This is a genomic window from Rhodococcus sp. 14-2470-1b (assembly GCF_002259415.1).
Lineage (GTDB): Bacteria > Actinomycetota > Actinomycetes > Mycobacteriales > Mycobacteriaceae > Rhodococcoides.
This window is the reverse complement of the sequence record NZ_NPFY01000009.1, coordinates 1-57,671: the sequence shown is the minus strand read 5'-3', so window position 1 is coordinate 57,671 and position 57,671 is coordinate 1. Positions and strand designations below refer to the sequence as shown.

Annotated in this window: 48 protein-coding genes and 2 pseudogenes (1 of these 50 running past the window's edge); 35 read left to right on the top strand and 15 right to left on the bottom strand. The window is 61.8% G+C overall.

Going from position 1 to position 57,671, the window contains the following annotated elements; translation table 11 throughout:
- Nucleotides 1-257, bottom strand: the start of a protein-coding gene (locus tag CH293_RS06140) for a GntR family transcriptional regulator (RefSeq protein WP_217900745.1). Its footprint begins 433 nt before the window's first position; 257 of the gene's 690 nt are visible here — the first part of the coding sequence; its start codon is at nucleotides 255-257; its stop codon lies beyond the left edge, outside the window.
- Between the two features lie 122 nt (nucleotides 258-379).
- On the opposite strand from CH293_RS06140, the gene CH293_RS06135 reads away from it, so the two are divergent.
- The 7 genes from CH293_RS06135 to CH293_RS06105 all read left to right on the top strand — a co-directional run bounded on the left by CH293_RS06135 (nucleotide 380) and on the right by CH293_RS06105 (nucleotide 9,630).
- Nucleotides 380-1,153, top strand: a complete 774-nt coding sequence (locus CH293_RS06135; protein ID WP_217900744.1) for a hydroxypyruvate isomerase family protein — start codon at nucleotides 380-382, stop codon at nucleotides 1,151-1,153.
- A gap of 250 nt (nucleotides 1,154-1,403) precedes the next feature.
- Nucleotides 1,404-2,915, top strand: coding sequence for an ABC transporter substrate-binding protein (locus tag CH293_RS06130; RefSeq protein ID WP_037112961.1), 1,512 nt, complete (start codon nucleotides 1,404-1,406; stop codon nucleotides 2,913-2,915).
- A gap of 28 nt (nucleotides 2,916-2,943) precedes the next feature.
- A complete protein-coding gene (locus CH293_RS06125; RefSeq protein ID WP_037112963.1) occupies nucleotides 2,944-3,891 on the top strand; it encodes an ABC transporter permease in 948 nt (315 codons plus the stop codon).
- The gene (locus CH293_RS06120) at nucleotides 3,884-5,641 is read left to right on the top strand and encodes a dipeptide/oligopeptide/nickel ABC transporter permease/ATP-binding protein (RefSeq protein WP_094719663.1); all 1,758 of its coding nucleotides are present in this window, start codon (nucleotides 3,884-3,886) and stop codon (nucleotides 5,639-5,641) included. The genes CH293_RS06125 and CH293_RS06120 overlap by 8 nt, the downstream gene beginning before the upstream one ends.
- Entirely contained in the window at nucleotides 5,638-6,489 is an 852-nt protein-coding gene (locus CH293_RS06115; protein ID WP_094719662.1) for an ATP-binding cassette domain-containing protein, read from the top strand. The genes CH293_RS06120 and CH293_RS06115 overlap by 4 nt, the downstream gene beginning before the upstream one ends.
- Nucleotides 6,490-6,547: 58 nt before the next feature.
- Nucleotides 6,548-8,698, top strand: coding sequence for a family 10 glycosylhydrolase (locus tag CH293_RS06110; protein WP_176459926.1), 2,151 nt, complete (start codon nucleotides 6,548-6,550; stop codon nucleotides 8,696-8,698).
- Nucleotides 8,695-9,630: a D-2-hydroxyacid dehydrogenase gene (locus CH293_RS06105; protein WP_094719660.1), complete on the top strand. Its 936-nt coding sequence runs from the start codon at nucleotides 8,695-8,697 to the stop codon at nucleotides 9,628-9,630. Before CH293_RS06110 ends, CH293_RS06105 begins: the two co-directional genes overlap by 4 nt.
- A gap of 122 nt (nucleotides 9,631-9,752) precedes the next feature.
- Here the strand turns inward: CH293_RS06105 and CH293_RS06100 are convergent, their stop codons facing one another.
- The 5 genes from CH293_RS06100 to CH293_RS06080 form a co-directional block, all read right to left on the bottom strand.
- Nucleotides 9,753-10,820 carry an LLM class flavin-dependent oxidoreductase gene (locus CH293_RS06100; RefSeq protein WP_094719677.1) on the bottom strand — a complete coding sequence of 356 codons (1,068 nt, stop codon included), beginning with the start codon at nucleotides 10,818-10,820 and terminating at the stop codon, nucleotides 9,753-9,755.
- A 28-nt stretch (nucleotides 10,821-10,848) separates the two neighbouring features.
- Complete coding sequence (locus CH293_RS06095; RefSeq protein WP_037112967.1) at nucleotides 10,849-11,622, bottom strand: SDR family oxidoreductase; 774 nt, start codon at nucleotides 11,620-11,622, stop codon at nucleotides 10,849-10,851.
- 44 nt (nucleotides 11,623-11,666) lie between these two features.
- Nucleotides 11,667-12,716, bottom strand: a complete 1,050-nt coding sequence (locus CH293_RS06090) for a 2,3-butanediol dehydrogenase (protein WP_037112969.1) — start codon at nucleotides 12,714-12,716, stop codon at nucleotides 11,667-11,669.
- Between the two features lie 38 nt (nucleotides 12,717-12,754).
- Nucleotides 12,755-14,125: an NAD-dependent succinate-semialdehyde dehydrogenase gene (locus tag CH293_RS06085; RefSeq protein ID WP_094719676.1), complete on the bottom strand. Its 1,371-nt coding sequence runs from the start codon at nucleotides 14,123-14,125 to the stop codon at nucleotides 12,755-12,757.
- A 93-nt stretch (nucleotides 14,126-14,218) separates the two neighbouring features.
- A complete protein-coding gene (locus CH293_RS06080; protein ID WP_094719659.1) occupies nucleotides 14,219-15,850 on the bottom strand; it encodes an NAD(P)/FAD-dependent oxidoreductase in 1,632 nt (543 codons plus the stop codon).
- Nucleotides 15,851-16,073: 223 nt separating this feature from the next.
- Here CH293_RS06080 and CH293_RS06075 point away from each other — a divergent pair, with 223 nt between their 5' ends.
- Nucleotides 16,074-17,804, top strand: coding sequence for a helix-turn-helix domain-containing protein (locus tag CH293_RS06075; RefSeq protein WP_176459925.1), 1,731 nt, complete (start codon nucleotides 16,074-16,076; stop codon nucleotides 17,802-17,804).
- An 11-nt stretch (nucleotides 17,805-17,815) separates the two neighbouring features.
- On the opposite strand, the gene CH293_RS06070 is transcribed toward CH293_RS06075, so the two are convergent.
- Nucleotides 17,816-18,709, bottom strand: coding sequence for a LysR family transcriptional regulator (locus CH293_RS06070; protein WP_094719657.1), 894 nt, complete (start codon nucleotides 18,707-18,709; stop codon nucleotides 17,816-17,818).
- 86 nt (nucleotides 18,710-18,795) lie between these two features.
- On the opposite strand from CH293_RS06070, the gene CH293_RS06065 reads away from it, so the two are divergent.
- The 7 genes and pseudogenes from CH293_RS06065 to CH293_RS28125 all read left to right on the top strand — a co-directional run.
- Entirely contained in the window at nucleotides 18,796-19,974 is a 1,179-nt protein-coding gene (locus CH293_RS06065; RefSeq protein WP_037112975.1) for an acyl-CoA dehydrogenase family protein, read from the top strand.
- The gene (locus tag CH293_RS06060) at nucleotides 19,971-21,191 is read left to right on the top strand and encodes a CaiB/BaiF CoA-transferase family protein (protein WP_094719656.1); all 1,221 of its coding nucleotides are present in this window, start codon (nucleotides 19,971-19,973) and stop codon (nucleotides 21,189-21,191) included. The genes CH293_RS06065 and CH293_RS06060 overlap by 4 nt, the downstream gene beginning before the upstream one ends.
- Before the next feature lie 35 nt (nucleotides 21,192-21,226).
- The gene (gene fabG / locus CH293_RS06055) at nucleotides 21,227-21,955 is read left to right on the top strand and encodes a 3-oxoacyl-ACP reductase FabG (RefSeq protein ID WP_037112976.1); all 729 of its coding nucleotides are present in this window, start codon (nucleotides 21,227-21,229) and stop codon (nucleotides 21,953-21,955) included.
- A 63-nt stretch (nucleotides 21,956-22,018) separates the two neighbouring features.
- Entirely contained in the window at nucleotides 22,019-23,233 is a 1,215-nt protein-coding gene (locus CH293_RS06050; protein WP_094719655.1) for an acetyl-CoA C-acetyltransferase, read from the top strand.
- Between the two features lie 19 nt (nucleotides 23,234-23,252).
- Nucleotides 23,253-23,711 (top strand): MaoC family dehydratase, encoded by a 459-nt coding sequence (locus CH293_RS06045; RefSeq protein WP_037112980.1) that lies wholly within the window; start codon nucleotides 23,253-23,255, stop codon nucleotides 23,709-23,711.
- Between the two features lie 103 nt (nucleotides 23,712-23,814).
- A complete protein-coding gene (locus CH293_RS06040) occupies nucleotides 23,815-24,279 on the top strand; it encodes a MarR family winged helix-turn-helix transcriptional regulator (RefSeq protein WP_094719654.1) in 465 nt (154 codons plus the stop codon).
- 47 nt (nucleotides 24,280-24,326) lie between these two features.
- Nucleotides 24,327-24,692: pseudogene (locus CH293_RS28125) on the top strand (DUF5313 family protein); the annotation flags it as partial.
- Between the two features lie 190 nt (nucleotides 24,693-24,882).
- Here the strand turns inward: CH293_RS28125 and CH293_RS06030 are convergent.
- From CH293_RS06030 to CH293_RS06015, 4 genes are all read right to left on the bottom strand, one after another.
- A complete protein-coding gene (locus tag CH293_RS06030) occupies nucleotides 24,883-25,992 on the bottom strand; it encodes an NDMA-dependent alcohol dehydrogenase (protein ID WP_037112983.1) in 1,110 nt (369 codons plus the stop codon).
- Between the two features lie 291 nt (nucleotides 25,993-26,283).
- Nucleotides 26,284-27,747, bottom strand: coding sequence for a benzaldehyde dehydrogenase (locus CH293_RS06025; protein ID WP_094719653.1), 1,464 nt, complete (start codon nucleotides 27,745-27,747; stop codon nucleotides 26,284-26,286).
- Nucleotides 27,748-27,877: 130 nt separating this feature from the next.
- Complete coding sequence (locus CH293_RS06020; RefSeq protein ID WP_094719652.1) at nucleotides 27,878-28,813, bottom strand: helix-turn-helix domain-containing protein; 936 nt, start codon at nucleotides 28,811-28,813, stop codon at nucleotides 27,878-27,880.
- Entirely contained in the window at nucleotides 28,810-29,748 is a 939-nt protein-coding gene (locus CH293_RS06015) for a LysR family transcriptional regulator (protein WP_094719651.1), read from the bottom strand. The genes CH293_RS06020 and CH293_RS06015 overlap by 4 nt, the downstream gene beginning before the upstream one ends.
- A 216-nt stretch (nucleotides 29,749-29,964) precedes the next feature.
- On the opposite strand from CH293_RS06015, the gene benA reads away from it, so the two are divergent.
- The 7 genes from benA (at nucleotide 29,965) to CH293_RS05985 (ending at nucleotide 40,342) form a co-directional block, all read left to right on the top strand.
- Entirely contained in the window at nucleotides 29,965-31,359 is a 1,395-nt protein-coding gene (gene benA, locus CH293_RS06010) for a benzoate 1,2-dioxygenase large subunit (protein ID WP_037112988.1), read from the top strand.
- Nucleotides 31,356-31,895, top strand: coding sequence for a benzoate 1,2-dioxygenase small subunit (gene benB / locus CH293_RS06005; RefSeq protein WP_037112990.1), 540 nt, complete (start codon nucleotides 31,356-31,358; stop codon nucleotides 31,893-31,895). Before benA ends, benB begins: the two co-directional genes overlap by 4 nt.
- 58 nt (nucleotides 31,896-31,953) lie before the next feature.
- Nucleotides 31,954-34,722, top strand: a complete 2,769-nt coding sequence (benC, locus tag CH293_RS06000; RefSeq protein ID WP_094719650.1) for a benzoate 1,2-dioxygenase electron transfer component BenC — start codon at nucleotides 31,954-31,956, stop codon at nucleotides 34,720-34,722.
- Nucleotides 34,723-34,793: 71 nt separating this feature from the next.
- Nucleotides 34,794-36,578, top strand: coding sequence for an ATP-binding protein (locus CH293_RS28490; RefSeq protein ID WP_255122712.1), 1,785 nt, complete (start codon nucleotides 34,794-34,796; stop codon nucleotides 36,576-36,578).
- Nucleotides 36,579-36,581: 3 nt separating this feature from the next.
- Nucleotides 36,582-37,532 carry a LuxR family transcriptional regulator gene (locus CH293_RS28485; RefSeq protein WP_255122711.1) on the top strand — a complete coding sequence of 317 codons (951 nt, stop codon included), beginning with the start codon at nucleotides 36,582-36,584 and terminating at the stop codon, nucleotides 37,530-37,532.
- 163 nt (nucleotides 37,533-37,695) lie between these two features.
- The gene (locus CH293_RS05990; protein ID WP_094719649.1) at nucleotides 37,696-39,042 is read left to right on the top strand and encodes an aromatic acid/H+ symport family MFS transporter; all 1,347 of its coding nucleotides are present in this window, start codon (nucleotides 37,696-37,698) and stop codon (nucleotides 39,040-39,042) included.
- 10 nt (nucleotides 39,043-39,052) lie between these two features.
- Nucleotides 39,053-40,342, top strand: a complete 1,290-nt coding sequence (locus CH293_RS05985) for a benzoate/H(+) symporter BenE family transporter (protein ID WP_052059532.1) — start codon at nucleotides 39,053-39,055, stop codon at nucleotides 40,340-40,342.
- Between the two features lie 2 nt (nucleotides 40,343-40,344).
- Here CH293_RS05985 and CH293_RS05980 read toward each other — a convergent pair whose 3' ends face one another.
- Complete coding sequence (locus CH293_RS05980) at nucleotides 40,345-41,115, bottom strand: IclR family transcriptional regulator C-terminal domain-containing protein (protein WP_094719648.1); 771 nt, start codon at nucleotides 41,113-41,115, stop codon at nucleotides 40,345-40,347.
- A 183-nt stretch (nucleotides 41,116-41,298) separates the two neighbouring features.
- Between CH293_RS05980 and catA the strand changes: the two genes are divergently transcribed.
- From catA to catC, 3 genes are read left to right on the top strand one after another with little or no spacing between them, the layout of a single operon-like run.
- Nucleotides 41,299-42,162 carry a catechol 1,2-dioxygenase gene (gene catA / locus CH293_RS05975; RefSeq protein ID WP_037112996.1) on the top strand — a complete coding sequence of 288 codons (864 nt, stop codon included), beginning with the start codon at nucleotides 41,299-41,301 and terminating at the stop codon, nucleotides 42,160-42,162.
- A 50-nt stretch (nucleotides 42,163-42,212) separates the two neighbouring features.
- Nucleotides 42,213-43,334, top strand: a complete 1,122-nt coding sequence (locus CH293_RS05970; protein WP_094719647.1) for a muconate/chloromuconate family cycloisomerase — start codon at nucleotides 42,213-42,215, stop codon at nucleotides 43,332-43,334.
- A gap of 18 nt (nucleotides 43,335-43,352) precedes the next feature.
- Nucleotides 43,353-43,634, top strand: coding sequence for a muconolactone Delta-isomerase (gene catC, locus CH293_RS05965; RefSeq protein WP_037112999.1), 282 nt, complete (start codon nucleotides 43,353-43,355; stop codon nucleotides 43,632-43,634).
- A gap of 79 nt (nucleotides 43,635-43,713) precedes the next feature.
- Here the strand turns inward: catC and CH293_RS05960 are convergent, their stop codons facing one another.
- Nucleotides 43,714-44,976 carry an ROK family transcriptional regulator gene (locus CH293_RS05960; protein ID WP_052059533.1) on the bottom strand — a complete coding sequence of 421 codons (1,263 nt, stop codon included), beginning with the start codon at nucleotides 44,974-44,976 and terminating at the stop codon, nucleotides 43,714-43,716.
- Between the two features lie 150 nt (nucleotides 44,977-45,126).
- On the opposite strand from CH293_RS05960, the gene CH293_RS05955 reads away from it, so the two are divergent.
- The 6 genes from CH293_RS05955 to CH293_RS05930 all read left to right on the top strand — a co-directional run bounded on the left by CH293_RS05955 (nucleotide 45,127) and on the right by CH293_RS05930 (nucleotide 51,173).
- Entirely contained in the window at nucleotides 45,127-46,215 is a 1,089-nt protein-coding gene (locus CH293_RS05955) for a Gfo/Idh/MocA family protein (RefSeq protein WP_094719646.1), read from the top strand.
- A 52-nt stretch (nucleotides 46,216-46,267) separates the two neighbouring features.
- Nucleotides 46,268-47,548: an MFS transporter gene (locus CH293_RS05950; protein WP_037113002.1), complete on the top strand. Its 1,281-nt coding sequence runs from the start codon at nucleotides 46,268-46,270 to the stop codon at nucleotides 47,546-47,548.
- A 114-nt stretch (nucleotides 47,549-47,662) separates the two neighbouring features.
- Entirely contained in the window at nucleotides 47,663-48,526 is an 864-nt protein-coding gene (locus tag CH293_RS05945; RefSeq protein ID WP_217900743.1) for a hypothetical protein, read from the top strand.
- Nucleotides 48,527-48,580: 54 nt separating this feature from the next.
- Entirely contained in the window at nucleotides 48,581-49,606 is a 1,026-nt protein-coding gene (locus tag CH293_RS05940) for a sugar phosphate isomerase/epimerase (protein WP_094719645.1), read from the top strand.
- Nucleotides 49,607-49,698: 92 nt separating this feature from the next.
- Entirely contained in the window at nucleotides 49,699-50,142 is a 444-nt protein-coding gene (locus CH293_RS05935) for a heme-binding protein (protein ID WP_141217143.1), read from the top strand.
- A gap of 8 nt (nucleotides 50,143-50,150) precedes the next feature.
- On the top strand, nucleotides 50,151-51,173 hold the full coding sequence (locus CH293_RS05930; RefSeq protein WP_094719643.1) for a Gfo/Idh/MocA family protein: 1,023 nt from the start codon (nucleotides 50,151-50,153) through the stop codon (nucleotides 51,171-51,173).
- Between the two features lie 156 nt (nucleotides 51,174-51,329).
- On the opposite strand, the gene CH293_RS05925 is transcribed toward CH293_RS05930, so the two are convergent.
- Both CH293_RS05925 and CH293_RS05920 read right to left on the bottom strand, forming a co-directional pair.
- A complete protein-coding gene (locus CH293_RS05925; RefSeq protein ID WP_094719642.1) occupies nucleotides 51,330-52,721 on the bottom strand; it encodes an MFS transporter in 1,392 nt (463 codons plus the stop codon).
- Between the two features lie 121 nt (nucleotides 52,722-52,842).
- Complete coding sequence (locus tag CH293_RS05920) at nucleotides 52,843-53,631, bottom strand: IclR family transcriptional regulator (RefSeq protein WP_052059536.1); 789 nt, start codon at nucleotides 53,629-53,631, stop codon at nucleotides 52,843-52,845.
- A 125-nt stretch (nucleotides 53,632-53,756) separates the two neighbouring features.
- Here CH293_RS05920 and CH293_RS05915 point away from each other — a divergent pair, with 125 nt between their 5' ends.
- The 4 genes and pseudogenes from CH293_RS05915 to CH293_RS05900 all read left to right on the top strand — a co-directional run.
- Nucleotides 53,757-54,770, top strand: a complete 1,014-nt coding sequence (locus CH293_RS05915; RefSeq protein ID WP_217900742.1) for an Ldh family oxidoreductase — start codon at nucleotides 53,757-53,759, stop codon at nucleotides 54,768-54,770.
- Nucleotides 54,767-56,038, top strand: a complete 1,272-nt coding sequence (locus CH293_RS05910; protein ID WP_094719640.1) for an iron-containing alcohol dehydrogenase — start codon at nucleotides 54,767-54,769, stop codon at nucleotides 56,036-56,038. The genes CH293_RS05915 and CH293_RS05910 overlap by 4 nt, the downstream gene beginning before the upstream one ends.
- Nucleotides 56,035-57,462, top strand: coding sequence for an NAD-dependent succinate-semialdehyde dehydrogenase (locus CH293_RS05905; RefSeq protein ID WP_037113007.1), 1,428 nt, complete (start codon nucleotides 56,035-56,037; stop codon nucleotides 57,460-57,462). Before CH293_RS05910 ends, CH293_RS05905 begins: the two co-directional genes overlap by 4 nt.
- Before the next feature lie 5 nt (nucleotides 57,463-57,467).
- Nucleotides 57,468-57,671, top strand: a pseudogene (locus tag CH293_RS05900) (hydroxypyruvate isomerase); the annotation flags it as partial.

The following is a 57,671-nucleotide window of genomic DNA, read 5'->3' as shown; positions in this document are numbered from 1 at the left end:
AGATCTTCGATGTCCTCGCTGTCGAGGATGGGTACGACCGCGGTCTTGTGGGCCGAACGCTTCAGTAGGCCGACGACTATGAGCCTCTCGAGGCAAGCCTTGGCGGTGGGACGCGCGACGTCGTACTCGGTTGCGATGCGATTTTCGGTGACTTTCTCACCTTGCGCGATGTCGCCGTTGACGATCCGAGTGCGCATGGAGGAGTACAAGGCGTCGACCAGCGACGCGGTAGCTAGGGGGATGGCAGTCGGACTCACGGCTCCATGTTGACACAACATGTCAAGGACGAACATATGTATGGTGAGTAACCCTGTCTTACAATCCGAAGTGAGGGCAAATGGAGTATCGCGGACATCCTCTGAGTGCGAACATCTCGATCATGTTCACCGAACACGCCTATCTCGAGCGTTTCGCTGCTGCGCGGGATGCGGGTTTCGACGCGGTGGAGAGTTGGTGGCCCTTCGTCGACGCGGTGCCCGATCGGGGGGAAGTCGACAAGGTGCTGTCTGCGGTCGACTCGGCGGGCGTCCGCTTGGCAGCTCTCAATTTCTGGGCCGGCGACATGGCGGCGGGGGAGCGCGGAATGGCCGTTCATCGGGATCGGCACGAGGAGCTTCGAGCCAACATCGAACTCGTTGCAGAGATCGGCGAGGCGACCGGGTGTCGATCTTTCAACCTGCTGTACGGGCAACCGGTCGAAGGATCGAACGAGTCCGAGAGTCGAAAGGGTGCGGCCGAGTTGTACCGCGACGCGGCGGGTGTTCTCGAATCGATCGACGGAACGGTTCTGCTCGAGGCATTGGCACACGATCTCAACGGCAGTTACCCGATTCGTTCGCTCAGCGATGCCATCGACTTTGCGGATTTGGTCGGCGATCCGCGGGTTCTGCTGCTGTTCGACACGTTTCACCTAGGCCACAACGGCGAGGATATCGTCGAGGCAGCTGCAGGCGCGGCGTCGCGGATCGGACACGTCCAGGTCGCTGACGACCCGGGGAGGGGCGAGCCGGGCAGTGGAAACCTGCCTATTGCGGCATGTCTGGACGCGCTCGCCGAGCGTGGGTACACCGGGCGGGTGGGTGCCGAGTACAAACCGTCAACCTCGCGCACGATCGACTCGTTCGGTTGGATCGGCGATTCCGGGCGTCGATAACGTCGACTGCGCCATGGTCAGGGCCCCGATCGCACTGCGGTCGGGGCCCTGATCATGTGTGCGTCCACTCACTCGCGCCGAATTCCGTTGCGCTGTGGTTCCTCTCGCTGACGACGCTGCGTGGATCATCCTCGGACTGCCCGCTCATTCAGATGCATTACTTGTTGACTTGTCTGACAAAAAACCTCTATGGTGTGAATCACAGACTGATCAGTGAGTGGATCAAGTCACACTCCCATAGAGGTGCTCAATGTCAATACGGAAAATCGCACTCGCCGTCGCCTGTGCCGTGGCCTTGGCGGCGTGCGGCGCACCGGACCGAACCGGCGGGGATTCCGACGACTCGCGTCTGACTGTCGGGGTTACCGCCGAGTCCGGCTCGTTCGATCCGACAGGTCTGAAAAGTAGTCCTGGCACAGCGGTGCAGTTCTGGGCGCCTGTATACGACACGCTCTTGCTGAGAGCTCCCGACGGCGAGATCGTTCCGAACATGGCGGACTTCTCCTACGACGACACGTCGACGATTCTGACTCTCACTCTACGAGAGGGACTCTTGTTTGCCGACGGCACGCCGATCACCGGCGCGAGCGTCGTCCAGAGCATGGACAGATTTCGCAACGGTGGTGGCCCCGACGCGGTCTACCTCGCGGACGTCGACTCCATCGAGGCTCCGACCGATCTCGAGGTCGTGTTGACGATGACAGAGCCGGATCCCGGCCTCGTGTACGCGTTGTCGTCTGCAGCGGGCGCGGTCGCCAATCCGGCGGAGTTCGGAAACCCCAATCTGGCTCTGGAACCTGCAGAATCGGGTGCATACACCCTGGATGCAGCGCGGACCGTTGTCGGAGTCGAATACACCTACGTGAGAAACCCGTCGTACTGGAACCCCGAAGCGTGGCCCTACGACGAAATCGTGCTCAAGATCTTGCTCGACCCGACGGCGAGGATCAACGCACTGCGATCAGGGCAGGTCGATGCCACTGTCATCGACGCCCAGTCCACCGCTGAAATGGAGACGCTCGGCTTCGACGTCACCCTCCAGTCCTCCTCGTGGGAGGGGCTTTTGTTGCTCGACAGAGGAGGAGACGTGTCTCCTGCGCTGGCCGATCCGCGGGTGCGACAAGCGATCAACATGTCGTTCAATCGAAGCGAGATCGCGCAATACCTGATGCTCGATACGGTCGAACCGAACAGCCAGGTGTTTCAAGAGACTGCGTCTGCCTACGTCGACGGTTCTGAGTACACGTATGACCCCGACCGGGCCCGTGCACTGATGGCCGAGGCCGGGTATGCAGACGGATTCAGGCTCACGATGCCGTCGGTGGGTGTCATTTCGTACCTCGAGCCGGTGATCAGAGATTCGTTGTCCCAGATAGGTATCTCCGCTCGATTCGATGCTGTCCCGGCCGATCAGGTGAACAGCCTTCTCTACGAGCGCAGCTATGCGGCGTCCCCGTATCGGTTCACCCAGGACGCACCTTGGATGGATTTCACCCGTCATGTCTTCCCGGATGCACCGATGAATCCATTCGGCACCGAGACTCCTGAGCTCGATGCACTTCTGGACGCAGTACGTTTCGCAAAACCGGACGAGCGCGAGACTGCTGAAGAGGAAGTCGGCCGTTACCTGTTCGACAACGCCTGGTACGCGCCGCTGTACAACTCATCGATGCTCATCGGGCATATCGGCTCTGTCGACGTCGTGCCTCAGACGGGGCTCAATATTCTGCCGATTCAAAACTACGGGCGCTCCGCCCGATGACGACCATCACTCAGTCAGGGGTTTGCACATGCTCTCCTTCGTAGCGCGACGAATTGCGACGGGAGTAGCTCTCGTCCTCATCGTCACCGCAATTACCTTCGCGATGGTGTTCGCAAGTGGCTCGAACATCGCAGCGAACATCCTCGGCGAGAATGCGACCGCCGACCAGATTGCCGCCAAACAATCAGAACTCGGGCTCGACCGGGCCCTCCCGATTCAGTATTTCGACTGGCTCACCTCGGCACTTGGGGGTGACCTCGGAAGCAGCTACTTCACGGGGGAACAGGTGTGGGGAGCGCTCGCTACCCGCGTCCCCGTGACCGTGTCCCTCGTGGTGTTCGCGATGTTGCTCATTGTCATCGTCAGCGTGGCTGCCGGAGTGTTGGCGGCGCGCCGTGGTGGGAAGGTCGACAGCGCAGTACAAATGGTGTCGGTAGTCGGCTTTGCGTTGCCCAGCTATTGGATTGCGCTCGTGTTGGTACTTCTTATCGCCATCCCGATGCCGAAGGTTTTTCCTCCCACCGGTTATGTCCCGCTGAGTGAGTCGGTGTGGGGATGGTTGGGTACAGCCACGCTGCCGGCGCTTGCGCTCGCAATCGGCGGAATCGGTGCCGTTTCTCAGCAGATCCGCGGATCCATGCTCGACGTGCTGCGTCTGGATTACATTCGCACACTTCGCAGCCGAGGTATTTCGCCGCGCTCGATCTTCTATCGGCATGCTCTGCGCAATGCTGCGGGCCCGGCCCTGACTGTTCTGTCTCTGCAGCTGATCGGAATGCTCGGTGGCGTCATCATCATCGAAAGAGTCTTCGCACTACCCGGTATCGGAGTTCTGGCCAGTAGCGCCGCCCTCCGAGGTGACATTCCGGTAGTCATGGGCACCGTTGCTTTCACGGTTCTCGTAGTGGTGTTCGTCAATCTGTTGGTCGACATCCTGCAGGGTGTCCTGAATCCGAAGGTTCGCATCGATGTCTGACAACCCGGCAGTCTTGCCTCCGACAAGCGCGGAGCCCAGCGCGCCGAAGCCCGGGGTCATGCGTGACCTTGCACGACGGCCGGTCGCCGTTGGATCGGCAGTCGTTCTTCTCGTAGTTGTTCTCGTCGCGATTTTCGCGCCACTGATGGCGCCCTTCGATCCGGACGGAACGCAGCTACGACTCACCAACTCGCTTCCGAGTGCCGAATATCTGCTCGGCGGTGATCGCAGTGGGCGGGACATTCTGAGTCGGTTGTTGTACTCGGCTCGAGCGACTGTGATGGCCGCTGTGATTGCGACGACCGTTGCCGTAGTCCTCGGTGTGGTCACAGGTCTACTGGCCGGATACTACGGACGCGCAGCTGACTGGATCGGATCCTGGATCGCGAACGTACTCATCGCGGTCCCTGGAATCATCGTCCTCATCACGCTGTACGCGACGGTCGGATCCAATCAGCGTGTTGCCATGGTCGCACTCGGGATCTTGTTGGCTCCCAACTTCTTCAGGCTGGTACGCGCACTGACGATGTCGGTGCGTAAGGAGTACTACGTCGATGCTGCACGCGTATCAGGCCTCAGTGACCTGCGAATTGTCTCCAGGCACGTTCTGTACTCGGTGCGGGGCCCGATCGTGGTGCAGGCAGCGTTCGCGGCAGGAGTGGCGATTTCTCTTCAGGCCGGCCTCGAGTTTCTGGGCTTGGGTGATGCGGGTGCACCGAGCTGGGGTGGGATGCTCCTCGAAGCATTCACGAACATCTATCGCGCACCACTTCAACTTGTATGGCCGGGAATTGCACTTGCCGTCGTGGTGTCGGCCTTGGTCATGTTGGGCAACAGCATTCGAGACACACTCGAAGGCAGCAAGACGCGAGTCCCGTCAGCCGAGGGACATTCCAAGCTGTCGGTGAACATCTCGAAGTCGACCGGAGACGAGCCGGTCATGACCCTCGAGGGTCTCGTGGTCGAGTACCGCACTGTCACTGGATGGAAGCGGGTTGTGCACGACGCCTCGTTGAGCGTCTCCAAGGGAGAAGTGCTCGGCTTGATCGGCGAGTCGGGATCCGGGAAGTCTCAGACGGCGTTCGCGATTCTGGACCTGCTGCCGGCAGGAGCCCGGATTGCCGGCGGAACCCTTGATCTGCGACTGCGCTCGGAGCCCCGGTCGCAGGATCGCGCGTCGGTCCTGGGGCGGTCGGTGGCGTATATCGCCCAGGAGCCGCGTAGTAACCTCGACCCCTCCTTCACCGTCGGTCAGCAATTGGTCGAAGGCATCAGGGCGAGTTCGGATCGCTCACGAGCGGATGCGAAAACGTATGCGCTCGAATTACTCGATCGTGTCGGAATAGTCGATCCTCGAAAAACATTCGATGCGTATCCCCATGAGATATCGGGTGGCATGGCGCAACGAGTCCTGATCGCGGGAGCGATCGCTCCGGAGCCGGAACTACTGATCGCCGACGAGCCGACTACAGCTCTGGACGTCACGGTTCAGGCAGAGATCCTCGAGCTCTTGCGACAGCTGCAGGAGGAGCGGGGCATGGCGATCGTGTTGGTGACTCACAATTTCGGCGTGGTGGCCGATCTGTGCGACCGGGTTGCGGTCATGGACGCGGGAGTGATCGTCGAGGAGGGCGTGACGCAGACCGTGTTCGACGCGCCGCAACACCCCAAGACGCGTGCGCTGCTGGACGCAATTCTCGACGCCGACGTAGTACGTCAGATGGACAATCAGACAGGAGCCACGCTGTGAGTTTGCTGGAAATCGATGGGCTCCAGATCAGCTACGGGCGTGGCCGTAGAGCCACGGAGATCGTGCACGGCGTCGACCTGTCGGTTCGTGCAGGTGAGACGCTGGGGTTGGTGGGCGAGTCGGGTTCGGGGAAGACGACCATCGGTCGGGCGGTACTGGGCCTTGTTCCATCTTCGGGTGGAACTGTCTCGGTGGAAGGCAAACTGGTTCGAGCCTCGATGAACGCGCGTGCACGTCGAGAGCACGCCAAGTCGGTGCAGGTGATCTTTCAAGACCCCTACACTTCGCTCAGTCCGTCTCTGACGATCGCGGACACGTTGGCTGAACCGTTGATTGCCCAGGGTCTTCAACGCCGCGAAGCGGCGACCCGCGTGAGCGACCTGCTCGACAGCGTCTGCCTGCCGAAGGACTCGGGGGGCAGGTTGCCGCGTGAGTTCAGCGGCGGGCAACGTCAACGAGTCGCAATTGCGCGTGCGCTGGCGCTGAGACCGAAGCTCATCGTCTGCGACGAACCGGTGTCGGCGCTCGATCTCACGACGCAGGCCGTGATTCTCGAGTTGCTGATCGACATTCAACGACGAACCGGCGTCGGTTATCTGTTCATCTCGCACGATCTTGCAGTCGTCCGCCACATCAGCCACCGCGTCGCGGTGATGTATCGGGGAAACATCGTCGAGCAGGGCGACACGCGGGCGGTTACCGAACGGCCCCAACATGACTACACGTCCCGACTGCTCCTTGCTTCGCCTGTTGCCGACCCTCAGACTCAGCGCCGTCGGCGGACGGCGTGGCTCGACCGAGGACGCCAGTCGAAAGCACAGTCGACAGCTGTCGGTTCCGCGACGTGAGAGTCTCGCCGGCTCGGAATCCGGCCATCAGGCTTCAGAAATACAACCAGGAGGAATCTTGAGCATCACTGCTGCGGGTCGTGAGACAACGAGCGAGGAAGCCCGGATGTGGTACCGCCGTGCTCGTCGGTGGACCCAACTTACTTTCGTCGAAGACGATCCTCTGCACTTCGATCGGGAATTCTGGGTGGACGTCATGACTCGGACGCGATCGACCGGCGCGTGCATAAGTGCAGGCGGTTACGTTGCGTACTACCCGTCGAAGATTCCGTTTCATTACACGAGCAAGTTTCTCGGCGACATGGACCTGTTCGGCATGGTGAACGAGGATGCACGACGTCTGGACATGAATGTCATGGCCCGTATAGACCCGCACGCTGTGCATGCGGACGCGGCCGAAGCGCATCCTGAATGGATCGCCCGGGACGAAGAGGGAAATGCCATGGAGCACTGGGCATACCCTGACATCTGGCTGACGTGTCCTTTCAGCACCTACTACAGCGAATTCATTGTCGATATCACCCGCGAGATCGTGCGGGAGTACGACGTCGATGCAGTCTTTGCAAACCGGTGGGAGGGAAGTTCGTCGATCTCGTACAGTGAGGGGGCTCGCAAGCTCTACTTCGACGCGACGGGAAATCAGCTGCCCGTCGGCGCGGATCGAAGTACACGGGCATGGGCAGAATACTTCGCGTGGCGCTCGGACCAACTCAGTCGGCAAATCGTCGCGTGGGACGAGGCGACCCGAAGCGTGAATCCTCGTAGTAGTTTCATTCCTAACCGTGGTGCTCGGATGGTTCGGGATCTGAACTCGGAGTTGGTGAAAGGAATGTACCCGGCATTCTTCATCGACAAGCAGGGTAGGTCTCCGAGAGAGGCAATCTGGGCCGCCGGCCGAGTGGGTAAGCGCGCTCGCGGAGTCTTTCCGGATCGACCCGTGAGCCTGATCAGCTCTGTGGGACCGGAGAATCATCAACACCGTTGGAAGGACTCGGTCGCCTCCGGTGCGGAATTGCAGGCTTGGATCGTCGACGGATTCGTTCACGGGGCGACCCCGTGGTTCACGAAGTTCAACGCACGAGTGCCGGACGCACGGTGGGTCGAACCCATTGCCCATGCGTTCGGACTACACGAGAAGGCCGAGGCGTTGTACGGCACGAAGACGCCGACCGCGCGGGTCGCGATCTTCGACGCGATCACGCCTGCCGGTGCCGACTCACCCACCGGTGGCTACATGAGCGAGGATTCGTCCGAAGACGGCCTGTGCCAGGCATTGTTGGAGGCCCGCATCCCGTTCGAATACATCGACGGAGATGCGCTGACGGACCGTCGCATTCACCAGTTCACGGTAGTCGTGGTGCCCGGCAGCGTTGACCTGTCGGTGGATCACATAGCGGTACTAGGCGACTTCCTGGACGCCGGCGGGCGCCTGCTGGCGGACTCCGAAGCAGTACTCGACAGTGATGGAACCGCGAACGGTCTCGCTGGATTGCTCGGTGTGCGAGTCACCGGTGACATTCGACTTGGGGTGCAGAACAATTACGCCGCCATCGTCGATCCGACTCACCCTTCGGCGACGGCATTCGCAGGGACGGAAAGGATTCTGGGCGGGACATCGATCGTTCCGGTGGAGGCAGAGTCGTGGACGTCGGTGCCGTTCCGCTTCATTCCCGATTTTCCAGATCTCCCGATGGAGGAGGTGTATCCGCGAGAAGCGCCACGAGATCCAGCAGTAGTGCTCGGTGAGCACGACAACGGCGGCCGGACTGCGTTCGTGGCGTTCGACCTTCCTGCTCTGTTCTGGGAGGCACTGCAAGTGGACCACGGGGAACTCATCGGTGGTCTGGTTCGATGGCTGCTCGACGGTGACGAACCGGTGACTGTGGTCGGACAGGGTTTGGTGGACATTGCTGTTCGATCGTCCGACGAAGGCGTTGCGGTGTCCATCGTGAACCTGGACAACCCGAAAGCCATGCGAGGACAGTTGCGTTCTTCGACACCGATCGGAACTCAGACAATCTCGATTGCGCTTCCTGCCGATACTTCAACCGCGTCGGTCAGAACATTGACAGAGCCCGGGTTCACGTCTGTCGACGCAGTTGACGGCCGGGTCACCTTCGACGTGCCCGGAGTCGATCTGCTGGAGGTCGTCGAAGTCGCGTGGACGAGTCCGCTCGTGCGAGGAGCCTTGGCGGGTGTCGAGTCATGACTGCGGTGTTCGTCTCGTGCACCGGCGAGGTGGAGGCGAGAGTTCGTGCCGTCGCAGGTGACGCGCCGGTGGAGTTCGTCGACGTGGCGGCAGATATCAGCTCGCCGCCCGATCAGGTCGAAGCGATCGTGAACGTGGTCGAACCGTTGGAATTTCATCTGTTTCCTCGACTCGACTGGGTGCACACCGCTACCGCGGGTGTCGACGGATTCGACATCGGATCGCTGAACTCGCGCGGTGTCACCGTGACGTCGGCTGCGGGAAACGGTGGTGTCGCGCTCGCCGAGCATTCGATGATGCTCATGATGATGTTGAACCGAGATTGCACGAGATGGATTCGAGCACAACAAGAGCGAAGCTGGGACCGTTTCCTGCACGGAGAACTGGCCGGTCGAACTGTCGTGGTGATCGGAATGGGCGCAGCAGGTAAGGAACTCGCGCGGCGAGCGGCTGCATTCGACATGACGGTCGTAGGAGTGACACGGAGTCCGCACGATTCGATTCCGTACGTGACGCGCCTCGAAACGTCGGATCGTCTCGCTTCTGTGGTCGCCGATGCGGACTTCCTCGTGGTCGCAGCGCCGGCTACTCCGGCGACAGCGGGATTGGTCGACGCTACTGTTCTGGATTCGTTACCGGCACACGCGTTCGTCATCTGTGTCTCCAGAGGTGGAATCATCGATGAAGACGCCCTCGTCAGCAGGTTGTCGGACGGCCGGCTCGCTGGGGCGGGTCTGGATGCGCACCGCGTGGAACCTCTGCCGGTCGACTCTCCGCTGTGGCTCATGCCGAATGTAATCGTCACTCCACACAACGGAGCTACCTCGGACGGGACAGTGCGGCGAGGTATCGAGATCTTGGTCGACAACGCCACGCGCTATTTCTCCGGAGAGAAGCTTCGCAACATCGTGGATGCAGGCAAGGGGTACTGACTCACGCTTGCGGTAGGGCTGTGACGGCTGGACGAGAATAGCGGGCCAGTGCGATTGTATTCGCACTGGCCCGCGATCTATTCAGAATCCAATTCCCGCTGGTGTCGAGGTCTGGATCCGGGTCAACTCGACACTGACTCCGCCGGAGCGCGGGTCAGTTTGCGAGTGACGTCCGGTATGACCTTGTCGGCGATGTATTGAATGCGCGCTGAACCCGATTCGACCGACTCGCCGGGAAGCTGAGCCCAGTAGTGGAAGTCGCGGATTTGGGGGAATTCCGTTGCCATACCGACCAATTCATCGACAGCCATGGATGCATCCATGAGTTTGTATGCGCCGGCGTCCAACAGGTGCTGCGGATTGTCGAACGATGAGGGCTGATCGGGTCCTTCGAACGAACCCCATTCGATGTACTTGTTCATCTGATAGAGCGCGTGCTCCCCGATTCTTGCCCACTCGCGCTCGGGATCCTCGGCCACGACGGCCCATTGACTGGCGTAGATACGCGCGTCGTCCAGGTTCTTGCCGTGCTTGGTGATCGATTCTTGGTAGTTCGTGAAATGCGCATTCTGCAGGGTGATCACGCCATCGGCGAGGCGCGCAGCCCGGTCGATGCCAATGGGCGATTGGGCGCCGATCAGGAGGCGCGGGGCCACTTCGGGCAAAGGGGTTATCGGAAGCGCAGGGACCGAGAACCGCTTTCCCTCGTACGCTTCACCGGATCCAGACCACGCGTGTCGAATGACTGCGATGGCGTCTTCGAGCAGACTGGGACGCTGCTTGACCTTCCGACCGAACGCCGCGAACTCTTTCTCGTGGTAGCCGAGTCCGAGACCCAGTTCGAAGCGATTGTCGGTGAGGAAAGACAGTGCGGCGGCATCCTCGGCGAGGCGAATGGGTTCATGCAGTCCGGCAACGATGATGTTGGTGCCGATACGCATGGTTGTCGTGCGGGCACCGATGGCGGCAGCAACGACCAGGGGAGACGCTGCGTAGTCGTCCTCGGCGAAATGATGCTCGCTCAACCACGCAGATCCGAAACCGAGCGATTCGGCCCAGACGACCTGATCCACCGATTCTCGATAGAGAGAGCCGAGGGGGCGACGCCACCGCTGTGGGTTGCGGAAGTCGTACCACAAACCGAACGTCGGAACTTGGTACTTCGATGCAGACGGGTCGAGCGAGTTCATCATTCCTCCACGTTGAGTAAAGCGAACATCAAACGAAAAGCATGCCGCCGTCGATCAGGGCGGCCTGGCCGGTCATGTAGTTCGAGTCGGGTCCGGCCAAGTAGGACACGTATGCTGCGACATCCTCGCCGGTGGATACGCGACCGAGGGTGATTCCTGCGGCCATCGCCTTCATCGATTCGCCCTTGCCGACGCCGTTGATCGCGCCGAGATCGCGGTCGACCTCGACCCACATGTTGGTGTCGACGATGCCGGGGCAGTACGCATTGACGGTGATACCGTGCTCAGCCCATTCCTGCGCTGCTGCTTGAGTCAGTGCTCGTACTCCGAATTTGGACGAGCTGTACACACCGAGGAGCGGGAATCCCTTGTGTCCTGCAATCGACGATGCGCCGATGATCTTCCCGCCGGTGCCCTGCGCGATCATCACGCGGGCAGCTTCGGTGTAGCAGAGGAACATTCCACGGCCGTTGACTGCGTGGACCTTGTCGTACTCCTCGGGTGTGACGTCGAGCAGTGCCTTGGTCTGTGCGATTCCGGCGTTGGCGACGATCACGTCGAGCGAGCCGAGTTGCTCGGCGGTGTCGGTCATGAGCGCGCGAACCGATGCATGATCACTGACGTCGCCGGTGAGAGCAATGGTCCGAACGCCGTGGGAAGCAACCTCGCCACGTGTTTTTTCCAGTTCCTCGGACATCGACGGTAGGTCGGACAAGGCGATGTCGTGGCCGTCCTGTGCGAGGCGTAGGGCGATCGATCGGCCGATTCCGCGTGCCGATCCGGTGATGTGTGCGACTGTCATAGTCGTCTCCTGAATTTGGTTGGGGAGTAGTGCAGAAGTGCAGGTCAGGCCGTCGGATCGACCAGCAACTTCATCTTGCGCCCGGCTCGAAGTTCTTCGAACCCACCGTTGACCACGTCACCGAGGGCGATGGTGTCGACCCATCCGGTGGTGTCGTAGTGGCCCTTGGCCATCAGATCGATGACTGCGCGGTAGTCGTCGCTGGTGTAGCAGATGGTTCCCTGGATGCGTCGCTCCTGCAGAACGAGGTTGATCAGGGGTGTCGAGAGCGGCTTGTCGTAGATGGCAACACTGATCAGCGGGCGACGCTCACCGACGCAGTTCAACGCGGAATCGATTGCAGGCGCGACGCCTGCGGCATCGAATGCAGCGTCGACGCCGTCACCGTTCGTTCGGTCGGCGATCAGGGCCGGAACGTCGACCGACATCGGGTCGAGGGTGCGTGCACCGAGCGCCTCGATGGACTTGCGCCTCGTCTCGGATGGCTCGACCACGTCGATCTCGGTGAGGCCCATTCCGCGGAGTGCGAACCAGATACCGATTCCGATCGGGCCTGCGCCGTAGATGAGTGCGCGACTCTGGTCGCCGACCTCGCCGAGTACTGCTGCGTGGTACGCAACCGAGAGCGGTTCGACGAGAGCGCCCATTTCGACCGGAATGCTGTCGGGGAGCTTGTGGATCTGGTTTCGCGGAACGACGGTGTACTCGGCCATGCCGCCGTCCGCCATCAGTCCGTGAAAACCGATCTTCTTGCAGAGGTTGTACTGGCCGTTCAGGCATGGTCGGCATTCACCGCACCGGTAGATCGGCTCGATGGCAACGGAATCGCCCTCCGCGACATCATCGACGCCGGCTCCGACAGCGGTGACGGTCCCGGAGAACTCGTGTCCGAGGATCAACGGCATCGCTTTGTTGGTCAGCGGGTGCGGATCGGACGGTGGAATGAAGATCGGGCCGTCGTAGAATTCGTGCAGATCGGTACCGCAGATGCCGTTTCGAGCGACGCGCACCTTCACCTGCCCTGGCCCTGGATTGGGCTCGGGGACATCCTCGATCTCTACCTTGTGGTTACCGTAGTAGACAGCTGCGCGCATGTTCGTTCTCCTTGTATGGGAATCGGTCGAGGGTTGTGTCAGAGAGTGCGGACGAGCTTTTTGTTCGCGAACTCGTCGAGACCGAATCGCCCGAGTTCGCGTCCGATGCCGGATGTTTTCACTCCGCCGAACGGCATGTCGGGTGCACTCTTGATGGTGGTGTTGATGCCCACCATGCCGACATCGAGACGATCGGTCACGTACGAGGCCTCGGCGTCGTCGGTGGTGAAGACGGCGCTTCCGAGACCGAAGGGGGAATCGTTCGCGAGATCGATTGCAGCGTCGGTCGACTCGACTTTGTGCAACACTGCGACCGGTCCGAAGAGCTCCTCGCGGTAAGCCCTCATGTCCGGAGTGACTCCGGAAAGCACGGTCGCAGGGTAGTAGGCCCCGTCACCGTCGGGCACGGTTCCACCCAGGTGCACCGTGGCGCCCTTGGCCACCGCGTCGGCGACCTGTTCGGCAATCTCGTCACGTCCGCTGACGGAGGACATCGGTCCCAGCCGCGTTGCAGCGTCCGTCGGGTCGCCCATGGTCCAGGACTCGGCTGCCGACACGAAACCGTCGAGGAATTCGTCCCACACCGACGCGTCGACGATCATGCGCTTGGACGAGGTGCATGCCTGACCGGCGTTGCCGAACCGACCTGGTACGGCCGCGGCGACAGCATCGCCCAGGTCGGCACCGGCGAGCACGATGAACGGGTCCGATCCACCGAGTTCGAGTACGGCCTTCTTCATGTGTTTGCCCGCCAGCTGGCCGATGATGCTGCCTGCTCGCTCCGAACCAGTGAGCGAGACGCCCTGAATCCTGGGATCGGCGATGAGGTCGGCAATTTGGTCGCTGGAGGCGAAGATGTTCCTGTACACCCCGTCCGGGCTGCCGGCATCGCGCAGCATGGCCTCGATCGCGAGAGCCTGCTGCGGACAGTTGCTGGCGTGCTTGAGCAGGATCGTGTTGCCCAGCAGCAGGTTCGGGGCGACGAATCGTGCGACCTGGTAGTAAGGGAAGTTCCAGGGCATGATGCCGACGAGGGCTCCGATGGGCGCGGTGCGTACCAGCGCTCGCCCGGAGCCGGCGACGTCGAGTTCCTCGTCTGCGAGCAGCTCCTGGCCCTTGGTGGCGTAGTACTCGAAGATCGATGCGGAGAGCTTGACCTCGCCGCGGGCCTGCGCGATGGGCTTGCCCATCTCGAGCGTCATCAGTTCGGCGAGTTCTGTTTCGCGTTCGCGATGCAGATCGGCGACACGCTGGAGAACTGCTGCGCGATCGGCCACCTCGGTGGTGCGCCAGTCTCGGTAAGCGTTGTCGGCGGCGGACAGCGACTCCATTGCCTGCTCGTCCGACAACGTCTCGAACTTCGCCACGACGGTACCGGTAGTGGGGTCGGTAGTTGCGTATTTGCTCATCAGCACGTCTTTCGTAGCAGGACGCCGGCCGGGCGAGACGAGAAAGCTCAGCCGGCCGGCGTGATGTGTGCGGTGTTCAGTTCGACGTTCGACTCAGGCGGGCTTCAACACGTCGGATTGGGTGAGGAAGCTCGGGTAACCCGAAGCCTTCTCGTTGTCGAGAACGGAACGGTATTCCTTGATTCCACCGAGGTAGAACATGACCGTGCGCTTCTTACCGGGGATGTTGGCGCCGAAAATCCACGAGGCAGCCTTGGGGAACAGCGTCTGCTCGGCGATGTCGGAGCAGATCTCTGTCCATTCGGTTTCGATGTTCGGCTTGGCCTCGATCCAACCGGTCGAGTTCTCCTCGATGTTCTTGATCGTGTCCGAGATCCACTCGACCTGGGTCTCGATCGACGGCGGCAGGTTCGTGAAAGGACCGTTCGGGCCGAGGATCATGAACATGTTCGGGAAGCCGGTCGTGGCCATACCCAGGTAGCTCGTCGGACCGTCCTGCCAGTGCTCCTTCAGGCTTTCGTTGTCGCGGCCTCGAATATCGACCTTGACGTAGTTGCCGTCGACGGCGTCGAATCCGGTTGCGCAGATCAGAACGTCGATCTTGTGCAGTTCTCCGTCCTCGGTGACGATGCCCTCGGCAGTCAGCTCGCGAATGGGGTTTTCGCCGACATGAACGAGCGACACGTTGTCGCGGTTGAACGTCTCGTAGAGGCCCGAGTCGCACAACGGACGGCGGGCGTAGAGGTCGGTGGGCGTCAGCTTGCGAGCCGTCTCGGGATCCTTGACGATCTCGGCGATTTTCGCACGAATGAACTTTGCAGCCTCTTCGTTTGCATCGACATTGGTGGCGATGTCACTGAAGGTCTCGAACATGAAGCGGAAGCCGCCGCCTTCGTCCCAGGCGCGCTGGAAGATGCTCTCGCGTTCTTCGGCCGAGACGCTGAAGGTTTCGATTTCGCTCTCGACGAATCCCATTGCGACGCTCGAGTTGCGGACCTGGTCCCAGTTGGCTTCGAAGTTTTCCTTCTGGCTGGCCAGCTCCTCGTTCGACAGCACGCGGTTGCCTGCGGGAACGCTGTACTGAGGAGTGCGCTGGAAGGAGGTGAGGTGACCCGCGATCGGCGCGACGGCCGTGATGACCTGGCCTCCGGTAGAACCGTTTCCGATGACACCCACGCGCTTGCCGGTGAGGTCGAGATCCTCGGGCCACGCGCCGGTGTGAACCAATCGTCCCTCGAAGTTCTCGACACCGGGGAAATTCGGGACATTGGTTGCCGACAGCAAGCCGAGACCATTGACGAGGTAACGCGCCTTGAATGTGACTCCGCGGTCGGTGGTCACGGTCCAGATGCCGGCGACCTCATCGAAGCTCGCGGACGTCATCGTGGTTTCCAGCTGGATGTCTTCGCGCAGCGAGTATCGATCGACGACACCGTTCAGGTACTCGAGGATCTGTGGCTGACGAACGAACTTCGTGTTCCAAGTGGTCTGGTCGTACAGATCGCGATCGAACGAGTACTGGTAGACGAATCCTTCGGAATCCGACAAGGCACCTGGATACTTGTTCCAGAACCACGTTCCGCCGACTCCGCCGGCCTTGTCGATGGCGACTGCGTTCAATCCGAGTTCTCGGCGCAGCTTGTACAACATGTAGATGCCACCGAAACCGCACCCGACGACGAGCGCGTCGATCTCGCGGATCTGGTCGGGTTGGTGTGTCGTCATGTGATAGCTCCTCCGGCCTACGGCCTTTGTGGTGTAGTTCACGTTCTCTGTCCACAATGGTGAAGTGGCGCACATAGCAGTGGGGTGTGCCAATGTGGAACACCGTGGTTCGGGCCCTTTGAACAGCAGTTATGCATGTGTGAACATAATCGGATACGGATTGCGACGTCTTTTGATGCTCAGGGATGATTGACAGTCTGAAAAGAAGATGCTGGAGATGGCGATGAGTGATGTGGTTCGCGAGGCGAAACGGCACCTGATGCGTGCCGGTTTGCTGGCCGGCGTGCCGGACGAGGGTGTGGTGCCGGAGCTCATTCTGCGGAGTTGGAGACGCTCGATCGGTAGCAGTGCAGACAGCATGCTGCCGTCTCAGAAGTACGACGAGATCGATGCGGATTCGATTCTGCGTCGAGCGGCAGACCCTGTGCTCGACCGCTGGCAGGACCAGCTGTCGAACACGGGGACGACACTGTTTCTGAGTGACCGAGCGGGCAGCATCGTGGCCCGCCGGGCCAGCGACCGGGGACTTCGACGCAAGCTGGATCGGGTGAATGCTGCGGAGGGTTTCGATTACTCCGAGAACACGATCGGGACCAACGGCCTCGGCACTTCGATGGTGGAGGGCCGTGCGGTCTACATCGAAGGCAGCCAACACTTCAACGAGTCCCTGGCTGTCCTGGCATGCGCCGCGGTGCCGGTCTACACGCCGTCCGGTCTGGTGATCGGGTCGGTATCGCTCGGTGGCCCCCTCGACGTTGCGAGTTCGCTGATGCTCACTCTCACGAAAGAGATCGGCCAGCAGATCGAAGAACGACTCAAAGCTGCGGCCAGGCCACAAGACCTGGCGCTGGCAATGTCCTTCATGCGCTATGCAAATTCGCGTCGTCCGACGGTCATCATGGACCGTGAGTCACTCCTCGCGAACACGCCGGGGCTCCCGTACGTCAGTGTGGATTCCCATGTTCTTCTGTGGGATCGGCTGAGCGAACACGACTGGTCCACCAGAAGTACTGCTCACTGGGAGATCGAATCCGGAACGGTTGCCGTGGCTGCCAGGCGGGTGGTGGAGGGGGCACGCGATTACTACGTGCTGCATTTCGCTCCGATTCCGACGGACGAACGTCCAGCGGGCGGGACGGTGTCTTCATCGAACGCTGCGCCCCGTTCCGGCGAAGCGGCCGATACACGGGCTGCAGTTGCAGTCGTCGCCGGTCCTGCAGGGTCGGGCCGTGCCACCGAAGCGCTCACCCTGCGAAACGATCGTGGGCTGATCGGGGACCTCGAGGTCGTACTTCTTGCCTCGGGCACGGATACACCGTGGTCGGCGATTTCGGACCTTCTGGCCGGTGGTCGTGACGTCCTGGTCCGGCGGCTGGAGTCGATCACGGACGACGACGACACCGATGCAATCGCGTCGCTTGTGGCCGCTCATCGAGAGGCCGTGACACTGGGCCGGAAGAGTGTGCTGACGTTCACCGTGTCGATGGAGTCGTCCACGCCCGCAATCAAGAATCTGGTCGAGGAGTGGGGCGTCGACGTGCATATCCGGCCTCTCGTCGATACGCCGGATCGAATTCCTGGACTCGTGCGCAGTGTGCTCGATCGGGTGGACACCACCCGTCGGCACTCTATGTCGCCCACGGCGCTGCAGTCGTTGATGCAGGCCGAGTGGCCCGGGAACATCGCGGAACTCACCGATGTACTGACGACCTTGGCGTCCGAGGTTCCTACGTCCGTCATCGAGCGAACACACTTACCGGAGCATCTACAGCGAGCGCCTGCACGTCGAAAGCTGACCATGATGGAATCGGCTGAACGCGTGGCTATCATCGAAGCGCTCGACCGGGCCGGCGGAAACAAGTCGCTCGCCGCGGAGCTGCTCGGAATCGGCCGGACGACGTTGTACCGACGAGTGCGTCAATTGGGGCTCGACGAGGGTGAAGGATCCCTCTGACCTTTCGGGGGTCACTCGGGGCCGTCGAGTCCGACGACGTTGCGGAGAATTACCCGCAGAGCGGGATTGGTGTTGTCACGCCGCCACGCGGCTCTCATGTCCACGTCCGCCGTCGTGTCGTCCAGTGGAACGAAGACCACGTGTGGGTCGGTCACGTTGTCCGCCACCGAGGCCAAGGTGAGGTGGCACCCGACCTCGGCCGCGACCAAGGCCAGCGCGGTCTGGGTATCGGGCGCAATCTGCACTACATCCGCGACGAACCCGTGAGCGTCGGCGAGGCGTCGTAGTCGATCGGGGAGAACCGACCCTTCGTGCAGGGGGAGTGACACGAACTGCTCGGTCGCCAACCGGTCGATGCGCACGTGTCTGGCGTCCGCAAGTGGGTGGGTGTCTGCGAACGCCACCACCAGGTGATCGCGTAGGACGATCTCGGACTCGATGCCCGACGGAATGACGTCCCACCTGCCCAGCGCGATATCCGTATCCCCGTTGAGCAGCCGTTTCATCGCCGGCTGCGCGAAGTTCTGACTGGAGAGCTCCAACTCGAGGCCCGGATGCTGCGATCGGACGACTCGTGCCAGCCGCGCAACCATCCGATGTGTCGACACTCCGGCGAATGCGATCTTGACTCGCCCGGTTTCACCGCCGTCGGCCGACTTGACCGCGTCTTCCGCAGACCGCATCGCTTCCAGGACAGCTCGGGCGGGCCCTATGAGGGCCTGCCCGCTCGCGGTCAACCGAACCGATCGGGTGTTTCGATCGAACAGCGTGGCGTCGAGGTGCTTTTCGAGCTGTTTGATGGTGCGACTCAACGGTGGTTGCGCGACGTGCAAGCGTGCCGCCGCCCGACCGAAATGGAGTTCCTCGGCGACCGCGAGGAACGCTCGCAGCTGTTCGACATCCATGCCTTCTCCTTTATTTCTGATTCTGTATAACAGAAGTACCAATTAAGTATTTGACTGATTGTAATGTGCGCCACGATAGTGAGTACATGGACACGCTGAATCCCGATGTACCCGACGACGTCTTCGCCGACGTACTGAAGCAGATCTCGCACTTCGTTCGCTCACGCGTCGTGCCACGTGAACTCGAAATCATGAACGAAGACGCAATCCCGGCGGATGTGCGGACACAATCCGCGGAGATGGGCCTGTTCGGGTTCGCTATTCCGCAGGAATGGGGCGGACTGGGTCTCAATCTGATTCAGGATGTCGAAGTCGCGATGGAGCTCGGCTACACGTCGCTGGCCCTGAGGTCGATGTTCGGTACCAACAACGGGATTGCTGGGCAGGTTCTCGTCGGTTTCGGTACCGAGGAGCAGAAGGCGAAGTGGCTGCCGGGTATGGCAGCAGGTGACATCGTCGCTTCCTTCGCTCTGACCGAGGACGGTGCCGGATCGAATCCTGCTGGACTGAGGACGACAGCCAAGGTCGACGGCTCGGGCTGGGTGATCAACGGCAACAAGCGGTACATCACCAACGCCCCGATTGCCGATATGTTCGTCGTATTCGCCAAGGTGGATCCGAAACCTGAGAGCGGTAACGGTATCGCCGTGTTCCTCGTCCCTGCCGACACTCCGGGAATCACCGTCGGGGTGAAGGACGCCAAGATGGGCCAGCAGGGATCCGGAACTGCGGACGTGACGTTCACCGACGTGAGGGTCGAGGCCGACTCGCTTGTCGGCGGCAACGGCGACATCGGGTACAAAGCGGCCATGACGTCGTTGGCGCGCGGGCGAGTGCACATTGCGGCGTTGGCTGTTGGTCAAGCTCAACGGGCGCTCGACGAATCGGTGTCCTACGCTGCGGCGTCGACGCAAGGCGGAGAGCCGATCGGAAGCTTTCAATTGGTTCAAGCAATGATCGCCGACCAGCAGGCAGGGGTCATGGCCGGCCGCGCCATGGTTCGGGAAGCAGCGCGGGCTTGGGTCGAGGAAACAGACCGACGCATCGCCCCCTCTGCCGTCAAACTCTTCTGCACCGAAATGGTCGGCAAGGTAGCCGATCTCGCGGTCCAGATCCACGGCGGTGCAGGATATATGCGCGAGGTCCCCGTCGAGCGTATCTACCGCGATGTCCGGCTGCTGCGCTTGTACGAAGGCACCAGTGAAATCCAGCGCCTGATCGTTGGCGGAGGGCTGATCCGCGCGGAACAGAAGCGCACCAAATGAACGCACCACTCGAAGGTTTCACTGTCGTAGCGATCGAACAGGCCGTCGCCGCACCACTTGCGACGAGAAACCTTGCCGACCTCGGCGCGCGGGTGATCAAGATCGAGCGCACCGACGGAGGGGATCTGGCACGGGGCTACGACCATGCGGTCCACGGGACGGCCGCTCATTTCGTCTGGCTCAACCGCGGCAAGGAATCTCTCGCAATCGATCTCAAGTCTCCGCAGGGACGTGCGGTGGTGCACGAACTGATCGGCACCGCAGACGTGTTCATTCAGAATCTTGCTCCGGGTGCCGCAGCACGACTCGGTTTCGGCGCCGATGAGCTGCGGGCAGCTCGGCCTGAGTTGGTCGTCGTGAACATGTCCGGCTTCGGCAACGGCGGGCCGATGCGTGACCGCAAGTCCTACGACATGTTGATTCAGGCCGAATCCGGTCTGATCTCCATCACCGGCACCCCCGACGAACCTGCGAAAACCGGTATCCCCACGGCTGATATCGCGACCGGGATGTACTGCGCACAATCGGTTCTGGCCGCCCTTCTGCGTCGCGGTAGAACAGGAGAGGGCGCCACTATCGACGTGTCGATGCTCGACTCGACTGTCGAGTGGCTGGGGCACGCGATGTACACCCAGATGTACACCGGAGTGCAGCCGCCCCGCATGGGTGTGAGCCACATATCCATCGCACCGTACGACAGGTATCCGACGCGCGACGGACAAATCTTGATCGGTGTGCAGAACGACCGTGGATGGCAGACGTTGGTGAACAGCGTCCTCGATATCCCGGAAATGGCCGACGATCCGCGCTTCGCCACCAATGTTCTGCGCGTCCGAAACCGAGGCGAGTGCGACTCCGTCGTCGCCGAACGAACGGCGACGTTCACCACCGAAGCCCTCGACGCAAAGCTGGCCGCAGCCGGGATACCGGCAGCGCAGGTCAAACAGATGGCGCAGGTTGTCGATCACCCTCAACTCGTCGAGCGAGATCGGTGGCGCACCGTGAACACCGAACACGCCACGGCGCGAGCTCTCCTGCCTCCGAGCACCTTCGAAGATTTCGAAGCTCCGATGGGTGATGTTCCTGCGCTCGGACAGCACACTCGCACGTTGCTGATCGAAGCCGGGCAGGATCCCGATGCTCTGCTGCGTGACGGGGTCGCAGCACAGAGCTCAGCGTTCGACAGCTCCGCATTGGACGCGGCGCCCACGCGCTGACGCTTGTTCACCCAGCTACGGAAAAAGGACTTCTCATGATTTCAGGACGTACAGCGGTCATCACGGGCGGAGCCCAGGGTATCGGGCTGGCGATCGCGACATTGTTTGCCGAGAACGGCGCCAAGATCGTCATCGGTGACCTCGACGAAGCGAAGGCCAAGGAGGCTGCTGACGCTCTGCCTACAGACGCGGTCGGCGTTCGCTGCAATGTGACCTCGGCCGAGGACGTGCAGGCGTTGGTCGATACTGCCGTGTCTGCCTTCGGGTCGATCGACATCATGGTCAACAACGCAGGCATCACTCGTGACGCAACCATGCGGAAGATGACCGAAGATCAGTTCGATCAGGTCATCGACGTGCATCTCAAGGGATGCTGGAACGGTACGCGAATCGCGGCGGGTGTCATGCGTGAGAGCGGTGGAGGGTCGATCATCAACCTGTCCTCGATCTCGGCGAAGGTGGGTTTCATCGGTCAGAGCAACTACTCGGCGGCGAAAGCCGGCATCGTCGGCCTCTCGAAAGCTGCGGCTAAAGAGGTGGCGCACCTGGGTGTTCGGGTCAACGTCGTTCAACCCGGTTTGATCAAGACTGCAATGACCGAAGCGATGCCGCAGAAGGCGTGGGATCAGAAGATGACGGAAATTCCGATGCAGCGCGCAGGAGATCCACGCGAGGTTGCGTCTGTTGCCCTCTTCTACGCGTCCGACCTGTCGTCGTACATGACCGGGACGGTCTCCGAGGTCACCGGCGGACGCTACATGTAGCAGTGCACGGAACTTCGGTATCCGATCCTGCCTCGCCCGGTCCAAGCACTGATAAGGAAACCCATGCCAGACGCTGTCATCTGTGAACCGCTACGCACGCCGGTAGGGCGTTTCGGGGGCGTGTTTCGCGACGTATCACCACAGGAACTAGCCTCCATCGTCATCGCGGAACTGTGTGCCCGTACCGGAATCGACGGCGTCGTCGTCGACGACGTCATTCTCGGACAGGCGTCCCCGAACGGAGAATCGCCTGCGATCGGTCGAGTCGCCGCGCTGGATGCAGGGCTCGGAATCGAAGTTCCCGGCCAGCAGGTGGACCGTCGGTGCGGGTCAGGACTTCAGGCAGTCCTTCAGGCGTGCATGCAAGTGCAGTCGGGTGGCAGCGATCTGGTGTTGGCCGGAGGTGTCGAGAGTATGAGCCAGGCCGAGTTCTACGCCACCGGTATGAGGTGGGGAGTGAAAGCCGAGTCGGTGGCGTTGAGCGATCGGCTCGCGAGGGCCCGAGTGACCGCAGGCGGGAACAACTTCCCGGTTCCCGGGGGAATGATCGAGACGGCCGAAAACCTGCGCGAGGAATTCGACATCAGTCGCGACGATCAGGACGCACTTGCGGTCCAATCACATCAACGTGCGGTCGCAGCCCAAAGGAACGGCGTGTTCGCGGAGGAGATCGTGGCCGTGCCGGTTGCGCAGCGCCGCGGTGAACCGGTGGTGGTCGATACCGACGAACACCCACGTGCCGATACGTCGGTCGAATCTCTTGCCACGCTTCGCCCGATTCGGTCGAAGATCGATCCGGCCTCAACCGTCACCGCAGGCAATGCAAGTGGCCAGAACGACGGTGCAGCCCTCGCGATCGTGACCACGCCGGAGCGAGCGACAGCGCTCGGATTACGGCCGGTCGCTCGTCTCGTCAGCTGGGGGCTGGCCGGTGTGCCGCCTCGAACCATGGGTATCGGGCCGGTACCGGCCTCCGAGAAAGCGCTCGGCCGTGCAGGATTGACGATGGCCGACATGGACGTGATCGAGCTCAACGAGGCGTTCGCGGCGCAGACGCTTGCCGTGTTACGTACGTGGGGGATCGAGCCGGACGACAATCGACTCAACCCGAACGGTTCCGGAATATCGCTCGGACACCCGGTCGGTGCCACAGGTGGGCGGATCCTCGCGACCCTGTTGCGCGAGATGCGGCGGCGCGGTGGTCGGTATGGCCTGGAAACAATGTGCATCGGCGGCGGACAAGGTCTCGCTGCCGTGTTCGAGAACATCGATCTGTAGCGGAAAGGCGAATCCGACAATGCGTACCTTCACAACACCCGCGGATCTCGACGCCGCCGTCGGGGAGGAACTGGGCACGAGCGAATGGACGCTCATCACCCAGGAGATGGTCGATCACTTCGCGGCGGCGACCGGTGATCATCAGTGGATACACGTGGACGTCGATCGTGCGACTCGGGAAAGTCCTTTCGGCGGACCGATTGCGCACGGATATCTGTCGCTGGCGCTGCTGCCGGCCCTTGCTGCGCAGATCTACGCGGTCGACGGTGCCAAGCTCGTGGTCAATTACGGATCCAACAAGGTGCGATTCGTCAATCCTGTTCGTGTCGGCGCGCGCGTTCGTCTTCGTTCGGTGTTCACTTCGGTCGAAGAGGTGAAGGGCGGCGCTCTTCAAGTCTCTGTTTCACAGACACTCGAGATCGAGGACGCACCGAAGCCCGCGTTGGTGGCAGAGGCGATATCTCGCGTGCTCTTCTGATCCTTCTGTGGATCGAACGTCGGGCGAGGTCGTGTCGTGATTCACCCTAATAATTAGGGCACTAATGGTTCGTGCACGTGTTGATATCGCGTACGGTGGGCCTATGCCAACCGAAACCGAGGTCGTGGATCCACTCGCGCTCGATCGCCAGGTTTGTTTCGCTCTTGCGGTCACGAACCGTGCCGTCCTCTCCGTGTATCGCCCGCTTCTCGAACCGATGGGTCTGACGCACCCGCAGTATCTGGTGATGCTTGCACTGTGGGAACAGTCTCCGCGAACGGTCAAAGGGATAGCGGAGGCTCTGCAACTCGATTCGCCGACGTTGTCCCCGCTGCTCAAGCGGCTGGAGGCAACTGGGATGCTGATCCGTTCCAGAAGCGCGACCGACGAGCGGGTTCTCGAGGTCCACCTCAGTGACGAGGGCGCGGCACTGCGGTCTCGGGCGGAAGCAATACCCGGAGCCGTAGTCGAGCGACTGGGCGTGGATCTTGCCGAGTTGGAGCATCTCCGTGTAGCCCTTGCGCGAATCAACGCGTCGGCTGTGTCCGCAGGGGCGTTGAAGCCGTGAATGGACATCGACCACGGCGTCCGCGACAGGATGCACGCAACACCGACATCACCACGGGGAGCGGGCGGCCGAACCCCGCTCAATGGTTCATGTACGCAGTCTTCGGTCGACCGTTACCCATTTCGATGCGGGAGTGGGTTCGACACGACCTTGTCGGTCCAGGCGCGGTTCCACGGCACTTGATCAGAGGCCTGCTTCCTTTCACACCGATATTCCTTGCGTTCCTGCTCCTGTTTCCCGGTGCGCTTTGGCTTCGTGCGTCGATGGTTCTGCTGAGTGTGTTGCTCGCGTTGTTCTACACGCTGGCCTTCATGGACCTGAACAGAGCGCGACGGCTCGAACTACACGGTCTACCGGCGGACCTCAAGAGCGATCGTGCGCAGGAGCGACTGTCGAAGGAGCGCGCGACGTACGAGAAACTTCACGGGCCGTCGCGAACGTTCAGTTCGCCGATTTCCGGTGCGACGCCAATTGCCGGCCGTGAGATGGACCGTCAGCGTCCGCAGCGCAGGGCATCGGGAGACTCGACCAACTGAGGCAGATGTGGTGACCGCTCGATGCGGCTGCATCGCAGCCGCATCGAGCGGGGATCATCGCGTCACGTCAGAACGTGATGACGCCGCGTAGGTTTCGGCCCTCTCTCATGTCGGTGTACCCGGTGTTGACGTCGTCGAGCTTGTATGTCCGGGTTGCGAGTTCGTCGAGCTTGAGGTGCCCGCTTGCGTACAGGGAGAGCAGCTTAGGGATGTGGTAGCGGGGGTTCGCGGTCCCGAACAGAGATCCGATCACGCGCTTTTCCATGAGGACCAAGTCGAGTGCACTCATCGACACCGATTCCTCGGTCGCGCGGTGGAGGTTGGTCACGACGACACTTCCGCGCTTTGCCGTCATCGCCAACGACTTCGCGATCTGGTCTCCTTCGCCGACACCCATCGTGTTGACGACCACATTGGCACCCTTTCCCCAGGTCAGTTCCATGACGAGTTCCTGAGCCTCCTCGCTGGTCGACACCGCGTGCGTAGCTCCGAGCTCGAGGGACTTCTCCCGCTTGAAATCCGCAGGATCGACGGCGACGACGTGCTGTGCGCCGACGAGCGCTCCGCCCTGCACAGCATTTATGCCGATTCCACCGGTGCCGACTACTACGACTGTGTCGCCCGCTCGGGCGTTTCCAGCCAACACCATCGAACCCCACCCGGTGACGACGCCGCATCCGAGCAAACACGCTTTGTCGAGTCCGATCCCTGGTTCGATCTTGATGCAGTTCGCCTCGCTGACAACAGTGTGCTGAGCGAAAGTGCCCAGCAGGCACATCAATCCGAGATCCTGCCCCCGCGCATGGTGTCGTGCAGTGTGATCGGAGATCTGAGTGCCGTCACCCAGGTACTGGCCGTACTCACACAGGTTCTGCATTCCAGCAGAACACGCTGAACATCGCCCGCAGGCTGGAATGAATCCGAAGATCACCTGATCGCCCGCGGCCACATTCGTGACTCCCGGTCCGACTTCGAGAACTGTTCCTGCACCCTCGTGGCCGCCGATCATCGGGAGCGGCCAGGGCAGGTCGCCGGTGACGACGTGTTCGTCGGAGTGGCACAATCCGCTGCCGCCGAGTTCGACGAGAACCTCACCCGCCTTCGGCGGATCGAGGTCGATCTCCTCGACACTCCATTCGGCGCCGCGTTCCCAGAGAATCGCCGCTTGTGTTTTCATTCGAATTCCTCACGTGTGTGTTGAGAACGCCTCCACGAGAACCTGTTCGGGCGCAGATGAAGTTCCGTCGGCCGTCGATGGCCGCGATCGGCAGGTTCTGCGCATGTGATCGGTGCCACACTTGCGTTCTTCGTTCACTATGCAGCCCACATGAGGACGAAAATTGATTATTTCCGTCACAACCGTAGTTGAAATGCGTCAGCCGCAATCGAAGTGGCTGTGCACACCGACGCACTCAGGCCCCGCCGGATGGAGGGGCCTGAATGCGGTGCGGGGCGGATCAGCGCGGTGTCAGAAGGGGAACGGATGGCCTTCTTCGCGTGTGGTGATCCACTGCCATCGAGTGAACTCGTCCCAGCTGCTCTGCGAGCCGAAGCGCGTTCCGTTGCCAGAGGCGCCGAATCCGCCGAACGGTGCGTACGCATCGTTGTTCAGCGTTTGATCGTTGATGTGAATGATGCCGGTCTGCAATCGATCTGCGAGATTTCGTCCTCGCTGCACGGATCCGGTCTGAATGGCTGCCACCAGACCGTATTCGGTATCGTTCGCGACGGCGACTGCCTCGTTCTCGTCCTTCACGACGACGACGGGGGCAACAGGTCCGAAAATTTCCTCGCGGAATGCTGCCATGTCGGTGGTCACTCCAGCCAGCACGGTGGGTTGATAGAAGAGGCCCTGATATGTGCCGCCTGCGCGAAGCTCGGCTCCGTCCGCGATGGTCTTCGACACGATCCGATCGACGTTCTTCAACTGCGACTCGTTGATCAGCGGACCGAGTGCAACCTGCTCGGTGAACGGATCTCCCACAGGCAGATTCCTGGCCCGCGCCGCGAGTTTCCCGATGTACTGGTCCGCAACGGATTCGAGCACGATGTGTCTGCCTGCGGTCATACAGACCTGCCCTTGATGGAGGAATGCACCCCAGGCGCCGGCCGAACTAGCAACATCGAGGTCTGCGTCGTCGAGAATGAGAATGGCGTTGTTTCCGCCGAGTTCCAGGGATACTCGTTTGAGCGTGCGACCTGCAGTCTCGCCTACCTTGCGTCCGACCGCCGTCGAACCGGTGAACGAGACGGCTCCGATTCCTGGATGTTCGGCGACGGCGGCACCAGGCTCGGCATCACCCGGCAGGACGTGGAACAGGCCTTCCGGGAGACCGGCCTCCTCGAACAGCCGTGCAAACAGGACGCCGCCCGAAACGGAGGTCTGCACGTCGGGCTTGAGGACGACGGCGTTCCCGAGCGCGAGCGCAGGGGCAACCGCACGGATCGACAGGATCTGCGGGAAGTTCCACGGGCTTATGACGCCCACCACGCCCACTGGAACGCGGCGAGAGAAGCTGTCGCGGCCGGTTTCGCTGGTCGGCAGGAGGTGACCGTACGGCTGGGTCGGAAGTGCTGCAGCTTCCCACAATTCACCGAGAACCAAGCCGACCTCGAAGGCTGCTTTGCCTGGCACGGATCCGCCCTCGCGGATCAACCACTCTTCGAATTCGGAAGCGTTCTGTTCGAGCAACTTCGCAATATCGCGAATGCGCGCGGCGCGCTCGTGACCGGGAAGGGCTGCCCACGCCGGCTGGGCGGCCTGCGCGCGCTCGACCGCGTCGGCGACATCCTGCGCGTCGGCCAGACCGATCTGACCGAGTGTGGCACCGGTGGCGGGTTCGATGGTGGGACTGATGCCGCCACGGCCGTCGATCCAACCGCCGCTGTAGATCTTGCCGTGCCAGTCGGTACCGGCCAATGTTTCACTCATACTCCCCTGAAGTCCTTTCGGCGAATCGCTATGTGCTGCGTGCGAGTGCAGCAACTATGCGCGCGATGCACGACCCCGAATTGACCTTTTCCGTCATAGCCTCTAGCAGTTTCCGCCATCCCTGCGACCGCTACTCGAATTCGTCTCGGTCCGAGGAGGGAGACGATCCGAAGTGGCGCTTGTACAACCGCGAGAAGTGCGCAGCGTCTGCGAAGCACCAGCGCGCGGCGATTGCGCCGATGGTGACCCGTCGCGCGCGGACGTCGAGTAGTTCGCGTCGGGCGCCTTCCAAGCGCCAGTCGCGGATGCTGGCAGCGACGGTTGTCTGCTCGTGTTCGAAAAGTCGGTCGAGCGTGCGGGTGGACAAACCGTGCGCAGCGGCAACCGTGTTGTGCGACAGCTCCATGTCGTGAAGATTCCTCCGTACGTAATCGAGGACCGTCAGACGGAGGGCCTCGGCGGCATTGTCCTTCGAGGGCGCTGGGGGAGTCTCGGTGAGCGCGCTGCACAGAAGCTGCATGCCGGCGTCCGCGAAACGCAGGCGGGAACCCGTTCGATCCGATTCACCGGTCGTCAGGGACGCGTGGATGAACGAGGCCAATACCGTTCCGGCACCGGACGATGCATCGTGCACGTGGTGCATTACATCGTCGATCCAACGGCGCGGCAGATGCAACGAGCTCGGTGGGAACGCCATGACGGCGCATTCCCAGTCGCCCTCCAACAGCAGATCGTACGCGGAGCCCGTGTCGTACACGGCGAGTTGCCCAGGGTTGATCTGCAGCTCGTTCTCACCCTGGTGCACGACCGCTCGACCGCGTAACTGAACGCATACCTTCAGTGTGTCTGTCGGTTCGCGTCTCACTGCGCCACGGGTACGTCGAACGATCTGGGGTGAACCCGAAACGCGAAATGTGCGTACGGCACCGAGTGAGGCTGCGACGATCGTGCCTCTCGTGGGACGGTCGTCGACGCCCTCCGGTAGCAGGCCTGCGAAGGCAGAGCTCAGCTCGGTTCTCCACAGATCGCTGTTGTCCGCGTCCCGATCACTGTCGATGACCGTCATCGAACACCCTCCCCGTCCGGGGAATCGACGTAGCTCGTGCCGGCTCTGTCGGACGTCGGAATGTGGGCAACGTCGAGTGCGGAGAGCAAGTTGTTCACCAGTGCCGAGGGCGGCGATTCGTTCCACGCCAGAGCTAGATCGACAGTTCCGCTGTTCTCGATCTCCCGGAAAGTTACCCCGCCCAGCGGAAGTGCACGTGCGGACTCCGGGACCAAGGCGATACCGAGGCCTGCGGCGACCAACGCGAGCAACACCGATGTCCCCGGTGCAGCATGCTGGCGACGAGGAGTGAATCCGGCTGCGCGGCAACATCGTGCGACGGCATCGTTCACCGCCGAATCGGGGTCGCTGTACATGACGAAGTCCTCCTGAGCGAGATCGGTGATCGCGAGAACCGGTTCAACGCTCAGCCTGTGGTCGATTGGAAGTGCCGCGACGAGGGATTCCTCGGCAATAGTGCGAACGACGAGGTCGGTCCCGGCGACAGGCGGCCTCAACACGGCCAGGTCGAGTTGGCCGGATCGTAGCCCGTCGACCAGCGCGGGAGTCAATAGGTCGCCGTGGATCTCGAGGGCGACGCCGGGCATGCGCTGCTTCGCGGTACGCGCAATCACCGGCAGTCTGTCGAACGAGGACGTACCGGTGAACCCGAGCCTGATCAGGCCTTGTCGACCGGCCGCGATGCGCCGTACCGAGCGTCGAGTGTGGGCGAGACCGTCGAGATTCCGGACGGTCTCGCGGTAGAAGAATTCGCCCGCGGGCGTCCTGCGGACCTGGCGAGTGGTCCGTTCGAAAAGAGCGACACCCAGTTCTTTCTCCAGTTGCCGGACCGACTGCGACACTGCTGGCTGCGCCAATCCCAGTCGTGTCGCGGCACGACCGAAGTGCCGCTCCTCGGCAACCGCGACGAAGTGCTGGAGGTGTCTCAGTTCCATGCAGCCGTGCCCCCTCGGTGTTCGCTTCAGTACGTCAGCGTGATCCCGTTCACAGTATTCTCGTATTGGGTCGTTGACAAAGAACGAAAAATGGTCGATTGATAAGCAACGCTTATCAAAGGTCCCCTGGGTCAGACCTAGGGTGATACCTAGTGTGATTGATGCCACTCGGTGAAATTGTCGTGTTCCAGGGAACAAACTTCTGTGGAGGACTAGATGACCGAGATCTTGGATCACGTACAGGCCACCCTCGACAATGCCGTCGTGGATGACGCCGAGGCTGGGGTGTACCGCGCAAACCGCAGTATTTTCACCGACGAAGAAGTGTTCGAGCTCGAGATGAAACACATCTTCGAGGGCAATTGGATCTACCTGGCTCACGAAAGCCAGCTGCCCAACAATGGCGATTACTTCACTGTGCACATGGGGCGTCAGCCTGTCGTGATCACGCGCGACAAAGAGGGTGAACTGCACTGCCTCATCAACGCGTGTGCTCATCGAGGTGCGATGCTGTGCCGCCGGAAGACGGACAATCGCCCCACCCTCACGTGTCCCTTCCACGGTTGGACTTTTCGGAACGACGGGACGTTGCTCAAGGTCAAAGATCCCGACGGGGCAGGCTACCCGGACACGTTCGACGTCGAAGGCTCGCACAACCTGACGAAGGTCCCACGGTTCGAGAGCTACCGCGGATTCCTCTTCGGAAGTCTCAACGATGATGTGTCCTCGCTCGAAGAACACCTCGGCGACACGACCAAGGTAATCGACATGCTCGTCGACCAGTCACCGGATGGGCTGGAGGTTCTCCGCGGTTCGTCGTCCTACACATTCGACGGAAACTGGAAAGTGCAGGCAGAGAACGGTGCCGATGGCTATCATGTCTCGGCTGTGCATTGGAATTACGCCGCCACTACTTCACGGCGTAACAACGGAGAGTCCAAGAACACCACCAAAGCACTCGACGCAGGCGGCTGGGGTAAGTCCGGGGGAGGGTACTGGTCCTACCCCAACGGACATCTCTGCCTGTGGACCTGGGCTGCGAACCCGCAGGATCGTCCTCTGTGGGACCAGATGGACAAGCTCAAAGAGAAGTTCGGCGATGCAAAAGGTGAGTTCATGGTGAAGGGCTCGCGTAACTTGTGCCTGTATCCGAACGTCTATCTGATGGACCAATTCAGCACGCAGATCAGACAGTTTCGACCGATCGCACCCAACAAGACCGAAGTGACGATCTATTGCATCGCTCCCAAAGGGGAGAGCAAAGCCGCGCGTTCGCACCGGATTCGTCAGTACGAGGACTTCTTCAACGCGTCGGGTATGGCAACCCCGGACGACCTGGAGGAGTTTCGGTCGTGCCAACTCACCTTCCAGGCGACGAACGCGCCCTGGAACGACATGAGCCGCGGTGCCGAGCACTGGCTGACCGGACCCGACCCCGTAGCAGAGGCGCTCGACATGCACGGCGTCATCTCGGCAGGGGTCAAGAACGAGGACGAAGGACTGTTCACGGTCCAGCATGGTTATTGGCGCCAGACCCTGCTCGACGCACTCGAGAAGCAACGCGCCGCGGAGAGTGCCGGCGCTACGCAGCCGAAGGAGGCCCGAGCATGACCGCCGCAACGACCGACGAGAACTCGGCCCCGGCAGATTCAGCCCGCGTGATCGATCAGGTCGCAATCGAGCAGTTTCTGTACCGCGAGGCCCGCTACCTCGATGACCGCGAGTTCGAGAAGTGGCTCACGTGCTATGCCGACGACGTCGAATACTGGATGCCCAGCTGGGGCGACGACGACCTCCTCACCGAGGACCCGCAGACGGACATCTCTCTGATCTACTACGAGAACAAGGGTGGTCTGGAAGACCGGGTGTTCCGGATCAGGACCGAACGATCCAGCGCGACATCGATTCCGGAACCGCGCACGAGCCACAACATCAGCAACGTCGAGGTGATAGAACGACGCGGCGACATTGTCGATGTTCGGTTCAACTGGCACACGATGTACTTCCGCTACAAGACAATCGACCCGTACTACGGGACATCGTTCTACACGATCGACTTTTCCGGTGACGCACCACTCATTCGCCGAAAGACCGTGGTGCTCAAGAACGACTACATCCACCACGTCGTCGATATCTATCACTTCTGACCGATCCTTGCCTCGAAAGCACAGGTCGGAGAGGACTCTCTGAAATGAGTGACTGCACATGAGCCACCGCGTAGCACTGTCGTTCGAGGACGGTGTCACCCGATTCGTCGACTGCGAGCCCGGCCAGACCGTTGCCGACGCTGCCTACAGATCACGCATCAACATTCCGCTGGATTGCCGTGACGGCGCGTGTGGCACGTGCAAGGCGGTATGCGAGTCCGGCGAGTTCGACGCGGGAAGCTACCTCGACGATGCGCTGAGCCCGCAGGAAGCGGACGAGGGTTTCTGCCTGCCGTGCAGCATGAGTCCCAAGTCCGATCTTGTCCTCCAGATCGCAAGCACGTCGGCAGTGGCGAAGACGAAGGCCGCTTCGCACGACACCACTATTACTGCGGTCGAGGAGCTGTCTCCGACGACTGTCCGACTCGCTGTTCAAGCGCCTCCCGGGGGCCTGGCGTTCCTGCCGGGCCAGTACGTCAACATCTCGGTGCCAGGCAGTTCGGACACGAGGTCCTACTCGTTCAGCACAGCCCCGGGCTCGGAGGACTTCGAGTTCTTGGTCAAATTGACACCGGGTGGACTCATGTCCAGATACCTGTCCGAGCGCGCTGACGTCGGTGAGGACGTCACCTTCACCGGTCCTCATGGCAGCTTCTTCCTTCGCGAAGCCGACCGCCCTGCCCTTCTGCTTGCCGGGGGCACCGGACTGGCCCCGATACTGTCGATTCTGCGCAAATTGGAGATCGATTCGAGCAAGCGGCCGATCCACTTGATCTACGGGGTGAGCTCGGACGACGATCTCGTCGAGCTGGACACGCTTGCTGCTCTTGCCAAGACTCTGGAATCGTTCACCTGGGATTATGTGGTCACAGATCCGAAATCCTCGGCTCCGAACAAGGGATACGTCACCTCTCTCATCGAAGACGAGCACCTGAACGATGGCGACGTCGCGGTGTATCTCTGTGGCCCACCCCCGATGGTCGAGGCAGTCCGCAGCTACTTCGCCGACAAAGGTGTCGAGCCGACTGGCTTCTACTATGAGAAATTCGCGCCGTCGACACAGTCTGCATCCAAGATTGCGGAGCCTGAACCCGACACTGGCGCTCCCGCAGACGAATTGGCCGACAGTGTCGTCGTCGATTCCGTCGGCGAAGTCGGACCGGAGCCCGATGCAGTGCTCGACGCCGAGTCCGGACCGCCGCCGCGTGAGGTGATACACGCGAACGTCACGACCGCCGCCGAGCCGATCGGAACTGCGTCGCGAACCCTCTTCGGCCGACCGCTGTTCGATCGACGCGATCTCGCCCCTGCACGGTCGACCGACACCCTCGTCCCGCGCAAAGACGAGCTGCTGGCCATGCGCGCCATTGCGGGCCAGCGCGTGGCCAAGGCCGGCTCCGATGCGCAACCGGTAGAGCTCGATGCAGGCTCGCCCATGCTCGAGAACGGCGACGCACGTTCATTGGCGGGACAGAGAATCTGGACCGAACGGGAGATCACGCCTCTGTTCGATCACGACACCGTGGAAACGCCCGCGATCGATCCGGAGCTCTCCGACGGATACGAAATCGGCGAGGAACATCCGTCAGTGCACGAGTCCGATGCGGTTTTCGAGGCACGTCGAGCCCTGGAGTTGGGCGCGCTCGAATTGGTGATCGGACGGCTCAGTACACAGCAGATCGCCGGCTACCGACTCCTGGCCGAGACGACGACGAAATATGTCGAAGGCGACCGATTCCTCGACGCTGCGGCCTATACCGAGACCAATGCTGCGTTCCACGACTACCTTTTCACGCAAACCGGAAACGAACATCTACTGCAGGCGTATCAGGCACTCGGGGTGAAAGCCGCAATGGCCGAGGCGTTGCGTAATGCGACGTGGTGCGACCCGTTGTGCGCGCAGGACCACCTCGACATCGTCGACGCATTCGAAGCCCGGGACCGTGACCGGGCGAGGACGTTGATCGCCGAGCACGCAGACCGATCCAAGATCACCATGAAGCGGGCCATGCACGACACTGCAGTGTCCAAGCGACCGAAGTTCGTCACACCAGGTCGATTCTCGGGTAAGGCGGTGTTGGTCACCGGTGCTGCCCAAGGCATCGGTGAATGCGTTGCCCGACGGATAGCAGCGGAGGGCGGAACACTGCTGCTGGCAGACCGATCGGAGTTGGTGGACTCGCTGGCCGAGGAATTCGTGAAGGACGGCGTCGACGCGACGAGCGTGCTCGCCGACCTGGAGACCTGGGACGGCGCGTCTGCCGCTGTCGAGAAGGCGTTGACGGAATTCGGGCGCATCGACGTGGCGATCCACGTGGTGGGCGGGACGATCTGGGCCAAGCCGTTCGCGAATTACCCCCCTGATCAGATAGAGAAGGAGATTTCTCGGTCGTTGTTCCCGACCCTGTGGTCGTGTCGCGCAGTGATCGGGCACATGATCGAACGGGGCCGAGGCACAATCGTCAACGTGTCATCGGTCGCCACCAGGGGTGTACACCGAGTCCCTTACGCGGCGGCGAAAGGCGGTGTGAACGCCATCACTTCGGCGCTCGCACTCGAGGCTGCTCCGCACGGTGTGCGTGTCGTGGCGACTGCTCCGGGAGGTACCGACGCGCCTCCTCGGCGAGTAGCGCGCGGACCTGCGCCGTCCACCGATCAGGAGAAGGAGTGGTACCAGGCGATCGTCGATCAGACCGTCGACTCGTCGCTGCTGGGACGTTACGGAACCTTGGACGAGCAAGCTGCGGCGATCTGTTTCCTGGCCTCCGAAGAGGCGTCGTACATCACCGGAACCGTTCTTCCGGTTGCCGGCGGAGATCTGGGCTGACCGGGTCTGCGGACATGTCGGGTTTCGCGCGATCCCGAGACCGCATCGGCAGGGATGACTACCGTGAAACCATGACCGAACGGGTCGTGTTGACGGGACGCGGCGAACAGTTGGAGGAACTGCTCGCCGCGATCTCGCGTATGGACGAATCCGGTTCGGTCTTCGTGGTAGTCGACGGAGCGAGGGGAGTTGGGCGGTCCGCTTTTCTCGAGGGCCTCGCGCAGCGTTTGGAGGTTCGGGACGCGCCGCCGCGAGTCGTTCGAGTGGTGGGAGTGCCATGGGAGTCTGCGATTCCGTTCGGTGTTCTCGATCAGTTGGCTCCGTCGTCGACGGTCCGAGGAACGCAGGACGACTATTTCGCACCTGCCGCTCACATCGTCTCTGCTTTGCTCACCGTCTCGGCGGAGGGGCCACTGGCGACTGTTCTGTTGATCGATGATGCGCAGGACGCCGATGCCAGTTCGCTTCGGGCACTGGCAACGGCAGTACGGCACAACAGAAGCGCGCGACTGGCGGTCGTGTGCACCAGACGCCCCCGCCCCGCGGGAGATCCAGAAGCACATCGAGTACTGGACGTGGCGGCGGATCGTCGGTTCGTTCTGTCACCGCTCAGGATCGGCTCCGTTGCCGAGATGGCGGCCGAACGCGGAATTGCGCTGTCCGTGTCGTCGGTCGGAGAGTTGGTCCGCCACACCGGAGGCCTGCCCAAGCACATCTCGGCACTGCTCGACGAGTTACCTCGGGACGTGTGGCGTGGGGTCCGCCCACAACTCCCGGCACCCTCTTTTGTCTTTTCCGAGGTTCGGGCGTCGTTGTCGGAATGCGATTCGGTTGCGCGTCGCATGGTCGAGGCTGTTGCCGTCCTCGGGTCTGCGGGCGCGCTTCCGACGGTGTGCTCCCTTGCACGGATCGAGGATCCGTGGACGGCCATCGATGCCGCCGAGCGACGTGGTTTGCTCGTGGTGCATCACGAATCGTCCGCGATCGTTCTCGACATTCCCGATCCGATGGTTCGCGCGGCCGTTCTCGCGACGATGAGCCGACCGCTTCGTGCGCACATGCACAGGCAAGCAGCCGAAGTGCTCACGGACCCAGCCGATGTGCTCGCCCACACCGTCGAAGCCGACCCTCTACCCGGGATCGGAATGAGCGAGGAACTCGCCCACCTGGCAACCGAACGCGCGGCTCGTGGCGAATGGGCAACGGCCGCAGAGTTGTTCGAATTGTCGAGTAGAACTGCCGTGGAGCCGGGGCGTCGCGACGACATGATCGTGAGGGCAGTGGACGCGCTTCTCGGTGCGGGAGATGTGCGAACCGCGGCGGGACATGTGGCCGAGATCGAGTCTCTCGCCGAGACGCCGATGCGCAATGCAGTTCTGGGTTATCTCGCGATCCTTCGCGGTCGTCCACAGGAAGCCGACGCGCGCCTCGAACGCGCCTGGCAATTGGTCCGCACGAGCCGGGAGCCGGAGATCGCCGCGGTGATCTGCCACCGGCAGGTGTTGCACAATCTTGCGCGCTGCGACGGTGCAAAGTTGGTGGAGTGGGCAGACCGTGCCGTGGAGTTGGTCGGCGCCGACCATTCCACGGCAGTCGAAGCCCAGGCCATACGGGGCCTCGGACTCGGTGGTACCGGTCGGACTACGGAAGCTCTGGCGAGCTATCGAGATCTCTGGGGCCAAGCTGGTACCGGGGCCGTAGGCCAGCGCGTTCAGATGGGTGCAGGGTGGCTACATCTTGCGACCGACCATGTCGAACTCGCTCGAGCCGAGCTGGAATCGGCCGCACCGACCGACTTTCTCGGAGGGTCCACCCGAATCGCTCTGTGGGCCCGCGCTTGGGTTGCACGAACCTAGTTCGTGACCGGCGATTGGGATGCTGCGTTGCGGACGGTCGGTGAAGGTGCCGATCTAGGGGACAGTTCCGGACAGGCGCTGATCGTTCCGTTGTTGCAGTGGACTGCAACTCAGATTCATGCGTTGCGCGGAGACTGGGTAGCGGCGTCGGACAGCGCGCGCCGGGGGGACGCCGGAGCGCGCGATTATGCGATCATGCGAGTACCCGCGGCCCTGGCTCACGCCGCAGTCGCCGAAGCACGGGCCGACTACCCGGCAGTGTTGCGGGCACTCGCCCCGCTGACCGAACCGTGGGCACGCAAGGATGTGTCCGAGACCGGTTTCTGGCCGTGGCCGGACGTGTACGCAAACGCTCTCGTCGTCGAGGGTCGTCTGCAGGAAGCGGACGAATTTCTCGCCGAGCACGAGGCCAGAGCGACGGTGAACGCGCACAGGTCCGGATCGGCCAGACTGGCCTGTGCTCGTGGACGTCTGCACGGCGCACTGGGCGACCTCGACTCGGCACGGGTGTCGTTCGAGCACGCTCTCACGCTGCTGGCACCGCTTCCACTGGTCTACGATCGTGCTCGCGTCAACTTCGCGTACGGACAGACGCTACGGCGTGCAGGCAAGCGTCGTGAGGCAGACAGCGTGATAGCTGCCGCCCGCGAGGGATACCTGGCGATCGGCGCCACGACGTACGTCCGCAGGTGCGACCGAGAATTGAAGGCCGGCGGAGTGCACGCTGTCCTCAAAGACCGTCCCAGCGACACGTTGACACCACAGGAGGACGCCGTTGCCGGTCTCGTGTCGACCGGAATGACCAATCGTGAAGTCGCGTCAGAGCTGTTTCTTTCGGTGAAAACGGTTCAGTTTCACTTGACGCGGGTCTACGCGAAACTCGGAATTCGTTCACGCGCAGAGTTGGCGGCAACCAAAGCTCGGGAACGACCGACGTTCGCAGCAGAACCCTAGGCCAAGGTTGGGTAAAGCCCTGGTGTGATCTGCCCCGGGTAGCGACACGATCGAGATGCTCGTCACAGTGACCGGCTTACGCCTACCTCCCGACGAACCCTCTTCGATCTAAGGATTCTCCATGTCAACCTCACAACTTCCACCACCAGGATCACCGGCGCGCATGGCCCCGGACGGATGGGTCAGCAGCGAGCATCGCAACAGCGTCCTGTGGATCGTCGTCTTGTCGACCGTCGCGATCGTCTTCGACGGGTACGACCTGGTCGTCTACGGCACCGTGCTACCTACTCTGCTCGCCGACTCGTCACAGCTCGGGCAACTCGATCCAGGTACGGCAGGCGCGCTCGGTTCCTACGCGTTGGTCGGTGTGCTCGTCGGGGCGTTACTCGCCGGTGCTTTCGGAGATCGCATCGGTCGACGTAAGACGATGCTCACCTGCATCGTGTGGTTTTCGGTCGGCATGGCCGCAACGGCTTTGGCGCACAACATCGGCACCTTCGGCGTTCTTCGCTTCCTGACCGGAATTGGAGTGGGTGGTCTGGTGGAGACGGTCGGTGCGATGATCGCGGAATTCGCACCGCAAGGTAAGCGAAACCTGTTCAATGCCATTGTCTACAGCGGAATTCCAGCCGGCGGTGTATTGGCATCGATTGCGGCGATCACCCTCGAGGACTCGATCGGGTGGAGGGGATTGTTCTGGCTCGGCGCGCTTCCGCTGGTGATTTTGCTCCCGTTGGCGTTTCTGCGCATGCCGGAATCGCCGCGATGGCTGGTGGCGCGCGGAAGGGGCGCCGATGCCAAAGCTGTCTGCGACCGGACAGGGATTCCGATGCCCGTGGCCGAAGCGAACGAGACCGGCGATCGCGTCGGATTCGCCGCGTTGGCGCGTAAGCCACTTCTGCGGCCCACTGCGTTACTCGGCATGATGAGCTTTTCCGGATTGTTGCTCACCTACGGCCTGAACACGTGGCTGCCACAGATCATGTCCGAAGCCGGATACAACGCGAAGGGTTCGTTGTCCTTCCTGCTCGTCCTCAACGGAGGTGCGATCGTCGGTGGGCTCATCGCCTCGCGCGTGGCAGACCGGACCGGCCCGCAGAAAGTCGTCGCGGTGACGTTCTGTCTGGCGGCTCTCTCGCTGATCGTGTTGACCGCACAGCTTCCCTTGGGGGTTCTGCTCACGGCGGTCGCAGGCGCCGGCGTCGGCGCGATCGGAACCCAGGTTCTGATCTACGGGTACGTGTCCAACTACTACCCGACCACTGCACGCGCAGCCGGGGTCGCCTGGTGTGCCGGATTCGGCCGGCTCGGAGGCATATTCGGCCCTCTGATCGGCGGGTTCCTCCTCGGGGCAGGCATCGCCTCGTCCACTGCGTTCTACCTTTTCGCTGCAGTTGCGCTCATGGGTGCGCTCGTGACGGTCGCTGTGCCGAAGCGGCGGACCTCGGTGGGTGCGCCTGCAGCTACCACGAACGACGCATTCACGACGATCACGGAAGGGAACAGGTAGAAGTCAGGAGATGAGTATCGACCGTGCTGAAATCCGGACCGTCCGAGGCGGACTGGAGATCCCGACCGAACGGCCACCGCGTCTTCGAGAGATACGTGCGGATGTCGGGGGTCGCTATGTCGGCGCCGGCGCGACCGGTGTCCTTTTCTCCGCGACAGGTCCGGTCGCCGTCATCATGGGTGCTGCCTCTGCCGGATCGCTGACCGCCACTCAGACGGCATCGTGGATCTTCGGGGTCTTCGTCCTCAACGGACTGCTCACCGCGGTCGTGTCCTGGGTGTACCGGATGCCATTGGCGTTCTTCTGGACCATTCCGGGCACAGTACTGGTTGGACAGGCCCTCCCGTCTCTGACATGGCCGGAGGTCGTCGGGGCCTACATTCTGACCGGTCTTCTCATCGGAGTGCTCGGCGCGACAGGCCTGGTGGCACGAATCATGTCGGTTCTGCCACACAGAGTCGTCATGGCAATGGTTGCGGGAGCATTCTTGTCGTTCGGTACCGACTTGATACGTTCGGTCAGTTCGGATGTCGCGGTGGCAGGAAGCATGGTCGTCGCATGGGTGTTGATAATGCGGTCGGCTCGACTTGCCCCGCGCGTACCCGCCGTCCTGGTCGCACTGCTCGTCGGTCTCGTAGCGCTGGCGCTTACGGGCGGATTCGTCGAACTAGGCGATGCCGAAGCGGCACTCCCACTCGTCGGACTGCCTGAACCGACCGCGCCCCAATTCAACTGGGATGCTTCCGCCCAGCTGGTGATCCCGCTGGCGATCACTGTGATCGCAGTGCAGAACGGGCAGGGGGCCGCTGTACTCGCCGGCGCCGGCCATCGTCCACCAGTGACCGTTGTGACGCTGCTGTGCGGTGTGTGGTCCGTGCTCGTGGCACCGTTGGGGGCGGTTTCCACCTGCCTCGCCGGTCCCACGAATGCATTGCTCGTCGCAGTCGGTGAACGCCGCAGGCAGTACATATCGGGGATCGCGTGTGGTGTCATCGCCATGGGAGTAGGAGTCGGCGCGCCGATTCTCGTACGTGGTCTCGACTCCGTTCCCGATTCTTTCATCTCGGCTCTCGCAGGCTTGGCCATGCTCGAGGCGCTGCGTGGGGCGTTCGTGGCCGCGTTCAGCGACTCCTCGGGCGGCACGGCTGCGAGAAATTCACCGTTGGGACCGTTGGTGACGCTCCTGGTCACCATTTCTGGAGTGCACGCGGTGGGCCTCGGGGCACCGTTCTGGGGGCTCACCGCGGGGGTGGTCGTCACTTGGGTCATGGACCGACCCCGCAGTATGCACTCCCCGTGACTCTAGGCGCGATAACCGAGGTCCTCGCTCAGACCGTTGGCGGCGGCGAGGACATGGGGGAGGGCGTTGACTCTGAATTGGTCGACGGTGTTGCGAGCAGTAGACGTAGAACACGCGACCACACCGACGACGGATCCGACGGCGTCTCTCACCGGCGCAGCCAGCGAGATGAGCCCTTGTTCGAGTTCCTCGGAGATCAACGCATACCCGTGCTCGCGCACCGCCGCCAATTCGTTCAGGATTGCCTGCCGGTCCGTGATCGTTCCCGGAACGAGTTGGGTGAAGTTGGTGGCGTCGAGGACATCGTCGATCGATTCGGGTGGCGCCCACGCGAGAAGTGCTCGGCCCATGGAAGTGGCATACGCAGGCACGCGGGTACCGACCGAAACGTTGATCGACATGATGCGTCGGACCGGTACGCGTGCCGCGTAGACGACGTCGGGCCCGTCGAGCACTCCGAGTGACGCGGACTCGTCCGTCTGCTTGGCAAGTTCCAGCAGTCGTGGCGTCGAAGCATCCAGCAGCGAGTGTGTGTCGGTGTAGTGCTGTCCGATGCTGAGCACGCGCGGTGTGAGAGACCATCGTGTGCCGACGCCCGTGACGTAGCCGAGACGCTGGAGTGTGAGCAGAATTCGTCGAACGGCAGGCCTGGACAGTTCGGTAGCGGACGCGATCTCGGCGAGCGTCGGATTGGGTGTCGATGCGTCGAATGCCAACAGAACCGCGAATCCCCGTTCGATGCTCTGGATGTAGTCACGTTCGTTGTCGCTCAACGGAAACGTCTTTCAGGTAGAGGCGGTCGCCTGATGTTGACAACCGCGTGTGAGTCAAGGCACAGTGTCGGTACGCACTGCGGACTGACTGTACGCATAGCGTGCAATCTTATCAAGTATCGAACCGCCGAGAGCTCAGCCCGGCCCTCGCGCACCCACCCTCCAGATCCGAGGAGACACCGAATGACCACAGCAGAAGCTCACAACGACACCGCGACCTCGCCGACTGCAGTTGGTTCGGGTACGGCTGCGACCGACAAGTTCAAGAACGAGCGTGTCTCGGCGGACACCCCGCCCGAGCGAGTGGCAGCGATTGCGAAAGACGCGCTCGCTGCACTCAACCAGGTGGTGCTCGATCACAAGGTGACCTACCCCGAGTACCGCGTGCTGAAGCAGTGGCTCATCGATCTCGGCGAGGGCGGCGAATGGCCCCTCTTCCTCGACGTATTCCTCGAGCATTCCGTCGAAGAGGTTCTCGCACAGAGCCGCCAGGGAACCAAGGGCAGCATCGAGGGGCCGTACTACATCGCGAATGCCCCGGCACTTCCGTCGGTAGCGACGCTGCCCATGCGCGACGAAGATCGGAAGATCACCCCGCTGATCTTCTCCGGCCAGGTGAAGGATCTCGAGGGCAACGGAATCGCAGGCGCTCACGTCGAGATCTGGCACGCGGACGACGACGGGTACTACTCCCAGTTCGCACCGCACCTGCCCGAGTGGAACTTGCGCGGGGACATCACGGTCGACGACGACGGTCGGTACGAGATCACGACCATTCAGCCTGCGCCGTACCAGATCCCGACGGACGGCCCGACCGGCGCATTCGTTGCAGCGCAAGGGGCGCACCCGTGGCGACCGGCTCACCTGCATCTGATCGTCTCGGCCCCGGGCAAAGCGTCGGTCACCACGCAGCTGTACTTCCGTGGGGGCGACTACGTCGACGACGATGTGGCAATGGCCACCAAGCCCGAGCTCATCCTCGACCCGATTCCGGGGGACGACGGCAAGAACCACGTCAGCTACGACTTCGTGCTCGACCCGGCCTGACGGTCGCCGGCGTCACCATCGCAGCTGCCACCACCGAAGAAAGTAGGCCGATGTCCGACCTGACCATCGAGTCCGTCACCACCACCATTCTCGACGTGCCCTTGGTGCGCCCGCACAAGTTCGCAACGACGTCGATGACGGCCCAGCCGTTGCTGTTGGTCGCCGTGCGCACCAAGGGCGGCGCAGTGGGGTACGGCGAGGGCGTCGTTCCCGGAGGGCCGTGGTGGGGTGGTGAGTCCGTCGAGACGATGCAGGCCATCGTCGAGAAGTACATCGTGCCTGTTCTGGTCGGCCGCCGCGCCGACGACATCACCGGAATCCAGCGGGACATCGAGCGTGTCGTGGCCAACGCGCGCTTCGCGAAGGCATCGGTCGACGTTGCTCTTCACGACGCGTGGGCACGCTCGCTCGATGTTCCGGTGCACACCCTTCTCGGCGGCGCGTTCCGGCGCAGCGTCGATGTGACGTGGGCCCTCGGTGCTGCGTCGGCCGACGAGATCGTGGGTGAAGCGCAGGAGAAGCTCGATGCAAAGCTCAATTTCAGTTTCAAGCTGAAGATGGGTGCACTCGACCCGGCCGACGACACCGAACGCGTCATCCGCATCGCACAAGCACTCGAGGGGAAGGCAGGCGTGCGCGTCGACGTCAACGCTCGGTGGGATCGCCTCACCGCGTTGAAGTACTTGCCCAAGCTCGCCGAAGGCGGCGTCGAAATGATCGAGCAACCGACTCCCGCAGATCAATTCGAAGTGCTGGCCGAGCTCAACGCGCTGCTGCCGGTGCCGGTCATGGCCGACGAGAGTGTGCAGACGCCGCACGATGCACTGGAAATCGTTCAGCGGCGTGGTGCCGACATCATCGCTATCAAAACGACCAAGAGTGGCGGATTGAAGAAGAGCGCGGAGATCGCCGCGATCGCGAAAGCCGCCGGCATCTCCTGTCACGGTGCGACGTCCATCGAGGGGCCCATCGGTACAGCCGCCTCGATCCACTTCGCATGCTCCGAGACCGCGATCGATTTCGGCACAGAGTTGTTCGGCCCCTTGTTGTTCGACGAGGAGCTTCTTCAGACACCACTGAAGTACGAGAACGGTCAGGTTCACCTGCCGGAAGGCCCGGGCCTGGGCGTCGAGTTGAACCTGGACGCCGTCAAGACGTGGACTCGAAACTAGTGAGTAGGGACTGAACACATGACGCTCTTTCATGTCCGGATGGACGTAGCCATCCCGCACGATCTGGACCCCGACGTACGTGCCGACATCGTTGCGCGCGAGAAGGCGTATTCGCAGCAGCTGCAGCGTGACGGCAAGTGGCCCGAGATTTGGCGAATCGTAGGACAATTCAGCAACATCAGCATTTTCGACGTACGTGATGGTGACGAATTGCACGAGATACTGTGGAATTTGCCGCTGTTTCCATACATGACCATCGAAGTGCAGGCGCTCACGCGTCACGGCTCCGATGTGAAGTAGTCGGCTGGCCTGAATCTGTACGGCTGCGCTCGCCTCGTCGTGTGGTGCGCCAACGCTATCGGTCTCGTTCGCAGCTCGTCTATGACAGCTGAGCGGCCAGTAACGTTGCCACCGGGGTCCCCTCTGCGACCCAGTCGGGGAGGGTGCGCGAGAAAATTTCGTGTGCGGCGAGAGCGGCTGCCCCGCGGAGCCCGTCGTGACCATCCGAGATCGGTGCAACTATCTGCAGGTTTCGGGTAGCGAGAGGAAGCGATCGCCGATACACAGCCTCCCGTACACGCGCGAGGAACCCCTCACCGAAGGCGACCTCGTCTCCTCCGACGATGACCAACGACGGGTTGAATACGCTGACTGTCGACGCGAGCGCCTCGCCTATCGTGCTCGCTGCCGCGGCCACCGCAGCCGTGCTGTACGTGTCGCCGGCATCCATTGCCTGCAGAATGTGTTCGAGGGTCAGGTCATCTGTGTTCTGCAGGAAGCCGGCGAGGATGTCACTACGGCCGGCTCGGGCAGCGTCGGTCGCGTCGCGAACCAGAGCCCAGCCGCCGGCGATTGCCTCCAAGCACCCTATCTGCCCACAGCGGCACTCTGTTGTGGATCCCGCGACGGCAATGTGGCCGATATCGCCCGCGGCTCCGTCTGCACCTCGGTGAATGCGACCGTTGGACACCAGTCCCGCGCCGATTCCGGTTCCGACTTTCACGTACATGAAGTTGTCGGCTTCCGGCGTCATGAGCCGTTCGCGTTCGCCGAGCGCCAGTATGTTGACGTCGTTGTCGACCCAGACCGGAGCGTCGAGCGCGACTGCCAGGTGGCCACGGACATCGAAGCCGTTCCACCCGGGCATGATCGGTGGCGCTACCGGGCGTCCCGATACGTACTCGACAGGTCCTGGGAGTCCCACACCGACGCCCCACAACGGCTTGTCGAGGACATGTCGGAGTTCCGATCGAAGAGTTCGCACGATCTCGTCGAGAGTCTTCGAGGGGCCGTGCGATATTTCCCAGTCGACTGTGTGTCTGCCCAGAATTTCCCCCTGGAGGTCGGCGACCCCCACCGTGATGCGCGACGGTCCCAATGCCGCCAGTGCCAGCCGACCGGACTCGCTCCTGAACCTCAGTAGACGAGGTCCGCGCCCGCCCGTGGAGGCGCCGATTCCCGATTCTTCCGCCAAGCCCAAGTCGATCGCCAGGTCGACTCGCTGCCGCACCACCGCGCGACCCAGACCGGTTCGGTCGGTGAGTTCCTGGCGTGTGAGTGCGGTGCGGCTACGCACCATTTCCACGATGTGCGCCAGCGTCGTATCCGCAAAGCTGGTGTTCGGTCGCGCGGCCTCGGTCATGTCTACCTCTGTGGTCGGGAACTCGTCGATCTTATTGGATCGCCTGTTGTTGACTTCTGGCGTTCACAACCATAAGTTAGCTCATATCAACCAGAAGCTGTGTACTGCGTCACTGCGTCACGCGCCCCACCTGCTCTTTCGAGGACTTGAATGAACCACGCGATCTCCACAGCATTCATCGGTACCGGTTTCATGGGCCGAACCCATGTGCAGGCTGCGCGGTCCGCCGGCGCGCGGCTTTCCGGCATCGTCGGATCTTCGATCGAGAGCGGCGCAGCCGCTGCAGAACGCTTCGGGATCGACAAGGCGTACCCCACGTTGGACGCGGTACTCGCCGACGACACCATCGACGTCGTTCACATCCTCACCCCTAACGCCTTGCATTCGGAACAAGCCATGAGCGTGGTCCGAGCAGGCAAGCACGTGGTCTGCGAGAAACCACTCGCCACCGACCCTGCTGCCGCGCTCGCGCTGGCCACCGAGGCCGCCCGCGCCGGGGTCGTCAACGCTGTCCCCTTCGTCTACAGGTTCCATCCGATGGTCCGCGAAGCTCGCGCTCGGATCACCGGCAACCGAGTACTGACGATCAGTGGTCGGTACCTGCAGGACTGGCTCACCGGCACCTCGGACAATTGGCGAGTCCATTCCACTTCCGGCGGCAGATCGCGCGCCTTCGCAGATATCGGATCGCACCTCGTCGATGCACTCGAATTCGTCACCGGTAGGCAGATTGTTCGTCTCGCCGCGCGCACATCGATAGTCGAACCCACACGAGGTGGCCGAACCGTCGAGACCGAGGACGCCGTCACCCTGATATTCGAGATGGACGGCGGGGCGATCGGATCGGTATTGATCTCGCAAGTGTCAGCTGGACGTAAAAATCAGCTGGCGTTCGAAATCAGCACGGACACTGTGACAGTGGCATTCGATCAAGAGCACCCCGACGACTTGTGGCTCGGCGCGCTGGACGGAGGCACGATGCTCCCGCGGGAGCCGCGGCTGCTCTCGTCCGACGCTGCGCGGTTGTCCGTGGTGCCCGCCGGACACCCTCTCGGGTACGTGGACGCGTTCAGCGCTTTCGTGGCCGACGTACATCGCGCAATCCGGGGTGAAGGCGTAGAGGGACTCCCTACCTTCCAAGACGGATTACGAGCAGTTCAGCTGACCGACGCGGTACTCGATTCCGCAGCCGGCAACCGATGGATCGAGACGAGCGCTGCCCACCTTCGCGCCGCTTGATCCGAACGAACGCAACCCTCCCCATCCACGCACACCCTCCTCGGAGAACGACATGACCACTCAACTCTCGCAGCATCGCGTCGCACCGACGATGTTCGGCCGCCTGTCCGTGATGATGCTCCTTGCCTATATGGCCTACGGATCGTGGTGGGCCACGCTAGGTCTCGTTCTCACCTCGAACGGACTGAATTCGATTGTCGGCCTCACCTATTCACTTGCCGCCGTCGGCGCCATGGCTTCACCGCTTCTGGCAGGTGCGGTCGCGGACCGGTTCTTCGCCTCCCAACGGTTTCTTGCCGCCCTCTACGCGATCAGCGGTGCCATTCTGTTCGCGATTCCGCCCCTGATCACCGACTCCAACGCCACCTTGTTTCTGGTGGTCATGTTCATCTACCTCTTGATTTTCCAGCCCACCAACGCAACGCAGAACAACATCGTGTTCGCCAATACGCCCGAGAACTCCAACTCATTTCCTTTCGTTCGCGCGTTCGGTACTGCCGGGTGGATCATCGTCGGATTGTTCATCGGTCAGAACGGACTGTCGGCCAGTACTTCGATTTTCTACATCGGCGGGGTGCTGTCACTGATCCTCGCTGTCTATGCGCTCACTCTGCCGAACACGCCACCTCCGGCGCGAGGCACCAAGTTCGTCTGGGGTGACGTCGTCGGGGCGAAGGCCTTCGTGATGTTTCGGCAGAGGAGCTTCACCGTTCTCGTGATCTGCCTGCTGCTCGCTGCGGTACCGATTTCGATCTACAATTCGTTCGGTTCGACGTACCTGCAACTGGCAGGCGTTCCCAACGTCGCGTCTTTCATGACAATTGGGCAGGCCACCGAAATCGTCGCTCTCGTGCTCATTCCACTGATTCTTCGGCGGTTCCGAATCAAATGGGTCCTCACGGTCGGTTTGTTGGCCTGGGTCGTGCGAGCAGTGGCGCTACTCGCCATGACGGACGGCAACATCTGGCTGGTCGTAATCATCGTCGCGCTCCACGGAGTATGTAGTGACTTCGTTCTACTCGCGGCGTTCATGTACGCCGACGCAGCGTCGCGTTCGGAATCACGAGCTCAGGGACAGGCGCTGATCCATTTCATCTCGTTCGGCGTCGGCAACGCAGTGGGATCCGTCGTTGCGGGCGAGCTGTTCAACACGTTCGTCGGTTCGTCCACCGATCTCGCTGCGTGGAATCCCCTGTGGTACATCGTCGGGGGGATCACGGCCGTCGCTGCGACCATCATGATCGTCTTCTTCAACTCGTCCTCGCATGGGCGCGCATCCGTAGAGGACGAGGAGTCGGCTGCTCGTGTTGTCGCCTCCGAAACCCCGGCCTGACACTCACCGACCAACACACCTTGTACAGAAAGTAATACATTGATTTCTTCGCGCAATTCCAAAGGTATAGAGGTCGACCGCTATCCTGGCCGAGACAGGCTGCAGGACAATCAAGTGTCGCAGTTGATCATCGCCGATGTGGTGTCGGGAACCGAGACGGTGCTGAGGGAGTTCGATACCCTCGTTCAGTCACCGAACTGGACACCCGACGGCAAGTGGTTGATCATCAACGACGATCGCGGACGCCTGTTGCGAATGCTCGCCGACGGCACCGCAGAGCCGGAAACCATCGACATCGGCGACGTCGTCGATGTCAACAACGATCACGTTGTCTCACCGGACGGGCATAGAGTCTATTTCAGTGCGGGCGGTCATCTGTATTGCGTCAGCCTCGAGGGAGGTGACGTTCGACGAATTTCGAACGAGCACCCGGAGGAAGAGCACTACAGTTACTGGCTGCACGGAGTGTCGCCGGACGAGTCGACGCTCGCGTACGTCTCGGTCGAGCCGGAAGGTGACGAGCCGCGCGCACGCAGAAACCTCGCGACGATCTCCACCAGTGGAGGGCCGGACAATCAGATCACCACCGGCGTGAACGATTACGACGGTCCCGAATACTCGCGTGACGGCCAGTGGATCTATTACAACTCCGAAGAAAATGCCGAGATCGCAGGGCATGCACAGATTTTCCGTATGCGCCCGGACGGCACGGAGCGCGAACAGCTCACCTTCGACGAACGGGTCAACTGGTTCCCGCACTTCACGCCCGATGGCACCGAATTCGTCTACATCAGCTACGCACCGGGTTCGATCAGTCACCCGGCGGACGTGGACATCGAGCTGCGCATGATGCCGAGCGACGGTGGCGAATCGAGGACCGTGGTCACGTTGTTCGGCGGTCAGGGGACGATGAACTGCAACAGTTGGGCTCCGGACGGACGCCGATTCGCGTTCTTCGCGTACCCGTCAACACTCTGATCACTCTGCGACAACTTGTCGCTCAGGGCAATTTCAGTCGAATCGAGGACGGTCATGACCGAAGTATCGCGCAGTACGACCCCGCCCGTGACGCTGTTCACCGGCCAGTGGGCAGATCTGCCTCTGGAGGACGTTGCACGCCTGGCGGCATCGTGGGGGTACGACGGCCTCGAGATTGCTGCGTCGGGTGATCACCTGGACTTGCTGCGCGCCGACGAGGATCCTGCCTATCTCGGTGAAAGGTTGGAGATCGTGGAACGTCACGGACTTCGGGTGCATGCAATTTCCAATCATCTCACCGGCCAGGCTGTGTGCGACGACCCGATCGATTTCCGGCATGAGGCCATCGTGCGGCCCTACACCTGGGGTGACGGGGAGCCGGAGGGGGTTCGCCAACGTGCCGCGCAGGACATGAAGCGCGCGGCACGTGTTGCGCGACGTCTCGGTGCCTCGGTCGTCACCGGTTTCACCGGTTCGAAGATCTGGCCCTACGTGGCGCAATTTCCGCCTGTACCGGAATCCGTGATCGACGACGGATACGAGGATTTCGCCCGTCGATGGACACCGATCCTCGACGTGTTCGCCGAAGAAGGCGTTCGGTATGCGCACGAGATCCATCCCTCCGAAATTGCCTACGATCACTGGACATTGATGCGGAGCCTGGAAGCAATAGACGGACATCCGGCGTTCGGGGTGAACTGGGATCCGTCGCATATGCTGTGGCAGGGCATAGATGTCGTCGGTTTCATCTGGGACTTCCAGGATCGCATCTGCCACGTCGATTGCAAGGACACTCGTATTCGCCCGGCGAACGGACGAACCGGCATACTGGGTTCACATTTGCCGTGGGGTGACCCGCGGCGACAGTGGGACTTCGTTTCGACCGGCCACGGCGACGTCCCGTGGGAAGACTCCTTCCGTGCGCTACGCGCAATCGGCTATAACGGACCGTTCTCGGTGGAGTGGGAGGACGCCGGAATGGACCGTCAGCACGGCGCGGCGCAGGCTGTGGACTTCGTACGAAACCTGTTGTGGGAACGCCCCAGTCACTCTTTCGACAGCTCGTTCAGTAACCAGTAACCAGTGACCGTGCACAGTTCCACCGGCCGCAAGCGGTATCGGGCCGCACATGACACATCCTTCAGCACTGCCCACACGAGGAGCGAGAAACATTGACCTACCTAGCGAGCTCACTCGAGTTGAGTACCGACGCATTGAACGCCATGATCAGAGCAGCGACAGACTGTGCTGCAGCTGCCGGGTCGACGGTGAGTGTGCATGTGGTCGACAGCTCTGCGGTGTCCGTGGCCTATCTCAAGATGCACGGTGCTCATCAGGGGTCTGGGCCGTTGGCTCACGACAAAGCCTGGACAACTGCAAGTTTCGGCGGTCGTGGCACCGAGGAACTGGGCGACTGGCTGGTGACGGTGGATCAGTCGACTCGCGACGCAATCCTCAGACGACCCCGTTTCACGATCCTGCCGGGGGGAGTGCCGATCTGGGACGGCGAGGTGTTGGTCGGTGCAGTCGGCGTCTCAGGCGGACCTGGTGATGTCGACGTCGCGTGTGCGCGAGCCGCGCTTCGTGCGATCGGTGTGGCGGAGAACGGAAAGTGAGTGCAAGTATGGATTCGACACTGGTCGGGCAGGGTGGCGTCGTCGACGACGATGTCTCCGTGCTGGGTTGGGGCTTCATCGGAGCGGGCTCGATCTCGGACGATGTGGCGGCGCAGGCGATTTCGGAAAAGGTCGTCGACCCAGTTGCGGTCTACGCCCGACGGCACGAGCAGGCTGCTGCATTCGCCGATCGTCACGGCTTTCGTGCCGTTTACTCGACCATCGACGAGCTGTTGGCAGATGCGTCTGTCGAAGCGGTGTACATCGCTCTGCCACACAGCCTCCACGTGGACGCGACGATTCGGGCATTGCGAGCAGGAAAGCACGTCCTCTGTGAGAAACCGTTCGCTTTGAACGCTGCCGAGGTGAGGCAGGGGATTGCTGCATCGAACGACCGAGTGGTTGCCGAGGCCTTCATGATTCGGCATCACCCGCAATGGCAATGGATCGAACAACGGATCGAGGACGGCAGTCTGGGCGCGATTCGTCACGTCCTCTGGTCGATGTCGCTGGACTTCCCCGAGCCAGTGCAACCCCCGACTCTTCCTGGCCAGGGAAGCATCCTGCTGGACGTTGCGAGCTATGGCGTCAACATCGCACGGATGGCTTTCGGAAGCGAGCCATCCTCGGTTTCCGCGAACACAGTCGATCTTCCCAGCGGTGTGGATGTCCGTGTGAGCGCCCAGTTGCAGTTCGGTGACGGGACAGCCCAGATCATGGTCGACGCGCGGGCACCGCGGATATCGACCGTTCGAATCATGGGCTCGAACGGCTACATCGATGTGTTGAATCCGGTCCACGCAGGCGCCGACGGAATTGCGAGACTCAGCTACCGGTTCGGAGACAGTGAGGCTTCCGACATCGACTTCGTGCGGGCGCCGCAGTACGCCTTGCAGCTGAAGGACTTCGCTCGGTGCGTGACCCTCGGCGAACGGCCCGCTGTCGACCTGACCGACGCGTTGGGCAATGCGGAATGTCTCGACGCGATACGTCTGTCCGCCAGCCGGAACGGTCAATTGGTCACCGTGTAGCAGCGTACGTAGTCCATCGGAGTCACGGCGGGGAAGCGTCCCTGTCTTCCGCGGTGAGATGGCGAGTAGTCAGTGCGACATTTCTTCCATACGGCAAAGGTCCGGAGCGTCGTCGATCGGCGCTCCGGATCTTTGCGGTGTGGTCGTCTGCAGGGTCTACAACTGCTGTACTGCCTCTTTGTTCGGCGCCACGGGCGCCGGTTTGCGCGCCAGAGACTTGAACATCACCGGCAGTAGGGCGGTTGTCGTGGCGCCCACCAGAAGCACGCCGGCCATGACCAAGCTCGGGACCTGGTATCCGCCGGTGGCGTCCTTCATGACTCCGAACATCGTGGGAGCGACGAATCCGCCCAGATTGCCGAGCGAGTTGATCAGGGCGATGGCCGTGGCAGCGGCGGCTCCGGTGAGGAACAGTCCGGGAATTTGGTAGAACGAGGCGCTCTGGGAAACCAGACCGACCATGGCCAGGCATATGAAAACCATGATCATCAAGGGGCTGTCGACCAGCGCCGACGCACCGATACCGACGGCTCCGACGAGCGCGGGAATAGTCGCGTGCCAACGTCGCTCTTGCGTCTTGTCGGAGTGGCGCGCCCACAGGATCGAGGGAACGATCGCACACAGTGCAGGCAGTCCGGTGATGAGACCGATCTGGAGACTGGACAGGCCGGTGGGTGAGGACGTCTTGAAGCCGGCGATGATCAGCGGGAGGAAGAAGAGGATGGAGTACTGGCCGCATTTGAGGCAGAAGTAGATGAACGACAGGACGACGACTCGCGGGTCTTGTAGCGACTTCAGGGCCCCACTGGCACCGTGGCTCGCTGGGATGTCGGCCTCCTGCTGGGCAATGGCTCCTTCGAGCCAATCGCGCTCCCGCTCGGACAACCACTTTGCGGTGCCGGGTCGATCTGCAAGGACGAACAGACACGCGATACCCACGAGGACGGCCGGGACACCTTCCAATACGAACATCACTCGCCATGCTTCTATCCCGAAATAGCTGTCGGGGGTGAGGAGGAACCCGGTCAGTGGTCCACCCAGGATGGCGGCGCTCGTGCCGCCGAGCACGAACAGGGAGAACATCGTTCCGCGATATTCCCTCGGAACCCAGAGCGCGAAATACATGATCACTCCCGGATAGAAGCCGGCCTCGGCTACTCCGAGTAGGAAGCGTACAGCGTAGAGGCCCCATTCGTTCGTCACGAATCCTGTCGCGGATGCGCAGATTCCCCAGGTGATCATGATGCGCGCCAACCATCTTCGCGCGCCGAACTTCATCATCATGAGGTTGCTCGGAACCTCGAACAGGGCGTACCCGACGAACAGAAGTCCGGCAGCGAGGCCGAACATGGAGGCCGTGAGTCCGAGGGCGGCGTTCATATGCAACCCGGCCTGCCCGATGTTCGTTTTCTCGAGCGCATTGAAGAAGTAGCCGAGCGCAAGAATGGGCACCAACCTCAGGAGAACTTTCCTGATTGTCTTTCGCTGCCCCTCTGGCCCCAGGGTGGTGAGGTTCGGTTCCTCGGGGGAGTTGCGCGTGGTATCCATGGAGCTCCTTTGTGATGTGCCCAACAGTTGGGTGGTATCAGTGATACCCGCCTCATTGGGGCTGATCTACACCTGTACCACGGAGCGGGACGCAAACGCCGTCGACTTTCGAGGAAAGCTCTCAGGGCTCGACGTGACCGCGAGATCTGCGCGGCTGCAGAGATGCTGACAAACCGAGTGCAGTTGCGGTCACCGTCGGAGCGTACTTCTGAGCTGTGGCGAGTTGAGTCGCTCCTGTCACCGAGATCGCTCCGACCACTGGGCCGGTGGTGCCGGAGAAGATGGGTGAACTCACGCAGAATATTCCCAACCGCGATTCTTCTACGTCGTACGCCACCCGCGCTTTCCGGACCTCGGCGAGCTCCTTACGCAACCGATTCGGGTCGACGATGGTTTTGGGCGTCTGCGCTGCCAGGGACTTGGACAACACATCGTCGACGAAGGCGGGTTCGCTGAAAGCGAGTATTGCTTTGCCCAAAGCTGTTGCATGCATTCGTGCGCGACCGCCGAGGCGAGAGTGAGGAACACTCATCGCCGGTGTCGAGATTTTCTCGATGTAGAGGATCTCGTCCCCCTCTCGTACGGCAAGATTGCAGGTCAGTTTGGTGACCTCGTGCAGGGCGTGTGCATACGGAATCGCGAGATCTCGCAAGGACGTGGAAGCCGCTACGAGAGTTCCCAATTCGAACAGCCTCGCACCGAGTCTGACACCGGTCGGACAGCGTTCGAGTGCACCCCAGCCAACGAGATTCTGCACAAGTCGATGCGCCGTGGATTTCGGTACGCCCGACTGGCGGGCCAATTGACTGATGCTGAGGATTTGTCCGGGGCTCTCGAATTGTTCCAGCAGTGTGAGGCCTCGGAACAAAGACGACTTTTCGAAGTCGTCCTGCTCTGCAGGACGGGCCATGGCAGATCTCCCAGCTTCGTTGAACTATGGACGCACACGATCACCGCAATTGTCAGAGACCGCAATTCACTATAGGAGACAAGTTGACGACGGAACCTATGTTGGGAGCGGAACTCTCCACGGTCGTGAGCGAGACGGAACTACGGGAACTCACAATCAGGGTGCTCGAACATCACGGTGCCACAACTGGAACTGCAGTGTTGCAGGCAGACGCACTGGTGGAGGGTGAATTACGCGGCCATCCGTCGCATGGTTTGCGTCGACTCCCCGTGATCGTCGAACGGATGCGTCGGGGATTGATCGATGTGCAGGCAACGCCACGTCTCGAATGGAGAGCCGAGGCGTCGCTGACCGTCGACGGAAACATGGGCTTCGGTCCAGTCGCGCTCGATGCCGCAATAGAAGCAGTTTCTGCGCGTGCGGCGCGAACCGGCATCGCTATGGCGGCGATTTCCAGGTCGAGCCACATCGGAATGCTCGCACCCTACGTCGAACGTATTGCTCGACAGGGCTGTATCGGTTTGCTGCTCACTACGAGCGAGGCGCTCGTACACGCGTGGGGCGGTCGCTCTCGTGCGGTCGGTACGAACCCGATCGGAGTAGGGATACCGACTGCCGATGAACCTTTGACCCTGGATATGTCCACTTCTGCTGTGTCCATGGGCAAGATCATCGACTACGCGGCCAAGGGGCGGGCTCTCCCTGACGGATGGGCAACCGATCGATTCGGCGAACCTACCCGAAATGCCTCGGAAGCAGCAGACTTCGGCGCTTTGTCTCCATTCGGCGGGCCCAAGGGATATGCGCTGGGCGTCGCGATCGAATCGCTCGTCGCGACGGTGACGCAGACTGCGTACGGCGCTGACATCCTGGGCACTCTCGATTCCGAGCATCCGGTCACGAAAGGCGATCTGCTCGTCGTGATCAGCCTGGATGCCCTTGGCTTGAGACCAGTTCTACCTTTCTTGACCGATTACCTCACACAGATACGAGCCAGCGGGGGCGCATCGACAGCGGTGGATGTTCCCGGTGACCGAGCACGACGTACACGATCGGAGAGTTGTGCACATGGCGTGCCCGTCGATTCCGCCGTGTGGGTGCACGCGCACCGTTTGGCCGAAGGGAGCGGACTCTCATGACCACAGACGAAACCGGAGCGACAGCGCACGGCGTGCTTCGACTACCCGACCGAATCTTGTTCGGAGACGGCAGTTTCTCGGCAGTCGCAGTCGAGGCTTCGAGACTGGGAAGCAACGTGCTCCTGGTCTGCGATCCATTCCTGCTGGACTCGCCTGAACTCGATGGAATCCTGAAGGAACTGGCGTCTCTGAATGTCGACGTCACAGTCGAGGCCAGGGTGGTTCCCGAACTTCCGCGCGAGCACGTCGAAGAACTCATCGCCGCACACCGCAATTCCGGTGCCGATGCCGTGGTGGCCGTAGGGGGTGGAAGCGCGATCGACCTCGCCAAGCTGATTGCTCTGGGACTGAGCACCATCGGTGCACTGGACACGTGGTACGGCGAGAATGCGATTCCGTCCCCGGTGCTGCCTGTCGTCGCGGTTCCGACGACGGCGGGTACCGGGAGTGAAGTCACCGGTGTTGCCGTTCTCACGGATCCGGACCGGGACCTCAAGGTGGGAATCTCGAGTCCGTATCTCGTTCCCTGCGTAGCCATCGTCGACCCACTTCTCACAATCGGCGCCCCGCCATCGGTCACTGCGGCTTCTGGTGCGGATGCACTCGTTCATGCCGTCGAGGCATACACAGCCGCAGTACGTCCAGCTGATTGGTCGGCGCAACTACCAGTCTTCGTGGGCCGAAATCTGCTGAGTTCCCCTCTGGCCCTCGAAGCCATCCGATTGATCGTGCCCAATCTGGCCCGCGCAGTACGGGACGGGAACGACCTGGACGCGCGACGTGCAATGGCGCAGGGCAGTCTGTTGGCAGGGATGGCCTTCGGTTCTGCCGGCACCCATCTCTCGCACGCTATCCAGTATCCGGTCGGTGCACTAACCCATACACCGCACGGCTTGGGCACGGGCTTGCTCCTGCCGTACGTGCTCGATGCGGTGTTGCCGACCTGCGTTCCACAGCTGGCGCACATCTCCGAGGCTCTCGGTCTTCGGGAATCGAATTCGGAGGCCGCTGCCCGAGCTGCGATCGACGCCATCGCAGGGGTATTCGAGGAGATCGGTCTGCCATCGGACTTGCGCTCGATAGGCGTCACGGACGCGGACGTTCCCCGAATCGTCGAACTCTCTCTCACTGTGAAACGGCTTGTGGCGAACTCGAGCGACACCCCGACACCGGAGCTGATCGGACGCATCGTCCGAGCGGCTCTCGACGGTGACCGCGCCCGGCCCGTCTCCGAAGAAACGAACGATCAGAACAGGATCCACGCATGACATTCCGTAGTCAGCTGCATATCGACGGGCAGTGGAGGGACGGCAGCTCCAGCAAGACTTTTCCGGTCGTGAATCCCGCTGTCGGTGAGGAACTGACCGCATTCGCGGTAGCAGACGACGCTGATTGTGACGCAGCTGTCGCTGCTGCAGAAAGTGCGCTCGAGCACTGGCGGACGACGTCGCCGCGGGATCGGAGCGAGCTGCTTCGAGCTACGTTCGAGATTCTTCGAGACGATATCGAGCGACTGGCCGAGATCATCGTTCTGGAGAACGGCAAATCGTTCGCTGATGCTCTGGGCGAGGCGAAGTACGCGATCGAGTTCTTTCGCTGGTATTCCGAGGAAGCCGCACGGGTTCACGGCGACTTTCGCCGATCTCCCTCCGACGACAAACACATCATCGTCACCCACGAGCCGGTCGGTGTCGCGCTCCTCGTCACGCCGTGGAACTACCCAGCCGCAATGGCTACTCGCAAGATCGCGCCTGCTCTCGCTGCGGGGTGCACCGTAGTGCTCAAACCTGCCAGAGAGACACCTCTTGCTGCTGCCTTCGTAGTCGACGCACTCCAACGAGCCGGCGTGCCGTCGGGTGTGGTCAACCTGGTGACGCCCGTCCCGACGGGTCCTGCTGTGTCCAGAATGTTGCACCATCCTGCGGTGCGCAAGCTGAGCTTCACCGGATCGACCGAGGTTGGACGCGTTTTGCTGCACGAAGCGGCAGACCAAGTCATCAGTTCGTCGATGGAGTTGGGAGGTAACGCACCCTTCGTCGTATTGCCCGACGCCGACGTGGACATGGCAGTCGAGGGCGCCCTCGTCGCGAAGATGCGCAACGGCGGCTCGGCATGTACTGCTGCCAATCGCTTCTACATCCATTCCTCGCTGTGCGAATCGTTCATCTCGCGGATGGTGTCGGAATTTTCGACGTGGACCGTCGGTCCCGGCTCCGATCGGTCCAACCAACTCGGTGCTCTCGTCTCCATCGAGGAGCGAGACAAGGTTGCCGACCTTGTCGATCGCGCGGTGGAAGAGGGAGCTGAGATTGTCTGCGGTGGAAAGTCTCTCGACGGTGGGGCCTTCTACGAGCCGACTGTTCTCCGAGGGGTCGCTCACGACAGCGAGATAGCCCGTACCGAGATATTCGGACCGGTCGTCTCGATCATCGAATACGACGAGGTCGACGACGCGATCCGTATGGCCAATGACACCATCTTCGGTCTCATCGCATACGTGTACGGAGAAAAAGGTGCTGCGTTGTCTGCGTCGTTACGAATCGAGGCGGGGATGGTGGCTGTGAACAAGGGTGTGCTCAGCGATCCGGCAGCGCCGTTCGGCGGAATGAAGCAAAGTGGACTCGGCAGAGAGGGGAGTTCTGAGGGAATCCTCGAATTCCTGGAGGAGAAGTACATCGGAGTCGATCTGTGAATTCCCTGATTCTGTCATCGTGTTCCGTCAACTGCTCCATCCTGTTCACCGACGTTCCGCTGCTGGAGCGACCGGCTGCTGCGAAGGCGGCGGGGTTCGACGCCGTGGAGTTCTGGTGGCCGTTTCCGACTCCGGTTCCCGGCGACCGTGATGTGGACGCGTTCGTCTCCGCCGTCCGGGATGCAGGCGTTCGGTTGACCGGACTGAAC

Bases quoted from the DNA above. Each gene is read 5' to 3' on its own strand.
- CH293_RS06135 (WP_217900744.1), top strand. From the start codon at position 380: ATGTTCACCGAACACGCCTATCTCGAGCGTTTCGCTGCTGCGCGGGAT.
- CH293_RS06130 (WP_037112961.1), top strand. From the start codon at position 1,404: ATGTCAATACGGAAAATCGCACTCGCCGTCGCCTGTGCCGTGGCCTTG.
- CH293_RS06125 (WP_037112963.1), top strand. From the start codon at position 2,944: ATGCTCTCCTTCGTAGCGCGACGAATTGCGACGGGAGTAGCTCTCGTC.
- CH293_RS06120 (WP_094719663.1), top strand. From the start codon at position 3,884: ATGTCTGACAACCCGGCAGTCTTGCCTCCGACAAGCGCGGAGCCCAGC.
- CH293_RS06105 (WP_094719660.1), top strand. From the start codon at position 8,695: ATGACTGCGGTGTTCGTCTCGTGCACCGGCGAGGTGGAGGCGAGAGTT.
- CH293_RS06100 (WP_094719677.1), bottom strand. From the start codon at position 10,820: ATGAACTCGCTCGACCCGTCTGCATCGAAGTACCAAGTTCCGACGTTC.
- CH293_RS06095 (WP_037112967.1), bottom strand. From the start codon at position 11,622: ATGACAGTCGCACACATCACCGGATCGGCACGCGGAATCGGCCGATCG.
- CH293_RS06090 (WP_037112969.1), bottom strand. From the start codon at position 12,716: ATGCGCGCAGCTGTCTACTACGGTAACCACAAGGTAGAGATCGAGGAT.
- CH293_RS06085 (WP_094719676.1), bottom strand. From the start codon at position 14,125: ATGAGCAAATACGCAACTACCGACCCCACTACCGGTACCGTCGTGGCG.
- CH293_RS06080 (WP_094719659.1), bottom strand. From the start codon at position 15,850: ATGACGACACACCAACCCGACCAGATCCGCGAGATCGACGCGCTCGTC.
- CH293_RS06075 (WP_176459925.1), top strand. From the start codon at position 16,074: ATGAGTGATGTGGTTCGCGAGGCGAAACGGCACCTGATGCGTGCCGGT.
- CH293_RS06070 (WP_094719657.1), bottom strand. From the start codon at position 18,709: ATGGATGTCGAACAGCTGCGAGCGTTCCTCGCGGTCGCCGAGGAACTC.
- CH293_RS06065 (WP_037112975.1), top strand. From the start codon at position 18,796: ATGGACACGCTGAATCCCGATGTACCCGACGACGTCTTCGCCGACGTA.
- CH293_RS06060 (WP_094719656.1), top strand. From the start codon at position 19,971: ATGAACGCACCACTCGAAGGTTTCACTGTCGTAGCGATCGAACAGGCC.
- fabG (WP_037112976.1), top strand. From the start codon at position 21,227: ATGATTTCAGGACGTACAGCGGTCATCACGGGCGGAGCCCAGGGTATC.
- CH293_RS06050 (WP_094719655.1), top strand. From the start codon at position 22,019: ATGCCAGACGCTGTCATCTGTGAACCGCTACGCACGCCGGTAGGGCGT.
- CH293_RS06045 (WP_037112980.1), top strand. From the start codon at position 23,253: ATGCGTACCTTCACAACACCCGCGGATCTCGACGCCGCCGTCGGGGAG.
- CH293_RS06040 (WP_094719654.1), top strand. From the start codon at position 23,815: ATGCCAACCGAAACCGAGGTCGTGGATCCACTCGCGCTCGATCGCCAG.
- CH293_RS06030 (WP_037112983.1), bottom strand. From the start codon at position 25,992: ATGAAAACACAAGCGGCGATTCTCTGGGAACGCGGCGCCGAATGGAGT.
- CH293_RS06025 (WP_094719653.1), bottom strand. From the start codon at position 27,747: ATGAGTGAAACATTGGCCGGTACCGACTGGCACGGCAAGATCTACAGC.
- CH293_RS06020 (WP_094719652.1), bottom strand. From the start codon at position 28,813: ATGACGGTCATCGACAGTGATCGGGACGCGGACAACAGCGATCTGTGG.
- CH293_RS06015 (WP_094719651.1), bottom strand. From the start codon at position 29,748: ATGGAACTGAGACACCTCCAGCACTTCGTCGCGGTTGCCGAGGAGCGG.
- benA (WP_037112988.1), top strand. From the start codon at position 29,965: ATGACCGAGATCTTGGATCACGTACAGGCCACCCTCGACAATGCCGTC.
- benB (WP_037112990.1), top strand. From the start codon at position 31,356: ATGACCGCCGCAACGACCGACGAGAACTCGGCCCCGGCAGATTCAGCC.
- benC (WP_094719650.1), top strand. From the start codon at position 31,954: ATGAGCCACCGCGTAGCACTGTCGTTCGAGGACGGTGTCACCCGATTC.
- CH293_RS28490 (WP_255122712.1), top strand. From the start codon at position 34,794: ATGACCGAACGGGTCGTGTTGACGGGACGCGGCGAACAGTTGGAGGAA.
- CH293_RS05990 (WP_094719649.1), top strand. From the start codon at position 37,696: ATGGCCCCGGACGGATGGGTCAGCAGCGAGCATCGCAACAGCGTCCTG.
- CH293_RS05985 (WP_052059532.1), top strand. From the start codon at position 39,053: ATGAGTATCGACCGTGCTGAAATCCGGACCGTCCGAGGCGGACTGGAG.
- catA (WP_037112996.1), top strand. From the start codon at position 41,299: ATGACCACAGCAGAAGCTCACAACGACACCGCGACCTCGCCGACTGCA.
- CH293_RS05970 (WP_094719647.1), top strand. From the start codon at position 42,213: ATGTCCGACCTGACCATCGAGTCCGTCACCACCACCATTCTCGACGTG.
- catC (WP_037112999.1), top strand. From the start codon at position 43,353: ATGACGCTCTTTCATGTCCGGATGGACGTAGCCATCCCGCACGATCTG.
- CH293_RS05960 (WP_052059533.1), bottom strand. From the start codon at position 44,976: ATGACCGAGGCCGCGCGACCGAACACCAGCTTTGCGGATACGACGCTG.
- CH293_RS05955 (WP_094719646.1), top strand. From the start codon at position 45,127: ATGAACCACGCGATCTCCACAGCATTCATCGGTACCGGTTTCATGGGC.
- CH293_RS05950 (WP_037113002.1), top strand. From the start codon at position 46,268: ATGACCACTCAACTCTCGCAGCATCGCGTCGCACCGACGATGTTCGGC.
- CH293_RS05940 (WP_094719645.1), top strand. From the start codon at position 48,581: ATGACCGAAGTATCGCGCAGTACGACCCCGCCCGTGACGCTGTTCACC.
- CH293_RS05930 (WP_094719643.1), top strand. From the start codon at position 50,151: ATGGATTCGACACTGGTCGGGCAGGGTGGCGTCGTCGACGACGATGTC.
- CH293_RS05925 (WP_094719642.1), bottom strand. From the start codon at position 52,721: ATGGATACCACGCGCAACTCCCCCGAGGAACCGAACCTCACCACCCTG.
- CH293_RS05920 (WP_052059536.1), bottom strand. From the start codon at position 53,631: ATGGCCCGTCCTGCAGAGCAGGACGACTTCGAAAAGTCGTCTTTGTTC.
- CH293_RS05910 (WP_094719640.1), top strand. From the start codon at position 54,767: ATGACCACAGACGAAACCGGAGCGACAGCGCACGGCGTGCTTCGACTA.
- CH293_RS05905 (WP_037113007.1), top strand. From the start codon at position 56,035: ATGACATTCCGTAGTCAGCTGCATATCGACGGGCAGTGGAGGGACGGC.